This is a genomic window from Salinispora sp. CH2A1_6, from assembly GCF_056820975.1.
Genome location: NZ_JBXEDG010000001.1, coordinates 903,709 through 961,379 on the forward strand (window position 1 = coordinate 903,709; position 57,671 = coordinate 961,379).

Below are 57,671 nucleotides of genomic sequence, written 5' to 3' on the forward strand. Positions count from 1 at the left end.
GGTGGACGATCTCCCCGTTCGGGCTGGCCGAGCCGGCCCCCGCCCGTCAGCCGTGGGAGGACGAGCCGAACGAGGTCGACATCACCCCGGACGACGCGATCGCGGTGACGGTCGCGGCCCAGCCCGCGCCGCTCTACCACGGCGAGACGGCGCGGGTGGTGGAGGAACTGAGGCGTTGGGCCGGAGCGGGCTGGTCGATCGCGCTGGTTTTCGAGGGGCACGGCCCCGCCCAACGGGCTGTCGAGGTGCTGCACGATGCCGGGCTCGGCGCCCGCCTGGTGGACGAGGTGACCTCGGCGCCGGCGCCCGGCCAGGTACTGGTCAGCTGTGGGTCGCTGACCGGTGGTTTCGTCGCTGAGGAATCCCGTTTCGTGCTGCTCACCGGGGACGACGTCACCGGCGGCCGGGGCGCGTCAACGCGGGACATGCGCAAGCTGCCGAGCCGGCGGCGTAACACCATCGATCCCCTGGAGCTGCGGGCCGGTGATCACGTGGTGCACGAGCAGCACGGCATCGGCCGCTACGTCGAGTTGGTGCAGCGCACCGTCAACGGGGCCAGCCGGGAGTACCTGGTTATCGAGTACGCCCCGAGTAAGCGCGGCCAGCCGGGCGATCGGCTCTTCGTCCCCACCGACCAGCTCGACCAGCTCTCCCGGTACGTCGGCGGCGAGCAGCCGGCCCTGCACAAGATGGGCGGCTCGGACTGGCAGAAGTCGAAGGCCCGGGCCCGCAAGGCGGTCCGGGAGATCGCCGCGCAGCTCATCCAGCTCTACGCCGCCCGCAAGGCGTCCAAGGGGCACTCGTTCGGCCCGGACACCCCGTGGCAGCGGGAGCTGGAGGACGCCTTCCCCTGGCAGGAGACACCGGACCAGCTTGCGGCGATCGAAGAAGTCAAGCGGGACATGGAGCAGACCGTTCCGATGGACCGGCTGATCTGCGGCGATGTCGGCTATGGCAAGACCGAGATCGCCGTCCGGGCGGCGTTCAAGGCGATCCAGGACGGTCGGCAGGTGGCGGTGCTGGTACCCACCACCCTGCTGGTGCAGCAGCACTACAACACCTTCGCCGAGCGGATGAGTCAGTTCCCGGCCACGATCCGCCAGCTGTCCCGGTTCCAGACGCCGAAGGAAGCCGAGCAGACCCTGGAGATGGCCGCGGCCGGCAGCGCCGACATTGTCATCGGTACCCACCGGCTGCTTCAGGCGTCTGCCCGCTTCCGCTCCCTGGGGTTGGTCATCGTGGACGAGGAGCAGCGCTTCGGCGTCGAGCACAAGGAGCAGCTCAAGTCGGTGCGGGCCTCGGTTGACGTGCTGAGCATGTCGGCCACCCCGATCCCCCGAACCCTGGAGATGGCGATCACCGGCATTCGGGAGATGTCCACCATCGCCACCCCGCCCGAGGAGCGGCACCCGGTGCTCACCGCGGTCGGGGCGTACGACGAGCGGCAGGTGGCCGCCGCCATCCACCGTGAGCTGCTCCGGGATGGCCAGGTCTTCTACCTGCACAACCGGGTGGAGTCGATCGAGCGGGCGGCGCGGCGGCTGCGGGAGTTGGTGCCCGAGGCGCGGGTCGCGGTGGCGCATGGCCAGCTGGGTGAGGAGGCCCTGGAGCGGGTCATGGTCGGCTTCTGGGAGAAGGAGTTCGACGTCCTGGTCTGCACCACGATCGTCGAGTCCGGCATCGACATCCCGAACGCCAACACCCTGATCGTCGAGCGGGCCGACCTGCTCGGTCTGGCCCAGCTGCACCAGATCCGGGGCCGGGTCGGCCGGGGCCGGGAGCGGGCGTACGCGTACTTCCTGTATCCGTCGGACAAGCCCCTCACCGAGCATGCCCACGAGCGGTTGGCGACCATCGCGCAGCACACCGAGCTGGGTGCCGGCATGTACGTGGCGATGAAGGATCTGGAGATCCGGGGCGCCGGCAACCTGCTCGGCGGCGAGCAGTCCGGTCACATCGAGGGCGTCGGTTTCGACCTGTACGTGCGGATGGTCGGAGAGGCGGTGCAGGCCTTCAAGGGAGAACGCCCGGAGGAGGAACCGGAGATCAAGGTCGATCTGCCGGTGGATGCCCATCTGCCGCACGACTACGTCGGGGTGGAGCGGCTGCGCCTGGAGATGTACCGCAAGCTCGCCGAGGCCCGGGACGAGGAACGGCTGGGCGCGGTGGTCGCCGAGCTGACCGACCGCTATGGCGAGCCGCCCGCCCCGGTGCAGAACCTGGTGGCGGTGGCCCGGTTCCGGCTGCTCGCCCGCCAGTACGGGCTCACCGACGTCAGCATGCAGGGTCGCAACCTACGGTTCGGCCCGTTGCCGCTACCGGACTCGAAGCAGCTGCGACTCAAGCGCTATCACCCGGACGCGGTCTACAAGCAGGCGCTGGAACAGGTCAGTGTGCCTCGGCCGAGTACCCGGCGGGTCGGCGGCGAGCCTCTGCGTGACCAGGCGTTGCTGGAGTGGTGTGGGCAACTCCTCGCCGACGTGCTCGGCCCGCCCCGGGAGCTGGCCGGTGCCGCCGACGCAACAGCGCGCGGCGGGCGGTGAGGTGGCGCGACCCCAGCCGGCGGACGCGGGGCGTCGGGGGGTGTCCGGTCCTACGCCGCTGGCGTGAGAGAGTTGCCTGCATGCGTGCTCGCCGTCTTGTCGCCGCCGCCAGCCTGGTGGTCGGCCTCGTCGCCCTCACCGGATGTCGCACCGAGCCGGGGGTGGCCGCGTACGTGGGTGACCAGCAGATCACCGAGGACACCGTGGACGAGCTCCTTGACGAGCTGCGGGCCACCGCCACGACGGAGGCGCCCGAGCTTGGTGGGCCGGCTCCGCAGCCGCCGCCCCGGTCTCAGGTCGTCCGCGAGCTGGTGCTCGGCACGGTGTGTGACCAGGTCTCCGCTGACCGGGGCTACCAGCCGCAGGGGCGGACGGAGCCGGCTCAGGTCGCCGGCCAGCTTGGTCTCCCCTCGGAGTCGGGGTATGTGCGGCAGCTGGCCGATCTCTACACCTGCCTCTCCGGACTGCCGGTGGGCGATTCGGTCGCCCCGACCGAGCAGGAGCTCGCGGAGGTGATCGCCGCTGGGCGTGCGGCCGGAGTGATTCCTCCGGATACTCCGGATGCCGTGGTCGCCGGTCAGCTCGACGGCCCCCAGCTGCGCAACGCGCTGGCGAGTCGCCGGGCACTTGCCGAGGCTGCCGGGGAGTACGACGTTACGGTCAATCCCCGCTATCGGCCGCTGGAGTTTCCGATCCTTAACTTCTCTTCCGAGGTCGCGGCGGTGAGCGTGCCCCTGGGTGAGTCCGGTTCGGACGCGGTTACCGACGTCTCCAGCCCGGAGCCGCTGCCGCCGGCCGGGGCGGACCGACCGGCCTGAGCATGGCGGCACGGATCACACTGCTCGTCACCTCGCCGCGGCTGCCGGCTGGGCTGCTCACCGCGGCCGCGTGGGACGTCGTACGCCAGAGTCCCGTGCTGGCCGCGGCGGAGAGCGAGTTGACGGCGGCGGTTCGCGCCGCGGGAGCCGAGGTGGCCGTCGTTGCTGGCCCGGCCACCCCGGCGTTACTGGAGGCTGCCGCCGCCCACGGTGGTGCGGTCTGGCTCGCCGGCCCAGCGGGCGACGAGTCGCTCGCCCGGGAGCTGGGCCTGCGCCTGGCCCGGGAGCCGGGGCTCGCCGAGTTGGAGCTGCTGTACGGATCATGGGATCCGCCCGGAGCGCGGCTGCTCGACGCGGTGGCGGTGCTGGACCGGCTCGCCTCGCCCGGGGGTGACCCGTGGAAGCGGGCGCAGACCCATCGCAGCCTTGCCGGCTTCCTGTTGGAAGAGTGCTACGAGGCGTACGACGCGATCAGCGCCGGCGACACCGACGCGCTCCGCGAGGAGCTTGGGGACGTGCTTCTCCAGGTGGTGCTGCATGCCCGGCTCGCCGAGGAGTTGCCCGAGGGCGAGCGGTGGAGCGTGGATGACGTGGCCGGTGGCCTGGTCGACAAGATGGTGCGGCGCAATCCGCACGTCTTCGCCGAGGGTCAGGCCGGCACCCTCGCCGAGATCGAGGAGAACTGGGAGCGGATCAAGCGGGCGGAGAAGGCGCGTGACTCGGTGCTGGACGGCATCGCCCTGAGCCAGCCCGCCCTCGCCCTGGCCGCCAAGATCATTGATCGGGTCGCCCGGGTGCGGCTCGCCGTCTCGCCCCCGCCGGCGCAGTCGCCGCTTGACCCGGAGGCTCGGCTCGGCGCCGACCTACTGGCTGCGGTGGCCGCCGCCCGTGCCTCCGGGCTGGATCCGGAGGCGGCCCTGCGCCGCGCCGCCCTCGCCTACGCCGAGCTCGTCCGCCGGGTGGAACGGGCCGGCAGCACCGGTAGCTGAGGTCCGTCCCGCCAGCTTTGGCGGCGGGACGGAACGTGAGTAAATGCCATAAATTGGGCATAGGTGGGACGGGCTTGTGGGACGGTCCACCACGTCGGTCTCCGCCAGCAGCTCGAGCGGACCGGTGTGGCTGATGGTCTGACCGGCTGCGTCGAGGCTTGGGCGACCGGTGACGGTGAGCGACGCGATGGCGGTGGCGGTGAGCAGGCGGAGCGGGGGCGAGATGGCGGACATGATGACTGGCCTCGCCGATCGGATCGAGCGCGCGCAAACCCCGACGCCGGTTGACATCGGAGAATACGGGAATGTCGGGCGTGCCGTTCGAAGGAACGGGTCGGCACTCGACGGTGCGGCCGGAGATTCAACCGCCGGGTGCCGCGTTGCGTTCTATCGCCGCCCGATACGCTGCGTGCAATACCTTCCTCGCCGCACCGTCGCGGCCATCAACGATCGGCACACACACGAGGAGCGACTCAGTGGCAACCATCGAGGGAATCGTCGCCCGGGAAATTCTCGACTCACGGGGCAACCCGACGGTCGAGGTCGAAGTGGGGCTCGACGACGGCACGATCGCCCGCGCTGCGGTGCCCTCGGGCGCCTCCACCGGTGCCTTCGAAGCGATCGAGCTGCGCGACGGTGTGAAGGACCGCTACCTCGGCAAGGGCGTTGCTCAGGCGGTCTCGAACATCGAAGACAAGATCGTTGACGAGTTGATCGGGTACGAGGCCAGCGAGCAGCGGCTGATCGACCAGAAGATGCTCGACATCGACGGTACGGACAACAAGAGCCAGCTCGGCGCCAACGCGATCCTGGGCGTCTCCCTGGCGGTGGCGAAGGCTGCCGCCGGCGCCGCCGAGTTGAGCCTCTTCCGTTACCTCGGCGGCCCGAACGCGCACCTGCTGCCGGTTCCGATGATGAACATCCTCAACGGTGGGGCGCACGCGGACTCCAACGTCGACATCCAGGAGTTCATGATCGCGCCGATCGGTGCACCGACGTTCCGGGAGGCCCTGCGTTCCGGCACCGAGGTCTACCACGCGCTGAAGTCGGTACTGAAGAAGAAGGGTCTCGCCACCGGCCTCGGCGACGAGGGTGGTTTCGCGCCAAACCTACCGACCAACGCCGCCGCGCTGGATCTGATCTCGGAGGCGGTCGAGAAGGCGGGTTACCGGCTCGGCACCGACATCGTCTTCGCCCTCGACGTGGCCGCGACCGAGTTCTTCGAGAACGACACCTACACCTTCGAGGGTGCCGCGAAGACCGCGGAGGAGATGAGCAGCTACTACACCAAGCTCGCCGACGCGTACCCGATCGTGTCGATCGAGGACCCGCTGGCCGAGGATGACTGGTCCGGTTGGCGTACCCTGACCGCCTCCGTCGGAGACCGGATTCAGATCGTCGGCGATGACCTGTTCGTCACGAACCCGGAGCGGATCGCCCGCGGTATCGCCGAGAACGCCGCCAACTCGGTCCTGGTGAAGGTCAACCAGATCGGTTCGCTCACCGAGACCCTGGACGCGGTGGACCTGGCCCACCGGGCCGGCTTCCGGTGCATGATGAGCCATCGCTCCGGCGAGACCGAGGACACGACCATCGCCGACCTCGCGGTCGCCACCGGCTGCGGCCAGATCAAGACCGGTGCACCGGCCCGCTCGGACCGGGTCGCGAAGTACAACCAGCTGCTGCGGATCGAGGAGGAGCTGGCTGACGCCGCGCGGTACGCCGGGACGGGCGCGTTCCCGCGTTACCGTTCTGCCTGACGGACGCGCACACTCGGGGGAGGGGCCAGAGGATGCAGCAGCGCCGCACGCCGGCCGGACAGCGTCCGGCCCGCCGGCCAGGTCAGGCCGGTCGGTCGGGCGGTGCCCGGCCGGTCCGTGCGGGCGGCGTCCGCGGCGAGTCGCGGGCGACCACCAGCCGCTCCCCGGGCGCGGTCCGGGGCGCCGACGGGGCCCGTTCGGCGAACCGGCCCGCCGCTCGGCGATCGGCGCCCGGGGGTGCGGTGAAGCGACTCTCCGCACCCCGCCCCCGGTGGGGCACCGGGCGGGCGACCGTGCTGGTCGCGGTGCTGGTCGCCCTCGCTCTCGGCTACACCTATCCGGTCCGGGTCTACCTTGACCAGCGGACGGACATCGCCCGGATGGAGGCCGCCCAGGCGGCGCAGCGGGCGGAGATCGAGAGGCTTGCCGCCGAGGCCGCGAAGTGGCAGGACCAGAAGTACATCGAGGCCAAGGCCCGGGAGCGCTTCTTCATGGGCCGCGAGGGCGAGCAGATGTTGATTGTGCTCCCCAAACCGCCGGCGGAGGCCGAGGCGGCGGATCAGCTCGCCGGTCAGGACGGCTTGGCCGGGGCTGACCGGTGGTACGACACACTGTGGTCGAGCGTGACGGCCGCGGATCAGGAATAGCCCGGCGAGTGAGTGCCGCCACCGAATCAGGAAGGACACCGTGACAGTCGTACCACCGCAGGAGCCGGCGGCCTGCTCCGTACCCCCGCCGCGACGCGAGCCGGCTACCCCAGCCGACCTGGCCGCGGTGGCGGGACAGCTCGGCCGTCCGCCCCGGGACACCCGGGCAGTGGCCCACCGCTGCCCGTGCGGCATGCCCGATGTGCTGGAGACGACACCGCGGCTCGCCGACGGTACGCCCTTCCCGACGCTCTTCTACCTGACCTGTCCGCGGGCGACGGCGGCCTGTAGCCGGCTGGAGTCCGCCGGGCTGATGAAGGAGATGGCCGACCGGCTCGCGGCGGATCCGGAGCTCGCCGCGCGCTATCGTGCCGCGCACGAGGACTACCTTCGGCGCCGGGAGGCAATCGGTCAGGTGCCGGAGATCGCCGGAATCTCCGCCGGTGGGATGCCGGATCGGGTCAAGTGCCTGCACGTGCACCTCGGGCATGCGCTCGCAGCCGGTCCCGGTGTCAACCCGTTCGGGGACGAGGTGTTGCGGCTGATCGAGCCGTGGTGGGCGGGGGGACCATGCGTGGCCGCGCCGGCGGACGGGTGAGATGACCGCTACCGGCGGGATCGTGCTCCGTCGCGCCCGGACGGCGGACGTTCGGGGGATCCGTCGGCTGATCGACACGTACACCGACGGAAGGCGGCTACTCAGCAAGGCGACGGTGACCCTGTACGAGCACGTGCAGGAGTTCCGCGTCGCGGTGACACCTGCTGGGGATGTGGTCGGCTGTGGCGCCCTACACGTCATGTGGGAGGACCTGGCGGAGATCCGCACGGTGGCGGTTGACCCGACCTGTCGGGGCGGCAGGATCGGGCACCGCATCGTGGGCGACCTGATTGACACTGCCCGGGAGTTGGGCGTGGCGCGAATCTTCGTGCTCACCTTCGAGACTCGCTTCTTCGGTCAGTTCGGGTTCACCGAGATCGACGGGGCGCCGGTCCCGCACCCGGTCTACGAACAGCTGCTGCGTTCGTACGACGAGGGTGTCGCGGAGTTTCTCGACCTGGAGCGGGTCAAGCCGAACACGCTCGGCAACACCCGAATGCTGCTGCGGCTCTGAGCGGGGGCCGTCCGGCCTGCCGTAGGGTTGCGGGCGTGACAACGCGTGTGGCCGCCATCGACTGCGGGACCAACTCGATTCGCCTGTTGGTCGCCGATCTGCCAGATCCGGGTGCTGGAGCGGGCGCGCCGTTGGTCGAGCTGAGCCGCCGGTTGGAGACTGTTCGGCTGGGCCAGGGCGTCGACCGTACCGGCCGGTTGGCCCCGGAAGCGATCGCGCGGACCCGGGTGGCGCTGGCGGAGTACGCCGCCGAGATCGAGAAGTTGGGCGTCGACCGGGTGCGGATGTGTGCCACGTCGGCCTCCCGGGACGCGGAGAACGCCGCCGACTTCCGGGACATGGTGGAGCGGACGCTGGGGGTCGCCCCGGAGGTGGTGACCGGGGAGGAGGAGGCGCGGCTCTCGTTCACCGGGGCAGTTTGTGGGCTGCCCGACTCGACCCGGGAGCCGTACCTGGTGGTCGACATCGGCGGCGGTTCGACGGAGTTCGTCGTGGGCACCGGCAGCGGCGGTGTGGACGCCGCGATCTCGGTGGACATTGGTTGTGTCCGGATGACCGAGCGGCACCTGGCGGGTGACCCGCCGGACCCCGCCGAGATCAGGGCGGCCGAGGCGGACATCGTGGCTGCCGTGGACCGGGCGCTCGATGCGGTACCTGGTCGGGAGGCTGCCACGCTGATCGGGCTTGCTGGCTCCGTCACCACGGTGGTCGCGATCGCCGAAGGGCTGACCGGGTACGACCCGCAGCGTATCCACCACGCCCGGGTGTCGTATCGGGCGGTGGCGGAGGTGACTGCTGATCTGCTGGTGGCGACCCGGGCGCAGCGGCTGGCGATTCCGGTGATGCATCCGGGTCGGGCCGACGTGATCGCGGCGGGTGCCCTGGTGCTTCGCGTGATTATGGAGCGTTCGGGCAAGGACCTCGTGGTCGCCTCCGAGCACGACATTCTGGACGGCATCGCTTTCAGCTTGCGGTAGGGGCGACATCGACCCATTCTCGTCGTGATATGGCCAAACCTGCCCATTTTTCGGGTGGTTTGGATAGGCTGAACCTGTTTCATGATCAGCCTTTCGGGGTGAGGGGAGCATGTGTGGACGGGAAGGGGGAGACGGTCACCGTCGGCGAACTACTACTCGGTCGCCTGCATGACCTTGGTGTGCGGCACATATTCGGCGTGCCGGGCGACTATGCCATGGAATTCACCGATCAGGTCATGTCCTTCGACGGTATCGAGTGGATTGGCAGTTCCAACGAACTCAACGCCGGCTACACTGCGGACGGTTATGCGCGGATTGCTGGTGTGGGGGCAATTACTACCCAATATGGTCCGGGTGAGCTGTCGGCGCTCAACGCCCTGGCCGGCGCGATGGCGGAGTCTGTACCCATCGTTTCGATCGTCGGTGGCCCTTCGACTGAGATCATGCGGCGGCGCACCTCGGTTCATCACTCTTTCGTGGATGGTGATTTCGACCATTGGGCTCGGATGGCGTGCGAGGTTACGGTCGCCCAGACGTCGTTGACCGCGGAGCACGCGCTGCGGGAGATCGATCGGGTGCTGGGCGAGTGTTGGTCGCAGCAGCGTCCCGTGTACATCCGAATTCCGGGGGATGTGGCGGTGGCTTCGGTCCCGCGACCTACGCAACCCTTCCGGCGCCCGGAGCCGGTCACCAACCTGGCGCAACTGGACGCGTTTACGGCCGCTGCGCAGCGCCGGCTTGCTGGCGCCCAGCTGCCGGTATTGCTGGTGGGGAACGTGCCTATCCGGTTGGGCCTGGGGCCGGCTGTCGCCGCGTTCGCGAGCGAGTGCAACTGGCCCGTCGTCGCGCAGGCGCTCGGTCGAGGCCTGTTCGACGAGGCCGACTCCCGCTACGTCGGGGTCTACTCCGGCCTGGAGAGTCGGGACGCGGTCCGGGAGGTGGTCGAAGGCGCCGACGTCGTGCTCTGTCTGGGAACCACGTTCATCGACTGGAATGGCCTGTTCACCGCGGAACTGGATCCGGATCGGATCATCAATCTGGGGCCCGATGCCGCATCGGTCGCCGGTACCCGTTTCGGCCCGATTTCCATGGCTGCGGCGCTGGGCCGGTTGCACCAGCTGGCTGTCCGTCGTACGCGCGACTGGCCGAGCGGGGTGGCCCAGTCGACGAACTCGTCCGCACTGGACAGCGCGAGTACGACGCCGATCACTCACGAACGGCTCTGGCCGGCGATCGAGGCTCTGCTGCGCCCGGGGGATATTGTGGTCGCGGAGGTCGGGACCTCCTTTTTCGGCCTGGAAATGATGCGGCTGCCGACTGGGGCATCCGCTCTGTCGGCACCAATCTGGAGTTCGGCTGGCTACGTGATACCGGCGGCTTTCGGTGCCGGAGTCGCCGGACTGGGCCGGCGGGTGGTGTCGATAACCGGTGATGGTGGCATGCAAATGTCCCCGCAGGAGCTTGGTCAGATGTTCCAGTTTGGCCAATCGTCGATCGTCTTTATGATCAATAATCGCGGTTACGCTACGGAGCGGGCGCTCGAAAGGGCGGTGGGAGAAGAGTCCCAGGGCTATGCCGAGATACCCAACTGGCGGTATCCCAAGCTGCTGGCGGTGTTTGCGGCGGAGGACGCCTTTGTGGCGCGCACGGCCGGCACCGAGGCTGAGCTGGCCGAGATCCTGTCCGATATCGACGAGCGTCCGGAGCGGTTGACCTTCGTCGAGGTGGTCGTCGATCCGGCGGATGTGCCCGAAGGAATGCCGGAGTGGAGTCGGGAGGCTTCCGCCGCCATCTATCACGCGAAGTTTCCTGCTCCGGCTCGCCTGCCCTGGAGTGGGCTCGCCTAGCCGGTTGACGCTACTGCGTATTAAATAGTACTGTTCTTTGTATGGACACCACACAGCTCTTGAAGGGCGTGCTGGACCTGGCTGTCCTCGCGGTGCTTCGGGAAGAGGACGGCTACGGCTACGACATCCTGCGTCGACTACGCGACGCCGGCCTGACCGAGGTGGGCGACGCCTCGGTCTACGGCACGTTGCGGCGTCTCTTCGCGGCGGGGCTGCTCACCACATACGTGGTGCCCAGCGAATCCGGGCCACACCGCAAGTACTACTCGCTGAACGCCGCCGGCCGCGACCAGGTCGCGCGCTCCGGCAAGCGCTGGCGCTCATTCGCCAGCACCATGGACACGCTGCTCGACGATCGGGGGAGGGCGGCATGACCGTCACTGAGCAGGAGATAGCCGACTACGTCGCCCGGGTTCGAGGCGCCCTGACCGACCTGCCGCCGGCGATCCGCGACGAACTGACCGAGGATCTGCCAGCGCACCTCGCCGTGGTGGCCGCCGAGTCCGACGGAACGCTGGTGGAACGGCTCGGTGAGCCGGAGGCGTACGCCGTTGAGCTGCGGATCGCTGCGGGGGTCGGAGTCGGTCGCCGGTCGGCGACCGGAGGGCTGACCGCCTTTGTTGACCGGTTCCGTGCCCGGCTGAACACCCTCGACCGGCAACTCGGCCCACCCCTCGGGTATCCGACGGTGCGCGCTTTCCTGGACCTACTCGCCCCGGGCTGGTGGGTGCTGCGCGGCTATCTCGCGGCGATGCTGCTGGCCGTGCTCACTACCGGTCTCAACGGCGGAATTGGGCTACTACCCAGGTTCGGCGGCCACCTGTCGCTTGGCCTGATGATCCTGGCGGCCCTGGTCATCGCCTCGGTCATGCTCGGTCGGCGGGACCGCGGGTCGCAGATCTGGCCGGGACGGCTGCTGGTCCTCGGTAACCTGGTGCTCGTCGGTTTCGGGCTGGCGGCGCTGGTCTATCTGGAGGATCGGCGCGGTGCGGGTGACTACTACGCTCCGATCTCGGTCGACAGCCGATACGACCACATCCGCGACGTCTTCGTCTATGACACCGAGGGTCAGCTGGTGGACTACGCGCGGCTGTTCGACCAGAACGGCGATCCCATCCGACTCGGCTATCCGGAATGCGCTGACGTGCGGGACGTGATCAGCCGGGATGAGATCGCTGGCGCCAACTCGCTGCTGCGTGGCTACCCGTACTGCCCGGAGGCGGCCCCGTTCGGGCCGCGGCCCACAGCTGACGCGTCCCCGCCGGCCCTCCCCGCTCCACCCGGAACGGTCCAACCAGACTCGGCGGTCCCGCCAACCGTGCCGGATACCGCACCAACGACACCGGAGGCGCCGTCGGTCACCACACCGGAGGCCCCAGCGGAGACCGCACCGACCACGCCGGAGATCCCGCCGACATCCGCGCCCGCGCCGGGTGTCGCGCCCACCGGCTGAGCGCCCCGGGAAGCACCGGCGCCCGTTTTCAGGGTGGTAAGCCACATTTTCGTAGCGACGAAAATGACCGAAGGGATGAGGCTGCCGGGCAATAAGCGTGTTGTTGATCGTCTACGGTTTCCTCCGCACTATCAACCCCTGGAAGGAAAATCCGTGCCGGAGCAGGTCGTACCCCCCGCCAACCCCGACGTCCCACAGCCGGCGGGCATGCAGCCGCCCACCGGCGTACCCCAGGCCGGTGCCCCGGCCCCAGAGCCAGCTCGGAAGTCCGGTCGCAAGAAGGTCTTCGGCATCGTTGGCGCGATCGTCGCGTTCCTGGTGGTCGCTGGCCTCAAGTTCGGCCTTGGCGCGGTGCTCGGTGGGACAGACGAGACCGCGGAAGCCAAGGCTGGTGACTGCATCGCCGAACTACCCGCGACCATCGGCGACGAGATGGAGGAGGTCGACGGGGGTAAGGTCGTCGACTGTGCCTCCGCTGAGGCGACGTACAAGGTGGTCGGTCGCGCCGAGGATCAGACCGAGGAGCAGGCCGAGTCCGGCGAAGCGTGTAACCAGTACTTCCAGGAGAACGAGGAGTACTACATCTTCAGCAACATCGCCCCGGGCAAGACGGGCTATCTGCTCTGCCTGACCACCAACTCCTGAGCGGCGTACGGGAGTACGGCGACGGCGGCGCGGGTGAAACCGCGCCGCCGTCGCCGTACCTGGGTCATCGATTGGTGTTCGGGAGGTGAACGCCACTTCTCCGGCGTCTTCCCGGGGGCTCGCGTGGCGTGGCAGGCTACCGGCACGTAGGACCACTGGGCGACCAGCCAACGATGACTGACCGCTAGGAGGACGGCCGATGGGCGACATGGTGACGTACCGGTGCAACGGTGGTACGGGCGGGGGGTATCTCATGGTGCCGCCCGGTGGTACGGCCAGCCCGGCGGTCATTGTGATCCAGGACTGGTGGGGCCTGGCATCGCACGTCCGAGCGGTCGTTGACCGCTTCGCTGAGGCCGGCTTCGTCGCCCTCGCCCCGGACCTGCGGCGTGGCGGTCCGGCCAACAAACCGGACGAACCCCGGAACCTGCTCAACAGCGGGCAGTTGGACGCCGCCGCGGCGGATGTGGCCGCGGCGGCCGACTACCTCGCGGGTCGGCCAGAGGTCGTCGGCAAGATCGGTTGCGTCGGCTTCTGTGCCGGAGCCAGCCTGGCGCTCTGGTCCGTCGCCCGGACCGAGCGGATCGTGGCGACCTCGGCCTTCTATCCCCGGCTGCCCGGGGAGGGGATGCGCCCGGAGTGGCCGGAGTACGCGGGCAAGGCTGCCGCCATCCACTGCTGCGAGGCCGACGGCACCTCGGCCGACCCGGGAGTACAGTTCGTTCGTCGGGCCATCGAGACCGGCGGCGGTGCCTGCCAGACCTACGACTACCCCGGCACCGCGCACGCCTTCTTCAACGAGGACCGGCCGGAGAACTTCGACCAGCGGGCCGCCGCCACGGCATGGGCCCGCACCCTGGAACTCTTTCGGGTGAAGCTTGGCTGACCACAGATCGGCGAATCCCGGCGGAACACCCGCCGGGATTCGGCGCGGGCAGCCGGTACGCGCGGTTACCGTCGGCCCGCGTACCGCAGTGCAGGTCGCCGGGGCCGCGGCGGGGGCGACCAGCCTCACCGCACTGGACACGGCGATCAGCGACTGCTCCGCCTGCCCCCGCCTCGTCGAGTGGCGGGAGGAGGTGGCCCGTACTCGACGCGCGGCCTTCCGGGAGCAGGAGTACTGGGGGCGACCCGTGCCCGGCTTCGGCGACCCGAGGGCCCGCATCGCCCTGCTCGGCCTCGCGCCGGCCGCACACGGCGGCAACCGGACCGGCCGGGTCTTCACCGGCGACCGTTCCGGCGATGTCCTCTTCGCCGCCCTACACCGGGCCGGGCTGGCCAACCAGGCGACCAGTGTCGCCGCCGACGACGGGTTGGCCCTGCGCCACACCCGGGTCTTCGCGGCAGTGCGCTGCGCGCCACCGGGCAACAAGCCCACCCCGGGCGAGCGTGACACCTGCCAGCCGTGGCTGCACCGCGAAGTCGCATTGCTCCGGCCGAACCTGCGGGTCGTGGTCGCGCTGGGCGCCTTCGCCTGGGCCGCATGGTGGCCGACTCTGCACCGGGTCTACGGGATGCCCCCGCCCAGCCCGCGACCCGCTTTCACGCATGGGGCACACTGGTCCGGGAGCGCCGTGCCGGATCTGCTCGGCTGCTACCACGTCAGCCAGCAGAACACTTTTACCGGGCGGCTGACACCAGGGATGCTGGACGACGTGTTCGCCCGGGCGAAGCGACTGGCCGGGGTGGAGTAAGGGCTGCGGGGACTGGGATGACGGACCGGACGCACCGATCCGCACCCTTGGTTCCCGCCGACAGCGGTGTCCTGCGCCGGTGGTGGCCGGTCGCGGCGGTGCTGCTCCTGTTGGCCGCCGCTACCGCCGCGGCCGCCCATTCGTCGCTCGGGTCGAGCCGCATCCCGCCCGCGGCCGAACAACTGCCATTCGTCCCGGAATACCCGACGGCCGAGCCGGTCTCATCGATCCCGGTAGAGCCACGCGACGCGGGTGAGCTGAACAGCCAACAGCGTCCCGACTGGTGGCGAACCGCACTCCTTGCGTTGCTCGGGGTGGCCGGGTTGGCCGTCGCCGGCTTCCTGGTCGGGACGCTCCTGCGCCGTGTGCTTCGACGAAGCACACGGCGCAGGTCCGAGCGCCGGATCCCGCGCACGGCGGAAGGCACGGCCCGGGAGGTCGTCGCCGCGCTCGACGCCGGCCTGGTTGACCTCGACGACACCGGCACCGATCCGCGTACGGTGGTCATCGCCTGCTGGGTTCGCCTGGAGGAGGCCGCCGCCGGTGCCGGGGTCCGCCAACTGGCCGGGGACACCCCCACCGAGCTGGTGGTTCGCCTCCTACAGGGAGATCCGGGCGCCGGCGTACCCGCGATCGCCAGCGCCGACGTGCTGGCCGAGTTCGCACACGTCTACCGGGAGGCGCGCTACGCTACCCGGCCAGTGGACGCGCGTACCCGGGACCAGGCCCGGGCCGCGTTGCGCCGGCTCCGCGGGGAGCTGACCGCTCTGGCCGGCACGAGCGGGAAGGGGCCGGCGTGACCAACCGACGGCTCCGGACCCGGTACGAGGAGGTGTCGCGGTGAGTGGCACCAGCATCGACGACCTGCTCAGCGCCGAGGAGGAGCGGAGGCCGCAGCGGAGCCCGCACCGGGATTCGGCTCGCGGCGGACCGCTGCGGCTGTTGCTGCGTAGCCTTGCTGGCGCCGGGGCCGTGGTGGTCGTTGTGGTTGCCGGTCTCCGCGCGGCCGGGCTCCAGATGTCGCTACCGGTACTGGTCGCTGCCGTACTCGCGCTCTTCGTGGTGCGCCAGGTCGTCCGAGCGCTCCGTCCACCACCTGCGTCGCCTCCCGTCCAAATGGCCCTGCACGACCCGGCCGAGCTCCACGCGGGTGGTGGCGACCAGCACGACGCGCTGCGCGCGGCGATCAACAGTTGGGAGAATCCGCTGGGCTGGGCGGCCAACCGGGCCGAGCGATTCAACGGGACCATCCTGCCCCGACTCGGGGAGCTGGCCGACGAACGGATCCGGCTACGGCACGGGGTGACCCGCGGGTCGGACCCCGCCCGCGCCCGCGTACTGCTCGGTGATCGGCTGTCGACCTTCCTGGAGCACCCGCCTCGCCGCCCGCCGCCGCCGCGCGAGCTCGCGGCGATCGTCGCCGAACTGGAGAAACTGTGATGAACGACGTGGACCGGAAGCTACCCGCCACGGAGGTCGGCCACCTTGCCCACGCGGTGTTGGACGCGGTCGGTGAGGTTGTGGTCGGGAAGCGGGAGGCGCTGGAGCTGGTCCTCGCCGGGATTCTGGCCGGCGGGCACGTGTTGCTCGAAGACCTACCCGGGCTGGGTAAGACGTTGACTGCCCGGTCCTTCGCCCAGGCCCTCGGGCTCGACTTCCGGCGCCTCCAGTTCACTCCGGACCTGCTGCCCGCCGACGTCACCGGCTCCTTCCTCTACAACCAGCGCAGTGGGGACTTCGCGTTCCGCGCCGGGCCGGTCTTCACCAACCTGCTCCTCGCCGACGAGATCAACCGCACTCCGCCGAAGACCCAGTCCGCGCTGCTGGAGGCGATGCAGGAGAAGCAGGTCTCGGTGGAGGGCGTCACCTACCGGCTCGACGAGCCGTTCCATGTGCTCGCGACCGCCAACCCGGTCGAGTACGAGGGCACGTACCCGTTGCCCGAGGCCCAGCTGGACCGCTTTCTGCTGCGGGTCTCCTTCGGATATCCCGACCCCGGCGAGGAGTGGGAGGTGCTGCGCCGCCGGATTTCCCGCCGTCGGGAGGAGGCGGAGATCAAGCCGGTGGTGAACGCCGCGACCCTGCGCGCGATGCAGGCCGCGCTGGAGGACGTGGTGGTGGAGGACTCGATCGGTCAATACCTGGTCGCGCTTACCGGGGCTACCCGGGAGCACCCCTCGGTGCTGGTCGGTGCCTCCCCGCGTGGCTCGCTGGCGTTGCTGCTGCTGGCCCGGGTCCGCGCGGTGATGGCCGGGCGGGACTACGTGGTGCCGGAGGATGTCAAGGAGGTGGCGGTGCCGGCGCTGGCACACCGGATCACGCTCCGCCCGGAGCTGTGGCTGCGTCGGGTCGCTCCGGCTGTCGTCGTGGACGAGGTGCTGGCGGACACCCCGGCTCCGGCCAGCGGTGCGCTGCCCAGCTACGCCACCGGCCTGCCCGTCCGCTGATGACCTCGTCCACCGCGCCGTCACCGCCGGAGCACACCGGTGGCTGGACGCCGACCTGGGCGTTCGGCCGGGCGGTGCTCCTGACCGGTCTGCTCCTGATCGCCGGCGTGCTACTCGGGCGGGTTGACCTGGTCGTGTTGGCTGCCCCGTTCGCGATGGGCACCGCGTACGCCCTGCGCCGTCGGCCCGCCGCGTTGCCGGAGGTCCGGATCGCCGCCGCCGAGGGGAACCTGGTGGAGGGGGGCGAGCTTTCCGGGCAGGTCACCGTCGGTAATCCGGAACCGGTCGACTACGACCTTGCGCTGCTGCAGAGTCGAGCGTCGCGGTGGCTGCGGGTCGACCGGGTGAGTATCGCCGGTACGGCGGCGACCGCCGCATCGCACGGCGGGCAGTCGGTCGTTGACCGTCCCTTGGCGAGCGCCGTACCGGCTGGTGCCCTGGTCGAGGTGGACCTCGTCGGTACCGTTCGCCGCTGGGGACGACATCCGCTGGGACCCGTCGGGGTCCAGGCCTGCGCCGCGCTCGGACTACTGGTCTCCCGCACGGTGGTGGCCGAGGCGGTCTCGGTCAGTACCTACCCGGTGACTGATCCCTTCGACGCGGTGGAGGCGATGCCCCGCGCGGCGGGCCTGGTCGGCGCGCACCATTCGCGCCGCCCCGGCGAAGGTGGCGAGCTGGCCGGCGTACGGGTCTTCGGCCCCGGTGACCGGTTGCGTCGGGTGGACTGGCGGGTCTCGCTGCGGGCCCGGCAGCTGCACGTCGCGGCCACGCTCTCCGACCGGGACGCGGAGGTGGTACTGCTGCTCGACGTGCTCGCCGAGGCGGGCCGCTCCGGCGGTGTCGGGGGCACTGCCTCGGTGCTGGACACGACGGTTCGGGCTGCTGCGGCGATCGCGGAGCACTACCTGCACCGGGGGGACCGGGTGTCGATGCTGGAGTACGGTCCGGCCGGCCGCCGGCTGCGTCCGGCCACCGGCCGTCGCCACTACCTGATGGTGCTGGAGTGGTTGCTCGACGTACACCCCCAGTCCTCTTCGCACGAACTGTACGACTCGGTCTTCGGAGCGCAGCTGCTCTCCTCGGAAGCGTTGGTGGTGGTGCTCACGCCGTTGTTGGACGAACGATCCGCCCAGATGCTGGCCCGCCTGGCCTGGTCGGGGCGCTTCGTCGTGGCGGTGGACACGCTCCCCGCTGATTTGGCTCCGTCGCGGGAGCGGCGTTGGTCGGAGGCGGCGCACCGGTTGTGGCGGCTTGATCGGGACACGATGCTGCGCCAGCTGCGGGAACACGGTGTGCCGGTGGTGCGGTGGGCCGGCGCGGGCAGCTTGGATGAGGTGCTGCGGGACGTGGCCCGGCTGGCGGCTGCGCCGAGAGCGGGGGCCCGGTGAGCCGGCTGGCCCGGGCCGGGGGCGGGCCGCGATGAGCGCCGTGATCACCCGGATCCACGCGGCCCGACGCGCGGTGACCCGGATCACGCTGCTGCCGTTGCTGCTCCGGGCGGGCATCTTCCTCAGTGCGCTGGTCGGGCTGGTGCTCGCGTTTCCGGTGGAGGTCCTGCGGGGCCAGCTGCTGGTGGCGCCGGTGGTGGCGCTGTTGCCGGCGGTGGGGCCACGGCGGATCTGGCCGACCGTTGTCGCCCTGCTGACCGTGGGCGGATGGGTGTTGGCCATTGATGGCTACGGTCGGCCGGTCGCGCTCTGGCGGTTGCTCGCCGTGGCGGCGGCGCTCTATCTCGGCCACACCCTCTGCGCGCTCGTGGCCGTGTTGCCATACGACGCGGTGGTGGATCCGGCCCTGGTTCTGCGCTGGCTGCTGCGGGCGGTCGCCGTACTGCTCGGCACGGCGGTGCTGGGCGTGCTCCTGGTTGAGCTGGCGGGGCTCGGCGGAGAGCAGGGACTACAGGTGGTGACGGTGGCCGGGCTGGTGGTAGCGGTGCTGGTGACTGTGTTACTGGGATGGCTACTCCGTCGACGCTGAGGGTGGTATGTCCGGCTTAGGTGGGGTCAGGACTTGTGTTCAGTCACAACGGCCCCCGTAGCCGGGGATTTCGCTGAGTCGCCGCGGAAGATAGAGGGGTGAATCCGAAGCGGATCCTTGTGGTGGGTGCCGGACACGTCGGGCTCTACGCAGCGCTGCGGCTGTCGAAGAGGCTCGGCCCGCGGGAGGCCGAGGTTATCGTCGTTGACCCGCAGCCCCACATGACCTATCAGCCGTTCCTCCCAGAGGCGGCGGCGGGCAGCATCTCGCCCCGGCACTCCGTGGTGCCGCTGCGGCGGGAGCTGCGCCGATGCACCGTCGTCGTGGGCGCGGTCACTCAGATCGACCACGCCACCAAGACCGCGTCGGTCCAGCCGATCGCCGGTCCGGCCCGCGAGATCCGGTACGACCAGGTGGTCATCGCCCCCGGTTCGGTCTCCCGGACGCTGCCGATTCCCGGGCTGCACGAGTGCGGCATCGGCTTCAAGACCATCGGCGAGGCGATCTACCTGCGCAACCATGTGCTGGATCGGCTCGATGTCGCCGCGGCCACGCCGGATCCGGCGCTGCGCCAGCGGGCTCTGACGTTCGTCTTCGTCGGCGGGGGTTACGCCGGCATCGAGGCGCTCGCCGAGATGGAGGATATGACCCGGAGCGCGCTGCGGTACTACCCGGAGCTGAACCCGGACGACATGCGGTGGGTGCTCGTCGAGGCGACGCAGCGGGTGCTGCCCGAGGTCGATCCGGACATGGGTGCCTACACGGTGCGGCAACTCCTCCGGCGCAGGATGGACATTCGGTTGGGTACCCGGCTGGAGTCCTGCGTTGACGGGCTGGTGAGGCTCTCGGACGGCGACAGCTTTCCGGCCGACACGATCGTCTGGACAGCCGGAGTGAAGCCCTCGCCGATGCTGGACGCAACGAACTTCCCCCGCGACGAGCGGGGGCGGGTCACCTGTCAGCCCACGCTGCAGGTCGTCGACGGTGATCAGGTGGTGGCGGATGCCTGGAGCGCCGGGGACTGCGCCGCGGTGCCGGATCTGACGAAGGAGCCCGGCAACTACTGCTCGCCGAGCGCCCAGCACGCGGTGCGTCAGGCAAATCGGATGGCCGACAACATCGTCAACGTCATCCGGGGCCTGGAGCCGGTGCCCTACCAGCACCAGCACGCCGGCAGCGTCGCCAGCCTAGGCCTGTACAAGGGGGTGGCGCAGGTGTATGGCATCAAGATGAAGGGCCTGCCCGCCTGGTTCATGCACCGGACCTATCACATGAGCCGGATCCCCTCGCTGAACCGAAAGGTCCGAGTGGTCGCCGACTGGACGTTGGCGTTCTTCCTCAAGCGTGAGGCTGTCGCTCTCGGCCAGCTGCATGATCCGCGCGAGGAGTTCGTTGAGGCATCGCAGCCGGTCAGCCCTGGCTAGCAGGGGCGTAGGGCTCGGCCGGCGTCGCGGCGCCACGCCGGGCCGGGCGAAGCCCCGGCGCGGCGGGACTGCGGGTACGCCTGCTGGCCGCAGACCGGTTACGGTGGCACTGCACCGTCGCGTGTCGGCGTGTCGGTGTCACCCGCCCGGGTGGTGGAATGGCAGACACGGCCGCCTTAAAAGCGGCTGCCGAAAGGCGTGCGGGTTCGATCCCCGCCCCGGGCACCTGCGGTCAGCCGCCGTCGGGGCATCGTCCAACACCGGCCCTGTGCGATCTCCACGACTCCGCTTGGCCGTTTATCCTTGATGCTGCACGTTGACGTGCAACGACCCCCTGAGGGAGGCCTGACAGTGAAGACCTCGAACCCGGTGCTCGCCCGGCTCGGCCAGGCGGCCGAGCGTGAGCGGGCCACCGGGTACGCCCCGACCGGGCCGTACGGACAGCCCGGCTACCCCCAGCAGTACCCGACGCAGGCCGGCTACCCGGCCGCGCCGCCGGCCGTCAACACCATGACGGTTGACGACGTGGTGGTGAAGACGGTCAGCCTACTCGGCATCCTCGGCGTGGTCGCCGCTGCCGCGTGGGTGATGATCCCGGAGGCGCTGCTCGGCGTCGCGTGGATTGGCGCCGCAATGGTCGGCCTGGTGCTCGGCCTGATTATTTCGTTCTCGCGGATGGCGAACCCGGCGCTGGTCGTCGCGTACGCCGTCGTCGAAGGCGTGCTTGTTGGTGCCGTCAGCAAGTACTTCGAGACGCTTTACGACGGCATCGTGCTCCAAGCGGTCGTGGCCACCTTCGGCGTCTTCTTCCTGATGGCGATGCTCTACCGGGCCAAGGCCATCCGGGCCACCCCGAAGTTCGTCAAGGGCATGGTCGCGGTGATGGCCGGCCTCTTCGCGGTCATCATGATCAACCTGGTGTTGTCGCTCTTCGGCATCAACACCGGGCTGCGCGACGGCAGCCCGCTGGCGATCGGGTTCAGCCTCGTCGTCATCGTCGTGGCGGCGCTCAGCTTCGTGCTGAGCTTCAAGGAGGTCGAGGACGGCGTCCGGATGGGGTTGCCGCAGCGCTACTCCTGGGTCGCCGCCTTCGGCATCCTGGTGAGCCTCATCTGGCTCTACATCGAGATCCTTCGCCTGTTGAGCTACTTCCAGGGTGACGACTGATCGCCTCCGCGAAACGGTGATGCCCGGCCTGCGAAAGCGGCCGGGCATCGCCGTTTCCAGCTGACGATCGCGGGCCGGCTGCTCCGCGGCTGGCCCGACGGCGACGACGGTGGTCAGCGATGCTGACGGGCAGGCCGCCGACGGCTTCGGAGTAAACTCGGCGCCGTGGACCAGGCCGGGGACTTGAGACGGACGGTGGAGCTCATCGTGCGACAGGTGGGGCACTGGCAACAGCCACGGTGGGCCGCGAGTGCTACCGGCGGAGACGTCTCCCGGGCCGACCTCGTGCACCGACTCGTGCAGGAGCTCGCGGATCTGGCCGCCGACGCCGAGGCGCGGCCCCGCCGGGTCGTGCCCCGACTCGACCACGACCTTGCCCTGCCGGACCAACTGCGGGTGGTGGCGGCCGATCTGCTGGCCGCAACGGCCTCGGATGCGGCGCTGGCGCAGGCCACCAGCGTGGTCACGGCGACCCGCGTGGCCCTCTGAGAGGCACCAGCGGAGCCGGCGGGCCCGTGCCCGATCGGCACGGGCCCTTTCGACCCGCAGCGGGCCGGCTCCCGGAACCTCAGTGCAAACGTTCGATCAGCATGGCCATGCCCTGGCCGCCGCCGACACACATCGTCTCCAGGCCGACCGTCGCGTCGTGCCACTGGAGGGCGTTGAGCAGGGTGCCGGTGATCCGTGCGCCGGTCATGCCGAACGGGTGACCGACGGCGATGGCGCCGCCCATCACGTTCAGCTTCTCCGCGGCAATGCCCAACTGCCGGTAGGAGGGGATCACCTGCGCGGCGAAGGCCTCGTTGATCTCCACCAGGTCCACGTCGTCAATGGTCATCCCAGCCCGCTTCAACGCCTGTTTCGATGCCTCGACCGGGCCGAGCCCCATGATCTCCGGCGAGAGTGCGGTCACGCCGGTCGAGACGATTCGTGCCAGGGGGGTGACCCCGAGGTCGCTTGCCCGCTGCGCGCTCATGATCACTACGGCGGCGGCGCCGTCGTTGAGGGGGCAGCAGTTGCCGGCGGTGATTCGGCCGTCGGGCCGGAAGACCGGCTCCAGCTGGGAGACGGCGGAGCGGGTGACGCCGGGTCGGGGACCGTCGTCGGCGCTGACCACGGTGCCGTCCGGGGTGGTCACCGGGGTGATCTCCCGAGCCCAGAACCCGGCGGCGATCGCCTGTTCGGCGCGGTTCTGGCTGCGCACGCCGAACTCGTCCATCTCGGCCCGCGTGATGCCGTGAATCTGGGCCAGGTTCTCCGCGGTCTGCCCCATCGCCAGGTAGATGTCGGGCAGGTCGCCGGTGTCCCGCGGGTCCGTCCATGCCTCGGCTCCGCCCTTGGCGCGGGCCGTCGAACGCTCCCGCGCGGCGTTGAAGCGGGGGTTCTCCCAGCCCCCACCGACGAGCGCCTGCGCCTCCGGCGGCAGACCGTCGGAGGTGCCCCGGGCGTACCGGGAGACGGTCTCGACGCCGGCGGAGACGAAGATGTCACCCTCACCTGCCCGGATCGCATGCATCGCCATCCGCGTGGTCTGCAGGGACGACGCGCAGTAGCGGGTCAGGGTGGCTCCGGGCAGGTCGTCGCGCCCCATCAGGGTGGCGACCACGCGGGCCAGGTTGAAGCCCTGCTCACCGCCGGGCAGACCACAGCCCAGGTACAGATCGTCGATTTCGCTCGGGTCGAGCTGGGGGATCTTGTCGAGGGCGGCCTGCACGATGGTGGCGGTGAGGTCATCCGGGCGGAGCTCGCGCAGGGACCCCTTGCGGGCCCGGCCGATGGGGGAGCGGGCGGTGGCGACGATGACAGCATCGCGGGACGACTCAATCGGCATGGGCCAAACCTAACCGGTCAGTAACATCGGGCGGAAGCCGTGCCGGACCCGGGAAATGTCACCGCGGCCGACCGTGTCGAGCCGCCATCGTCGTGGCAGCGGCCACCGCCGGGAAGAGAGCGTGTGCCCACACCCGGTACCCGTCGGCAGACGGGTGGAAGCCGTCGTGGCAGAACGTGCCGGCGTCGGCCCGGAAGACCGGACCGGCCTCAGTGGCGAGATCCACCACCGTCCCACCGGCGGTGAGTACCGCAAGGGTCTGGGCCCGCGCCGTCCGCCGACCGGACCAGCTGATCAGGTGCCGTAGCGGGGGCGCGATCGCGCGCACCGCCCCGAGGTCAGGGCAGGTCCCGACCACAACCTCGACCCGCGCCGCTCGGAGCCGGTGCACCGCGGCCCCGAGGTAGGCGGCGGCGTCGGTCGACCGGCGCAGGGTGGTGGCGTCGTTCGCGCCAATCAGGATCACCGCCACATCGGGTCGCTCCCCGAGCAGCGCCCGAGCGACCTGGGTGGCCAGATCCGCGGAGCGGGAGCCCGAGACGCCCACGCTGGAGAGGTGGACTGGCTGCCCGGCCGGCCCCTCAGCGAGCAGGTGGGCCAGCTGCCCACCGACGGTATCCGGTAGCCGGCTCACGCCGACTCCGAGTGCGGACGAGTCTCCGAGGAGCACGAGCCGCAGCGGGGGAGCGTCGGCCTGGCCGACCGTGGCCTGCAGGGCCAACCCCAGCTCGGGTTGGGCATAACGCCGATGTCGGGCGGCGAAGGCCTGTCCAGCCAGGAGGGCGGCGCCCCCCACCGCCGCGGCGGCGAAGCAGCCGGCCGTGGCCCGCCCGAGCCGGCGGGAGAAGCCCGGGCGGAAGCGGTAGGTCACGGTGCCACCGCCCCGTGCTCATTCCTCCGCTCCTGCATGCCATCCTCTCCACTGTGGGGCACGTCCACCGCCGGGTCGGACTGGGGCACAGCACCGAAGAAGGCTCGTCGGCGTAGCTGCGCCCACCGGCCCGCCGGGCCGCGATCGCGGCCCCGAACCTGGGCGCCGCTGACCTCGGTCCCCGCGTGCCGCGCCGCCTCCTGGGCGGCCTCTGGCAGCGACCGTACGCCTCGGGTCCGCGATGGCGAAGCCCCGCGCTCCGGCCCTGCCCCGAGGGCGGAGAGGACGGTCGGCAGCAACGCTGCCACGGCCATCGCGTAGCCCTCTGCCGACGGGTGGAATCGGTCCCACGCGAACATCCGGGCCGGCTCCGCCGTGAACCGGGGACCGAGTAGGTCGCCGAGGGAGACTGTCGCGCCGCCGGCCTCGACCACAGCGACCGTCTGGGCGGCGGCGAGCTGGCGACTCCAACGGCGGGCCAGCCAGCGCAGCGGCGGCTGGATGGGGCGGATCGCCCCCAGGTCCGGGCAGGTGCCGACAACCACCGCACAGCCAGCGGCGCGAAGCGTGGTCACCGCCTCGATCAGGTAACGCACGGCCACGGCGGGCGGGGTGCGATTGGTGACATCGTTACCGCCGATCAGGATGACGGCGACGTCGGGTCGAGCTTCGAGCGCCGCCTCGACCTGGTGGCGCAGCACGGCGGAGAGCGCCCCCACCACAGCGAACCGGTGCAGCCGGACCGGTCGGTGTAGCCGGCGGGAAACGCCAGTGGCGAGCAGTGCCCCCGGTGTTTCGCGGCGGCGGTGCACGCCGTAGCCGGCAGCGCAGGAGTCGCCCAGCACGACCATGGTGACCGCTGGGCCGGGCAGCTTTGCCCCGTAGACTCCATCGCAGCGCGGCGGTGGTGCCTCCGCTGGTGGGATGCTTCGCCGCGCCTGCCGGGCCTGGCCGATCAGGACACCGCCGGCGGTAGCCGCGGCGGCGGCCGTGGCGCCGGCGCCGAGCACGACCAGTCGGGTGACGCGCCAGGCGACCTGCCAGCGTGGACCGGCCGGGACAACGGAATCAGCGACCCCCATGCACCGACATTACGCGAACCCGTCACCGGACACCGGCGCCGTGCCGGCTCCCCGCCGCCGGGAACCGGCACCGGCCCGGCTTGTGCCGGGGCGGCACGCTGGCATTGGGAAGGAGTGAGCAGATGGGGAAGACACTGCACCGACGGGCGGCGTTTCTCGCGTTGGCCCGGGCACTCGCGGTCGGCGTACGAGGTGGGCCCGGTCTCGGGACACGGGTGGCGGCGCTGCCTCGGATGATCCTGGCGACCGTCCGGGGACGGTACGACGGGGGCCTTCGGCTGGCGCTGATGACCGCCGCCACGGCGTACATCGTCTCTCCGGTTGACCTGCTGCCGGAGCTCGGCCTGGCGCTGCTCGGGCTGGCCGACGACGCGGTCATGGTCACCTGGCTCGCCGGCAGCGTACTCGCCGAGACCGAGCGGTTCCTGGAGTGGGAGGCGCGCCAGGCTTCGGTCGTCCCGGGCGAGACGGCGGGCTGACGGGACGTAGGCTGAGCGCGACATCATTCGTCTGCCCGGCCGCCCATCCGGCGGCACCGGAGGAGAAGGGCACAACCAGGTGCAGTACTACGACAACGTAGTCGAGTTGATCGGCAACACCCCGCTGGTACGCCTGCGCAACGTGACCGAGGGCATCCAGGCCACCGTCCTGGTGAAGGTGGAGTACGTCAATCCCGGCGGGTCGGTCAAGGATCGGATCGCCCTGCGCATGGTGGAGGACGCCGAGCAGGCGGGGATCCTCCGTCCAGGCGGCACGATCGTCGAGCCGACCAGTGGAAACACCGGGGTCGGGCTGGCGCTGGTGGCCCAGCTCAAGGGCTACCGGTGCGTCTTCGTCTGCCCGGACAAGGTCAGCCAGGACAAGCAGGACGTGCTGCGTGCCTACGGCGCCGAGGTGGTCGTCTGCCCGACGGCTGTCGCGCCCGCGGATCCACGCTCCTACTACAACGTCTCCGATCGCCTGGCCCGGGAGATCCCCGGTGCCTGGAAGCCCAACCAGTACGCCCACCCGGCGAACCCCCGCTCCCACTACGAGACCACCGGACCGGAGCTGTGGGCGCAGACCGAGGGTCGGATCACCCACTTCGTCGCGGGGGTCGGCACCGGTGGCACGATCTCCGGTATCGGGCGCTACCTGAAGGAGGCGTCGGCGGGGCGGGTCAAGGTGATCGGCGCTGACCCGGAGGGTTCGGTCTACTCCGGTGGCACCGGGCGGCCGTACCTGGTCGAGGGGGTCGGTGAGGACTTCTGGCCGGAGACCTACGACCGGGAGATCGCCGACGGGATCGTTGAGGTCTCCGACAAGGCGTCGTTCGAGATGACCCGCCGGCTGGCCCGGACCGAGGGGCTGCTGGTCGGTGGCTCCTGCGGGATGGCGGTCGTCGCGGGGCTGGAGGTGGCCCGTGCGGCCGGTCCGGACGACGTGGTCGTGGTGCTGCTGCCGGACGGGGGACGCGGCTACCTGTCCAAGATCTTCAACGACTCGTGGATGGCCCGGTACGGCTTCCTGGACAACTCCGGCAGCGAGCCCACCATCGCCGAGACGCTCGCCGGCAAGCCGGGTGGGCTGCCGGAGCTGGTGCACGTGCACCCGACCGAGACGGTCCGCGACGCGATCGACTACCTGCGCGAGTACGGCGTCTCCCAGCTGCCGGTGCTCAAGGCCGAACCGCCGGTGGTGACCGGAGAGGTGGCCGGGTCGGTCGCGGAGCGGGACCTGCTCGACGCGCTCTTCACCGGCCAGGCGCAGCTGCACGACACCATCGAGCGGCACATGGCCGCGCCACTGCCGATGATCGGCGGCGGGCAGCCGGTCAGCGAGGCGGTAACCCTGTTGGAGAAGTCTGACGCCGCTCTGGTGCTGATTGACGGCAAACCGAAGGGGGTTCTCACCCGGCAGGACCTGCTCGCCCACCTCGGTTCCCGCTGACGGACACCGGATCGGTCCGCCGGGCCCCCGCCGACCCCGGGTGTGGGCGGGGGCCCTGCCGGCGCCACCTCGCCCTACCGGAGCTACAACTCTCGCCGGTAGCGGAGCAGCACGGCGGGAGTCGAGCCGATCAGCTCTTCTTGGGCGACGCCGGTCGGCCGCCACCCGCCGTGCTCGTAGAAGCGGCGGGCCGGCCCGTTCTGCCGCAACACCCAGAGTGCCGCGACTCGCCACCCACGGGATCGCATCTCGGCCAGGGCGTTGGCCATCAGCATCCGGCCCAGCCCGCGGCCCCGCTCCGCCGGCTCCAGGTGGACCGCGTGGAGCAGCCCGGTGGCGGGGTCCCCCTGGTCGTCGGGGCCCAGGTAGCTGAAGCCGACCAACTGGCCGTCCCGTTCCGCCACGGTCAGCACGTGGTCGGCGCGCTCGTAGCTCCACCGTTCTCGCCAGTACTGCCCCAGCGCCGCCGGGGTCGGTGTGGCCAGCGCTTCGCTGGTCAGGAAGGGCGCATAGGCGGCGACCCGGGAACGTTGGTGCAGCGCCCCGACCGCGATCAGGTCGTCCGCCCTCCCGGGGCGGAGCGTGACGGTCACCGTGCCGAGGGTACCCGTCGAGGCGGGACCGACACGGTCGTCAGGTCCTCGGCGACCACCAAATCACCGGCGAAGTGCTCCCGGGCCTCGGCGACGAAGCGGTCCAGGTCCGGGTAGCGCTGGGAGAAGTGGGTGAGCACGAGGCGGCGTACCCCGCACTCGGTGGCGACCCGCGCCGCCTGTCCCGCGGTGAGGTGCCCAACCTCGGCGGCGAGCGCGGCCTCCGAGGCCAGGAAGGTGGCCTCGATGACCAGGAGGTCAGCGTGGTCGGCGAGAGCGTACACCGCGTCGCAGAGGCCGGTGTCCATCACGAACGCGAACCGCTGGCCCGGCCGCGGCACGCTCATCTGCTCCCGGGTGACGCGGCCTCCCGCCACGTCGAGGTGGCCGATGCGCAGCAACTCGCCGACGGCTGGGCCGGTTATCCCGTGGGCGGAGAGCCGCTCCGGCAGCATCCGGTGCCCGTCTGGCTCAATGATCCGGTATCCGTAGGTCTCGACGGGGTGCCGGAGCCGGCGGGCCTCCAGCGTGCCGCTGCGGAGCGCGATCTGTTGCCCGTCCGTATCGATCGGCGTGACCGCCAGTTCGGCGGTCTCGTAAAAACTCGACGCGTGCCGCAGCCGGGCGAAGTAGTCGGCACCGCCCGCCGGAAAGTGGACCGTGACCGGGTGTGGCACCCGGTCCAGGGAGAGCCGCTGAATGGTGCCGGGAAGCCCGAGACAGTGGTCGCCGTGGAAGTGCGTGACACAGATCCGGGTCAGGTCGGTGGCGGTCACCGTGCTGTACAGCAGCTGCCGCTGACTGCCCTCCCCTGGATCGAAGAGGATCACTTCTTCGTCCCAGCGCAGGACGTAACCGTTGTGGTTTCGGGTGCGGGTCGGCGTCTGGCTGGCCGTCCCGAGCACCACCAGTTCCCGCATCGACATGCCGCCCTCCTGCCGCACCCGCGTTGCTGGGGAAAGAACGACCCCCGGGGCTTCCGCGCTGATGCGCGGGCCGGCTGGACTGGGCCGGCACCCCGGGGGTCGGGTGGCTGTCATGGATTCGCCGCACCGCTGCCACACGGTCTCGACGATCTTTCCTGCCCACCCGGTGGGGTGGACGACTGTCGAGGACAGCGGCTAGCGGGCAGCCACCTCACGAGTCCGATTGCTATACAAGTCTGGACCACCTCCTTTCCCGTGTACCGCCACGCTATCCACAGCGCTGTGCCCCAGGCAACGGATTTCGATCACAAGCTCGGGCGGAAGGCGGATCAGGTTCGCGATAGCCGCGCGGGTGCTGGTCGCGCCCGGGCGTAGGTGTGCTCAGGTAAGGCCGTGGAGGCCGATCGGGCCCTCGCGCGGTCCGTCCTCCTGCGCGGGCTGCACGGCCAGCGACGGGAACTTCGCGAGTTCACCCGCGGGCTCTGCATCCCACTCCGGGAAGACCAGGTCGCTCTGGAGGTAGAGGCAGAGCAGCTGGGTCAGGTGGCGCAGCCCGTCCAGATGGGTGCGCTCATGGCCGTGAGTGGCGTCCACCCCGAACCCGAGCAGTGCCACCCGGGCATGCGCACCGGCCTCGACCGCCGCCGCGACGTCCGAACGGTAGTTGTCGAAGACGTCGCGGACCAGGTCGACGTCGTTATCACGGGCGATCGCCGCCAGGTTGCGGGTCAGGTGGTAGTCGAACGGGCCTACCCCGTCGCCCATCGCCAGGGTCGCCGCGTTCTCCCGGGACTGCTGTCCGGGGGCGACCACGGCGGCGTCCACCGAGACGATCTCGGCCACATCCGGATCCAGCCCGTGGGAGGCGCCGTGGCCGATCTCCTCGGTGACGGTGATCAACAGGTGGGCACTGACCGCCGGGGTGACCCCGGCGTCAACCAATGCCTTGCAGGCGGTCAGCACCGCCGCCACGCCCGCCTTGTCGTCCAGATGGCGGGACTTCACGTACCCGGCAGCGGTGACCTGTGGGTTGGGCAGGAGCGCCACGAAGTCGCCCACGTCCACCCCCAGCGCGCGGAGGCCGGCGGCATCGTCCACCGGTTCGTCCACCCGGACCTCGACCAGCTCCCAGCCGATGCCCTGGGAGTCCACCGCGTCGTTGTAGCGGTGCCCACTGGCCTTCAGCGGCAGCACCTGACCGGTGACCACCCGATCCAGGTGGTCGGTGAAGACCCGTACGTGGGCGCCCTCGGCGAAACGTGCGCTGTGCGTCCCGATCGGCTGGAGCTCCAGCCGCCCGTTTTCCTTGAGCCGCTTCACCATCCCACCGATGACATCGGTGTGCACCACGATCGCCCGGTCGGCCCCGGTCGTCCGGGGGCCCGGCAGGTAGGCGCTGAGCGCGCCACGTCGGGTCAGCGTGGACGGGATCCCGAGCGCCGCCAACCGCTCGCCCACGTACTGCTGTACGTGGTCGGTGCGCCCGGACGGGCTCGGGATCTCCAGTAACTCCACCAGGACGTGGCGTAGGTAGTCGAGGTCGAGCGGGAGGGGTACGGGCTGGGTCGGGGTCATACTCCAGAGCTTGCCGCACCCGCCGGGGACCAGAGGCGCTGCGGGGCCCGCGTCCCGGGGAAGAGTAGGTCGACGAAGCGTTCGGCGGTCGGCTGCGGCTCATGGTTGGCCAGGCCGGGGCGCTCGTTCGCCTCGATGAAGACGTGCTCGGGGTGCTCCGCGGCGGGCACCAACAGATCCAGCCCGGTCACCGGGATGTCGAGTGCCCTACTTGCGGCCACGCATGCCTCGGCGATCTCTGGATGCAGCTCCGCGGTGACATCGTGGATCGTGCCACCGGTGTGCAGGTTGGCGGTTCGGCGGACGACCAGGAGCTCGCCCTCGGGCAGGATGTCGGCCAGGGCATACCCGGCTTCGGCGACCACCTCGCGGGTCATCTCGTCCAGCGGGATGCGGGATTCGCCGCCGGTCGCGGCGGCCCGACGGCGGCTCTGCCGCTTGATCAGCTCAGTGATGTCGTGCACCCCGTCGCCGATGATCGACGCTGGTCGGCGCACCGCGGCCGCTACCACCTCATGATCGATCATGAGGACGCGCAGGTCCTCGCCGGCGCGCAACTCCTCGAGCAGCACCTCCGGGCAGAACCGGGCGGCCAGTTCGACGGCCGTCCGTAGGGCTTCGGCGGTGCGTACTCCGACGGTGATCCCCTTGCCCTGCTCGCCCCGGGCCGGCTTCACGACCAACTCGCCGACGTCGGCCAGGAACGCGGTGTCGGCCGCGTCCCCGGTGGCCGTCCGGCCCTGCGGCACGGAGAGCCCGGCCTGGGCGAGGATCCGGCGGGTGACCCGCTTGTCGTCACAGCGGCTCATCGCCACCGCCGAGGTCAGCTCGGAGAGCGACTCGCGGGTGAGGATCGTCCGGCCGCCGCTGGTAAGCCGCAGCTCACCCCAGTTCGGGTCGGTCACCTCCACCCGGATGCCCCGGCGCATCGCCTCGTCCGCGACGATCTGCGCGTACGGGTTGAGCTCGTCGTATCCCTCCGGCATGGCGGGGAGGAAGAGGCGCTCGTTGATCGGGTTCTTCCGCTTCACGCAGAGCGCGGCGACACGGTAGAAGCCGAGCCGCTCATAGAGCCGGATCGCGCCCTCGTTCTCGGCGAGCACCGAGAGGTCCACGTACGCCCGTCCCCGGTTGACCAACCGGGCCGCCAGCTCAGTGATGAGCGCCTGGCCGGTGCCGGGCGGCGCGGCGTTGAAGTCCACGGTCAGGCACCAGAGGCTGGCACCGCCGTCCGGGTCGTCAAAGACGGCGACGTGGTCCACCCCGGTGATGGTGCCGACGATCTCGCCGGTCGCGTTCTCGGCGACCAGGTGCAGGAAGCTGTCGGTGGCGGCGTTGGTGACGAGTACCTCTACCGGTGCGGTCACCATGCCGTTGGCCGCGTAGATCCGATTGACGTCCTCGGCGTCCGGCGCGTCCCGCAGCGGCCGGATCCGCAGGCCGGGGATTTCCGGGGCAGCGAGGCCTTCGCCGTGCAGCGGCAGCCGGAAGGTCAGCGACGGGTCGATGAACAGCTCGTCCGGCAGCCGGGAGACGAGTACGTGCGGATCGTCCAGGTAGATGCAGATGTCTCGGGCGCCGGCCGCCTCCGAGCGCAACACGTCGGCGACGTCGGCCTGGTCGGCGTAGGTCTGGCCGAACACCAACCGGCCCCAGCCGCAGTCCAGGACGACGCCCGCGGCAGGCGCGTCGGCGACGTCCTCCGCGGCGGGTGCGAGGGCCGGGCTGGCTGTGGTGGCCGCGGCGGCCATCGGGTCGCCACCGGGGCCGACCCGCTCGAACCGACGACTACGGCCCCGTACCTGATCTGCCAGCGCTACCCCGGTCGCGAGGCTCCCCGACATGGTCAACCGATTCCGTGGTTCTGGAGCCACATTTCCAGGAGTCCGAGTTGCCACAGTTTGTTTCCGTTCAACGGGGTCAGTTCGGCGTTCGGGTCGTCGAGCAGCGCGTTGACGTAGTCGGTGCGGTACAGCCCCCGACGACGAGCCTCCGGCGCCGAGAGCGCGTCGCGGACCCGGTCGAGGAGCTTGCCCTCCAGGTGGGTGAGGCCCGGAACCGGGAAGTAGCCCTTCGGCCGGTCGATGACCTCGTGCGGCAGGACCCGCCGGCCGATCTCCTTGAGTACGCCCTTGCCGCCCTGGGCCAGCTTCAGCTCCGGCGGACAGGTCGCGGCGAGCTCCACGAATTCGTGGTCGAGGAACGGGACCCGGGCCTCCAGCCCGTGTGCCATGGTCATGTTGTCGACCCGCTTCACCGGGTCGTCGGTCAGCATGATCTGCGTGTCGATCCGCAGGCCGGCGTCGACCGCGGTCTGCGCCCCGGCCTGGGCCAGGTGGGCGGCGACGAACTCGCGTGCCGGATCACCGTCGGCCAGCCAGGCCGGGTTGAGTACGTGCGCCAGCCCGGCCGCGTCCCGGTCGAAGAACGCACGGGCGTATGTCTCGAGCGCCTCCTCCCGCGCGACCTGCGCCAGCGGCGGGTACCAGTGGTACCCGCCCAGGATCTCGTCCGCGCCCTGACCGGACTGGACGACCTTGACGTGTCGCGCCACCTCCTGGCTGAGCAGGTAGAACGCGACGCAGTCATGGCTGACCATCGGCTCGCTCATCGCGGCGACCGCCGCCTCCAGCGGCGGCACCAGGTCCTGCGACGGGACGCGGATCTGGTGGTGGTCGGTGTCGAAGGTCTTCGCCACCAGGTCCGAGTAGCGGAATTCGTCGCCCTCCCGGCCTCCGACCGAGTCGAAGCCGATGGAGAAGGTGGAGAGGCCGCGCTGCCCCTCTCCGGCGAGCAGGGCCACCACCAGGCTCGAGTCCAGGCCGCCGGAGAGCAGCACACCGACCGGTACGTCGGCGACCATTCGTCGCCGTACGGCGGTCGTCAGTGAGCCCAGCAGGGCATCCTGCCAGTCCTCCGCCGACCAGCCGGCGCGGTCCGGGTTCCGGGTGAAGGACGGATTCCAGTAGACCCGCTCGTGGCTGCGGCCGTCCGGCTCGTAGACCCGGACGGTGGCCGGGGGAAGCTTGGCCACCCCGCGCAGGATGGTGCGCGGGGGCGGCACGATGCTGTGGAAGCTCAGGTAGTGCGCCAGCGCGACCGGGTCGATCTCGGTGTCGACGCCGCCGCCGGCCAGTAGCGCGGGCAGGGTGCTGGCGAAGCGGACCACGCCCGGCGACTCGGCCAGGTAGAGCGGCTTGATGCCGAGCCGGTCCCGGGCCAGCACGAGCCGGCCGGTGTCCCGCTCGGTGATCGCCACGGCGAACATGCCGACGAGGTGGTCAACGAAGTCAAGGCCCCATTCGGCGTACGCCTTGACCACCACCTCGCTGTCTCCGGCGGAGAAGAAGTGGTGCCCCTTGGCCTGCAGCTCCGTCCGTAGTTCCCGGTAGTTGTAGATGCAGCCGTTGAAGACGCCGGTCAGGCCGGCGGTCGCGTCTACGACGGGCTGGCCGCTGGCGGCCGAGAGGTCAATGATTTTCAGGCGGCGGTGCCCCAGGGCGATCGCTCCCTGTGCCCACACCCCGCTGTCGTCCGGCCCTCGGTCACTCATCGTGGCCGCCATGCGCTCCACCGTGGCCACGTCGGCCCGGGAACCATCACGGCGAAACTCTCCCGCAAGTCCGCACATGTCAGCCCATGCTGCCAGAGGATATTGCGATTAGCCTGTTGAGACTATGACGGTCGTGTAAAAGGGTTGCTAGAATTCCCGTCCCTCATTGCGCAGAGTAACGGTTCCTGGGGTTGAGGGTGGCAGTTCGTGTCACGCGTGGTCACTCTGCGAGGATCTGCTGCCGTTACCCGATGTGATGATCGACCCATTTATGGAATGCGATGTGGCGGGCGGGTCGTCGGCGCGAGTGACCCATCGGCCCCGCCTCGGCTGGCGGCAGGGATGGGTCAAGTCGCAAAAATGGTTCAGAATGGGGCGATCTTCGCACCGTGTCTGTTGGTGTCCCGGTCGCGGCGACAGCGAAGTTTAGGATCCGCGACGGGTCGGTCTGCTGGTCCTGGAGGTCGAGGAGCTCCGGCACAACAAGGGAAACGCCGCGACCTACGGGATCCGGCGCGTGCGGGGGCGGCCGGTCAAGCCGTGTTGAAGATCTACCGGCCGGGTGTGCCCGGGTACACCGGCTTCTGGCCAACCTCCACCGAGCCGGCGCACTGGAACTACTGGCGGCGGGAGTCACCGGCTGAGCGGAAGGCCTGACCTCGACGGTAGGCGGGCTGCTCCGGCTCCAGGAACTCCAGCCGGTTGCCCAGTGGGTCGTGGGCGTAGAACCGACGGTGCCCGGGGAAGTTGTCGTCCCAGTCGACCTCGATCCCATGCTCGCCGAGGCGCTTGGCCAAGGCGTCAATGTCATTCACCAGGATTCCCGGGTGCGCCTTGCGGGCCGGCCGGAAATCCAACTCCACGCCGAGGTGGATCTCGAGCCCGCCGGAGCGGAACCAGCAACCACCGCGGGTGGCGAGGACTGGCGGTTTGGCTAGCTCGACCATGCCCAGCACACCGCCGTAGAACTCTCGCACGGTCGGCTCCGACTTCGGCGGGATGGCCAACTGCGTGTGGTGCAGCCCGGTCAACCGGTAGCCCTGCTGCTGGTCGCTCACCGAGGTACCCCCACTCGTCGTGACAACGCGCCTCAACGTATCCGCCGGCCGCCGTTCGCGCTGCCCGAGTTCGGTCACTTCGGCGCTCTCGCCAGACCGTTCATGCCGCTGCCACGGAGTGGGGCAACCTCAACGACGCACAGGTGGAATGCAGGAGGGGCTTTGTGGCCGCCGCGGCCCCGCCTGCATTCTTACCTGGTCAGTCTCGGTGTGCCGGTTGATCGGAAGGGGCGCAGAAGCTGAGCCCGGTCGGGCCGTGGTTGCAGTAGCCGCCGGGATTCTTGGTCGGAGCGAGGTACTGCTGGTGGTAGCCCTCGGCGAGGTAGTAGTCGCCGAGGGAGCTGATCTCCGTGGTGATCTCGCCCTTGCCAGCACGGGCCACGACCGGTGCGAACGCGTCGCGGGACGCCAACGCGGTGGTCAACTGCTCATCGGTGGTGGTGTAGATCGCCGACCGGTACTGGCTGCCCATGTCGTTGCCCTGCCGCATGCCCTGGGTCGGGTCATGGTTCTCCCAGAAGACCTTCAACAGGTCCTCGTATGTGATCTTCGTCGGGTCGTAGCTGACCTGGACGACCTCGGCGTGCCCGGTCCGGCCGGAGCAGACCTCGTCGTACGACGGATTCGGCGTGTAGCCGCCCGCGTAGCCCACCGAGGTGGTGATTACGCCGGGCAGCGTCCAGAACAACCGCTCAGCGCCCCAGAAACAACCCATCCCGAAGACGGCGATCTCGGTTCCCTCGGGGAACGGGCCCGTCAGCGGGGTGCCCAACACTTCGTGCGGGTCGGTGACCGGCGTCGCGACCGGGCGGCCGGGCAGGGCCTCCTCCGGGGTGATCAGTTGGGCCTTCGTACGGCGCAGGAACATGGGACTCCTCTCATACCCTTCCCCGGCTGCAACGTCGGCCGGCCCGGCTTCCTTACCCGCGACGGGGGCTTCCTTGCCTGTGGCGGCGGCCTCCCTGCCCGTGGCGGCGGCGCTCAGGCGTGTTTCGGCAGGGCCGCGCGGATCCGGTCGGCGTGGTTGGCCGCCTCGGCGTCGTCCCGGTAGCGGGTGCGGGGCCAGAAGAAGCCGCGCAGCCCGTCGCCCTTCGTCCGCGGCACCACATGAGTGTGCAGGTGGGGAACCGATTGCGACACCTTGGTGTTGATCGCCACGAACGTGCCGCCCGCACCCAGCCCGGCCTCGACTGCTACGGCGAGTCGGCGGACCAACCCGAAGTAGCCCGGCAGCGCCTCCGCCGGCAGGTCCGCCAGCGTGACCAGGTGGGGACGCGGCACCACGAGCAGGTGCCCCTTGAACACCGGCCGGATGTCCAGGAAGGCCACCCCGCCCGGCTCGTCCACGACCCGGAACGCCGGGACCTCGCCGGCCACGATCCCGCAGAACACGCATCCGCTCATCCCTCGGCAGGGTAGCCCAGATCGGGCCCGACTAACGTTCCGGTCATGAGTAACGGCTTCGAGACGCTCGCCATCCACGCCGGCCAGGCCCCGGAGGCCCGCACCGGTGCGGTGATCCCCCCGATTTACCAGACCAGCACGTACGCGCAGGACGCCGTCGGCGCGCCGCGCCAGGGCTACGAGTACAGCCGCTCGGGCAACCCGACCCGGGACGCCCTGCAGGAGTGCCTGGCCGCGCTCGAAGGCGGCACCGTCGGTCTCGCCTTCGCCAGTGGCCTCGCCGCCGAGGACACGCTGCTGCGGGCGGTCTGCACCCCCGGCGACCACGTGGTCATCCCGGACGACGCCTACGGCGGCACCTACCGGCTCTTCGCCCGGGTGACCGAGCGCTGGGGCCTGTCCTACACCCCGGCCCGGGTCTCCGACCCCGACGCGGTGCGGGCCGCGATCCGACCGGGCCAGACGAAGATCGTCTGGGTGGAGACCCCCACCAACCCGTTGCTCGGCATCGCCGACATCGCCGCCCTCGCGGCGATCGCCCACGAGGCGGGGGCGTTGCTCGTGGTGGACAACACCTTCGCCTCCCCGTACCTGCAGCAGCCGATCACGTTCGGTGCCGACGTCGTCCTGCACTCGACCACCAAGTACATCGGTGGACACTCCGACGTGGTCGGTGGGGCACTGGTCGTCGCCGACCCCGAGCTCGGTGCCGAGTTGGGCTATCACCAGAACGCCATGGGTGCGATCAACGGGCCGTTCGACGCCTGGCTCACCCTGCGCGGGATCAAGACCCTCGGCGTACGAATGGATCGCCACTGCGACAACGCCGAGCGGATCGCCACCTTCTTGGACGGGCACCCGTCGGTCGCCTCGGTCAGCTACCCCGGCCTGCCCACCCACCCCGGGTACGAGGTGGCCGTGAAGCAGATGCGGCGCTTCGGCGGGATGGTCTCCTTCCGCGCGGCCGGCGGCGAGGAACAGGCCGTACAGATCTGCAACCGGGCGAAGCTGTTCGTGCTCGCCGAGTCGCTCGGCGGGGTGGAGTCCCTGATCGAGCATCCGGGACGGATGACACACGCCGGTGCGGCCGGCTCGCCGCTTGAAGTTCCCGGCGATCTCGTGCGACTGTCTGTCGGCATTGAGACGGTAGACGACCTGCTGGCTGATCTGGAGCAGGCACTGGGCTGATCGCGGGGGCTGGGGAGGGTGGCCGTGCAGGACATCAAGCCGACCTGGGTGGGGGCGACCGCCAAGCAGATCGCCCGCGGCGTACGCCGCGGCGACATCTCCGCCACCCAGGTCGTCGCCGACCATCTCGACCACGTAGCCCGGGTCGACCCCGACCTGGCCGCGTTCCGGCGGGTGCGGGCTGGTGCGGCGGTCACCGAGGCGGAGAAGGTCGACGAGCTGGAAGACCTGGCTGACCTTCCGCTGGCCGGGGTGCCGGTGGCGGTCAAGGAGAACACCGCCGTCGCCGGACTGCCCACCTGGAACGGTTCGGCCGCCGCCCGGAGTCCGGTGGCGGAGGCCGACCACGAGGTGGTCCGGCGGCTGCGTGGCGCGGGGGCGGTGATTCTCGGCGTCACCCGGATGCCGGAGCTGGGCCTGTGGGGGGTGACGGACGACTCGACCGCGGTGACCCGAAACCCGTGGGACCGTGGCCGTACCCCCGGTGGCTCGTCCGGAGGGTCGGCCGCGGCGGTGGCCGCGGGGCTGGTGCCGATCGCCCACGGCAACGACGGGCTCGGGTCGATCCGGATTCCGGCAGCCTGCTGCGGTCTGGTCGGCCTCAAGCCCGGGCGTGGGGTGGTGCCCTGCCAACTCGGCGCGGACGACTGGTTCGGCCTCACCGAGCACGGGATGCTGACCACCACCGTCGCCGACGCGGCGGTCGGCTTTCAGACGCTCGCCGGCCGGCGGCAGGAGAAGCTTGTCCCGCCGGCCCGGCTCCGGGTCGGTGTGTCCCTGCGCTCCCCGGTGCGGGGCATCTCGCCGGATGCGTCGAACCGGGACGCCGTCGCCGCCGCCGGCCGACTGCTCGCCGTCGCCGGGCACGACACCGTGCCCGCCGACCCGAACTACTCGACGGCACTCGGCCTACAGGGCCTCGCCACCTGGTTCGCCGCGGCTGCCGCGGATGTCCACGCCGCTGGCCTGGACCGGCGGAGCCTGCAAAAGCGCAACCGCCAGCACGTCCGGCTCGGGGAGTGGGTGCAGCGCCGGGGATACGTCCGCCCGGCCGACCGGGCGGACTGGCGGGAGCGCTCGCTCGGGCTCTTCACCGACCACTCGATCGACCTGCTGCTTACCCCGGCCCTGGCGAGCATCCCCCCGGCGGCGATCAGCTGGTCGGCCCGCTCCTGGCGGGCGAACGTGTTCGCCAACCTTCGATACGCCCCGTACACCGCACCGTGGAACGTCGCCGGACTGCCCGCACTGGTGGTGCCGGTCGGCCGCCGCCCGGACGGGCTACCGGTGGCGGTCCAGCTGGTTGGTCCGCCCGGGTCCGAGCTCCTGCTGCTCGGTGTGGCCGGCCAGTTCGAGATGCAGGCCCCCTGGGCCCGACACGCCACTGGCTATCCACGGGGTGGGATGCCCTCGCCGGCCGCCGGGTGACCCGCCGTCGGACCCACCACAACGGCGGGGACCGGCAGCGGTGGCCAGGCCGGGCGCTGGTCGGGGCGGGTGGCACGATCAGGGCATGACGACATTGGTCAGCCTGGACGACGTACGGGCCGCGCGGGAGTTGCTTGCTGGTGTCGTACGGACCACCCCGTTGGAACCGTCCCGTCCCCTCAGCGCGGCGCTCGGCGGGCCGGTGTGGCTCAAATGTGAGCACCTTCAGCGGGCTGGTTCGTACAAGGTGCGGGGGGCTTTTGTGCGGATCTCCCGGCTGTCGGCGGCGGAGCGCGCCGACGGTGTGGTCGCGGCCAGCGCCGGCAACCATGCCCAGGGCGTGGCGCTCGCCGCCGGCCTGGTCGGCACGCATGCCACCGTCTTCATGCCGGTGAACGCACCGTTGCCGAAGGTGGAGGCCACCAAGGGGTACGGCGCGCAGGTTGAACTCGTTGGTAACACGGTTGACGAGTCGCTGGTCGCCGCGCAGACCTACGCCGACCGCACCGGGGCAACGCTGATCCACCCGTTCGACCACCGCGATGTGATCGCGGGACAGGGCACAGTGGCGCTGGAACTCCTCGAACAGTGCCCGGAGGTCCGCACGATCGTCACCGGGGTGGGGGGCGGCGGGCTGGTCTCCGGCATCGGGGTCGCGGTGAAGGCGCTGCGTCCAGATGTGCGGGTCATCGGTGTGCAGGCGGCCAGCGCCGCCGCCTTCCCGCCCTCGCTGGCCGCGGGGGAGCCGGTGCGGCTGCCGTCGTTCGGCACGATCGCGGACGGAATCGCCGTCGGCTGTCCCGGCACGCTGACCTTCCAGCACGTCCGCGCGTTGGTTGATGAGGTCGTAACCGTGCGCGAGGAGGACATCTCCAGGGCGCTGCTGATGTTGTTGGAGCGGGGCAAGCAGGTGGTCGAGCCGGCCGGTGCGGTGGGGGCGGCGGCACTGCTGGCTGGTGCGGTTGAGGTCGAGGCGCCGGTGGTAACGGTGCTCTCCGGTGGCAACATCGATCCGCTACTGATGCTGCGGGTGATCGAGCATGGACTTGCGGCGGCCGGACGCTACCTGCGGGTCACCGTCCGCTGCTCGGATCGACCGGGCCAGCTTGCCCTGCTGCTCAGTGAGATCGCCGAGCAGCGGGCGAACGTCGTGGATGTCGAGCACCAGCGGGCCAACCCGCACCTGCGGCTCGGCGAGGTCGAGGTGGCGCTGTCGGTGGAGACCCGCGGCACCGAACACTCGGACACGCTGATCAGTGTGCTGCGGGCCAGCGGCTACCAGGTGGTCTTCGCCGGCGAGGCGTGAGGCCGTCGGCCCGGGCTCGGCGGAGATGCGCCGGCCCGGGAACTCGCCGACCACCCGAGCTGGTCAACGCGGGCTGGGAGCGGGCCGCCCCGGCTCTGCGGAAGCCCGAATGCCAACGTGCCGGTGGCCCGGGGTCACCGGCACGTCGGCACGGGTGGCTCAGCCGCTGCCGTTCAGCCGCCGAAGGGCTCGAAGGCGACCACGGTGACTTTGATATCCGCGCCGCTGGGTGCGGTGTAGGTGCAGGTCTGGCCCGGGCGGCAGCCCAGGATCGCCTTCCCGATGGCGGACTCGGGGCTGTAGACCGTCAGGTCGGTGGTCGACGAGATCTCGCGGGAACCGAGCAGGAAGCGTTCGGTGTCATCCTTGTCGTCATCGAAGTAGATCGTCACCACCATGCCCGGTGCGACCGTGTCGGCGGTCGGTGCCTCGCCCACCTGAGCGGTGCGCAGCAGCTCCTTCAGGTAGACGATCCGTCCTTCGGCCTTGCCCTGTTCCTCGCGGGCGGCGTGGTAGCCGCCGTTCTCCCGCAGGTCACCCTCCTCGCGCCGGGCGTTGATCTCGGCGGCGATGACCGGCCGATTGGCGATCAATCCGTCGAGCTCCGCCTGGAGGCGGTCGTGCGCCTCCTGGGACAGCCAGGTGGCGGGCGCCTCGTTGCCAGTGGACACAGGCGATCTCCTCAGTCGTGCTGGCGGCAGGTGAAATTCCAAGTTACCAGTGCGCGCCGACACCGTCGGCCCGACGATCAACGTCGGGTCTCTCCCGCGCCGCCCCGCCGCGGCCGTCGGAGCAGGTCAGGCCGGGCGACGGCAGCGAAGTACCTCGCCGATGAAAGGGCGTCCCTGGGTCGCCAGGCGGTGCTGCGCGCGTATCTCGCGTTCGTCGGGCTGGGCGGTCACCGTGACCTGCTCCCGGGCCACCTCGGCGCCGTCTCGGTCCCGGGCCCGCAGCAGACAGACCGCGGACCCGCCCGGGGGTACGGTGACCCGGAAGTTGATCAGCACCTGAGAGTCGGTGATCTCGGTATAGGTGATGACGGTTGCGTCGTACTCCACGCCGCCGTACTGCTGGTAGAGCCGGACCACGATCGTGCCGAGGGCCGCCACCAGGGCGAGCCCCACCAGCGCGGTCAGCACCGGGCGGCGGCGGCGTTCCCGCCGACGGCCGTACCGACCGGGTGGGAAGACCGGCGCGCCGGTCAAATGTGTGGCGTGCGTCTCGCTCACCGGCGGGCCTCTCCTGGCGTCGTTGTCGGGGGGATCGGCAAGAATGGTGTGGTAAGAGTGGCAGGTTCATTCTCCCAGCCGTCTGGGCACGCCGGCACGGTGGGCATGCCGGCACCGTGAGCAGGTCACGCATCGTGGGAGCTCCAGCAGCGCACCGCAAGCATCGCAGGTCAGCGCCGGTGGAGTGTCCAGGGGTGCGGGTGTGTGCGGCGGGCGGGCCGACGGCGGGGGGATTGTTCCGTAGTCGGGCGGCCTGGGTAGGCCGCCGGGCAGAGATGAGGAGCGCCGACGTTGGCAGAGCGACTGCGACTCATGGCCGTCCACGCACATCCGGACGACGAGTCGAGCAAGGGCGCGGCGACCACCGCGAAGTACGTGGCCGAGGGGGTGGACGTCCTGGTCGTGACGTGCACCGGCGGCGAGCGGGGGAGCGTGCTCAACCCGAAGATGGACCGGCCCGACGTCTGGGCCAACATCGCCGACATCCGCCGCGCCGAGATGGACGCCGCGCGCGCGATTCTCGGCATTGAGCAGGCCTGGCTAGGCTTCGTGGACTCTGGTCTGCCGGAGGGAGACCCGCTGCCACCGTTGCCCGAGGGCTGCTTCGCCCGGCAGGACGTGGACGAGGCTGCCGGCCCGCTGGTGCGGCTGATGCGTGAGTTCCGTCCGCACGTCGTCACCACCTACGACGAGGAGGGGGGCTACCCCCATCCCGATCACATCATGACCCACAAGATCAGCGTTGCGGCCTTCGACGCCGCCGGTGTCCCCGAGCGTTACCCCGATCTTGGTGAGCCTTGGCAGCCGCTCAAGCTCTACTACGACATCGTCTTCTCCAAGAGCAGGATCCGGGTGCTGCACGAGGCGCTACTCGCCGCCGGCTTCGAGTCGCCGTACGAGGAGTGGCTCACGCGTGGGGAGGGCCGGACAGACAAGGGCCCCAGAATCACCACCCGGGTGGACTGCGCCGAGTACTTCCCGGTCCGCGACGACGCGTTGCGTGCCCACGCGACCCAGATCGACCCGGATGGATTCTGGTTCCAGGTGCCGATGGAGGTACAACAGCGCGCCTGGCCCACGGAGGACTTCCAACTCGTGCGGTCCCTGGTCGACAGCGCCGTGCCCGAGTCGGACCTCTTTGCCGGGATTGCCTAGCCGGCATACCCGGGCAGAGGGGTTCCAGCGGCCCTGCTCCAGGGGCGGGCTAGGCTGGTCACCACTCGCGCAACGGAGGACGCCATGCTGACCGCCGCTGAGGTGCTCGCCCAAAACAACTTCGGGAACACCCGCACCGGCGGGCTGGCCGGCCCCATGGGCCTGTTCCTGATCCTCGTGCTGGGGATCGCCACCGTCTTACTGATCCGCAACATGAACGCCCGCCTGCGCCGGCTGCCCCACCAGTTTCCGCCCGGCCCCGGCTCCGCTGCGGCCGGCTCCGTTCCGTCCGGTGCTGATCCGGCAGCTGCGGTAGTCAGTGAGGTGACCGGTGGCACCCCGGCGGGGGATTCATCGCTGAATTCCGGCACCGGGCCCCAGCAGCCCTGAACGGGTCTTGGCCGCATGATTCACGACTATCGGCGCGCTAGCCCCCTGTTGCGGTAACCGGTATTGGCTTAGCCTTCCCGCCGGGGACGGAAAGTTTCGTCGGCCTGGGTAGGAGGGGGCGCCGATGATCAGCACAGCTGAGGCTGCCCGTCGTCCTGCCGTAGAGCTCGGGGCCGGAGCAGGGCGGTGACCTCCACTCCGCCCGGCCAGTCGCGGGCCGGTCCGCCCGACCGGTTGACGTGGGCCCGGGCGCTCACGGCGGCGATGCTGGCGACGGCCCTGGTCGTAGCCGTGGCCGCGGTCATCCGGCCGAGCGGTCTGCCCAGCAACGACCCGCTGGGCGGCCCCACGCGCTTCGGGATCGCGGTCGCCCTCTTCGCGTTCGCGCAGCTCGCCCGACTCCAGTTCCGGGCTGCGGCCGGAGCGGTCAGCCTCACCTGGGGCGAGGCGGCGCTCGTCATCTGCCTCCACCAGGTGCCCGCCGGCTGGATTCCGGCGGCCACCCTCCTCGGCGTCGGTCTGGCCTGGTCGGGGATGTCGTTGCGCGGCCCCCGCCGGCCGCTGTTGGAGATCGCCCGGATCGCGTCGTTGCTGACCGTGGCGACGGCCCTGGCCGGGTTCGTCACCACCCTGCTGGGTCCGCCGCTGCTGGCAGCGCCGACCCCACCGCTCGCGCTCGCGATGGTCGCGGGTGCGGTCACCTATCTGCTCGTCAGTGTCGGGCTCGGTGCGGTCACCGTCAACCTGCACCACGGTGCCCCGGTCGGTGCGCTGCTGGGTGAGGCCCTGCGCGGCAAACTGATGACGTTCGTGGGGAACGTTGTGGTGGGCGTGGTGGTGGTCGCCCTCATCGAGGTGGACCCACGGTGGTTGTTGATCCTTCCGCTGCCGCTCTGGCTGCTTCAGCAGACCTACCGCCACCGGCTCCGCGCCGATCGGGACCGACGTGCCTGGCGGGCCTTCGCCGAAGCGACCGCCGCGCTCAGTCACCGCGACGAGCGGGGCATGGCGACGGCGGCGGTGAGCGGCGCACTGACCCTGTTCCAGGCCGAGCTGGTCACGGTGGAGGTCGCCGACGGCGACGGTCAATGGCATCGGTACCGGGGCGACGCCACCGGTCAGCTCTCCACCCGGGAGATCGGCGGCCCCGACACGACCGACGGGGACGAACGCGAGCTGGTGCGGCCCCTCACCGTTGGGACTGCCGTCGGCGGCTGGCTCCACGTCCGGTTCCCCCGGGCGGCACCGCCCACCGACCGCGACCGCGACGTCTTCGCAGCCTACGGTGACGCCCTCGCCGTCGCTCTGCACGACGCGGCGAGCCATCGGGAGCTGCGCAAGGTAGCCGCCTGTTCCCTGCAGGAGGCGGTGAGTGACGCGCTGACCGGCCTGGCCAACCGCACGGCCATGCTCCGCGAGGGGGACCAGGTGCTGCGGCGGCTGGCCCGGGACCGGCCGGTGGCGTTGCTGTTGCTGGACATCAACCGCTTCAAGGAGGTCAACGACACGCTCGGGCATGCCGCCGGTGACCAGCTACTCCGGCTGACCGCCGATCGACTGGGCGGGCTGGCCCGCGGCGGGGACCTGCTGGGCCGGCTCGGCGGCGACGAGTTCGCGCTCCTGTTGACCTCGGTGCCAGGGCTCGGGGAAGGGGCCGCCCCGATGGCGTACACGCTGCGCCAGGCCCGGGAGATCACCGAACGGCTCGCCGCCCCCACCGAGGTGGCGGGTGTCCGGATGTCCGTGGAGGCCGCCGTCGGGGTGGTGGTCGCCGGTGCTGGCACCGCCGATATGGCGGAGCTGCTGCGCCGGGCGGACATCGCGATGTACCAGGCGAAGGAGGGCAGCGGCTGCGTCGCCGCGTACGACTCCGCGCGGGATGCCACCAGCACCGACCGGCTCGCTCTCCTGGCCGAGTTGCGCGAGGCGTTGGCCGCCGACGACCAGCTGGTGCTGGTCCTGCAACCGGCGGTGGACCTGGCCACCGGGGCGCCGACCGGGGTGGAGGCGCTGATCCGCTGGCGGCATCCCCGACGCGGTTGGCTCAATCCGCACGAGTTCATCCGTCCGGTGGAAAACAGCGAGCAGTTGGGCACCTTCACCCGGTACGTGCTGGACAAGGCGCTCGGCGTGGCGGCCCAGTGGGCCCGGGACGGGTTGGACCTGCCGATCTCGGTGAACCTCTCCGCCCGCAGCCTGCTCGACCGGCGGCTGCCGACCGAGATCGCGGACGCGCTGCGCCGCCACCGGGTTCCGGCGCGGCGCCTCGTGCTGGAGATCACCGAGACGGTGGTGATGAGCGAGCTCGAGGTGATCGACGAGGTGCTCGGCGCCCTGCGCACGATGGGCGTGCAGTTGGCCGTAGACGACTTCGGCACCGGGTTCTCGTCGTTGACCTTCCTCACCCGGGTTGCCGTGGACGAGTTGAAGGTGGACCGGTCCTTCGTGCTCCGGATGGCCGACTCGCCGGAGGCCGCGGCGATCGTGCGTACCACGGTGGGGCTTGGCCAGCAGTTGGGGCTACGGGTGGTCGCTGAGGGGGTGGAGACCGCCGAGCAGCGCAGCGCGTTGGCCGAACTCGGCTGTACGGCCGCCCAGGGCTACCACTTCTTCAAACCCATGCCGGCCGACAAGATTGGCGCGGTCCTCGGCGCTCTGGTCAACGGGGCGCGCTCCCGGGTTGTTCCCCTCCGGGCCGATGGCGCCTCCTGACCGTCCGCGCCGATAGGGTCGTGCCGTGAACCGACTCGCCGACGCCACCAGCCCGTACCTGCTCCAGCACAAGGACAACCCGGTCGACTGGTGGCCGTGGTGCGCGGAGGCGTTCGCCGAGGCCCGCCGGCGGGACGTTCCGATCATGATTTCGGTCGGTTACGCCGCCTGCCACTGGTGTCACGTCATGGCGCACGAGTCCTTCGCCGACGAGCAGGTGGCCGCGCTGCTGAACGAGGGTTTCGTGGCGATCAAAGTGGACCGCGAGGAGCGTCCGGACATTGATGCCGTCTACATGACGGCGACTCAGGCCATGACCGGGCAGGGCGGCTGGCCCATGACCGTCTTCGCCGCCGCGGACGGAACTCCGTTCTTCTGCGGCACCTACTTCCCGAAGCCCAACTTCCTCCGTCTGCTCCAGTCGGTCACCACCGCCTGGCGGGACCAGCGCAGCGCCGTGCTCCAGCAGGGTGCCGCGGTCGTCGAGGCGATCGGTGGTGCCCAGGCGGTCGGGGGCCCGTCCGCCCCGTTGACCGCCGACCTGCTCGCCGCCGCCGCCGACCGGCTCGGTGCGGAGTACGACGAGACGAACGGTGGGTTCGGCGGCGCGCCGAAGTTCCCGCCGCACCTGAACCTGCTCTTCCTGCTGCGGCAGTACCAGCGCACCGGCGACCAGCGGAGCCTGGAGATCGTCCGACACACCGCGGAGGCGATGGCCCGGGGCGGCCTGTACGACCAACTCGCCGGGGGCTTCGCCCGCTACTGCGTGGATGGGCAGTGGATGGTTCCGCACTTCGAGAAGATGCTCTACGACAACGCCCTGATGCTGCGGGTCTACACCCACCTGTGGCGGCTGACCGGTGACCCGATGGCCCGTCGCGTGGCTCGGGACACGGCCCGTTTCCTCGCCGACGAGCTGCACCGGCCGGGCGAGGGGTTCGCCTCCGCGCTGGACGCCGACGCGGCCGGGGTTGAGGGGTTGACCTACGTCTGGACCCCCGCCCAACTCGTCGCGGCCCTGGGCGAGCAGGATGGCCGGTGGGCCGCCGACCTGTTCGCGGTCACCGAGCAGGGCTCGTTCACCCCCCACGCCGCCGCGCCGACCGGGTCAGCCGGAACCGGGGCGGAAGCCGCCGAGCGGTCGGCCAGCGTACTTCGGCTGGCCCGGGACGTTGATGATGCGGCCCCGGAGGTGCAGTCCCGCTGGCAGGAGATCGTGCACCGGTTGCTGATGGTCCGCGACACCCGCCCGCAGCCGGCCCGCGACGACAAGGTGGTCGCCGCCTGGAATGGGCTCGCGATCACCGCGATCGCCGAGTTCCAGCAGGTCGTAGCCAGCTTTGCGGAGGATGCTCCCGGGCCCGACGCCAACCTGATGGAGGGCGTGACGATCGTCGCCGACGGCGCCATGCGGGACGCGGCTGAGCACCTGGCGAGGGTGCACCTCGTGGCCGGGCGGCTGCGGCGCACCTCGCGGGACGGCCGGGTCGGGGAGGCCGCCGGAGTTCTGGAGGACTACGGCTGCGTGGCCGAGGCGTTCTGCGCGATGCACCAGCTGACCGGCGAGGGCCGGTGGCTGACCTTGGCGGGGCAACTCCTCGACGTGGCGCTGGAGCGGTTCGCCGCACCGCAGGGCAGCTTCTTCGACACCGCGGATGACGCGGAGCGTCTGGTCAGCCGGCCCGCCGACCCCACCGACAACGCCACCCCTTCCGGCCGGTCGGCGATCGTCGCCGCGCTGGTCACGTACGCGGCGTTGACCGGCGAGACCCGCTACCGGGAGGCGGCGGAGGCGGCGCTGACCACCGTGGCGCCGATCGTCGCCGCGCACGCCCGCTTCACCGGGTACGCGGCCACCGCCGGTGCGGCGCTGCTCGCCGGCCCGTACGAGATCGCCGTGGTGACTCCCGATCCGGTTGGTGAGCCGTTGGTGCACGCGGCGCACCGCTACGCCCCGCCCGGTGCCGTGGTGGTGGCGGGGCGGCCGGACCAGCCCGGGGTGCCGCTACTCGCTGGTCGGCAGATGGTCAACGGGCAGGCCACCGCGTACGTCTGTCGCGGCTTTGTCTGCGAGCGGCCGGTAACCGGAGTCGACGACCTGGTGGCGCAGCTGACGGGCCGGTAGGCGGCCGATGGCGACCCGGACCACCGGCCGATGGCGACCCGGATCGCCGGCCGGTGGCGACTGGGCGGGCGGGTAGGTCGGTGGGCGGCTTGGCGGCTTGGCGGGTGGCGGGCCCGGGTGGCGGGCTGGCTCCGCTGGCCGGATACGCTGACCTGGCTATGGACTCCCACACCGGTCTGCCCGTTGTCGGCATGGTGGGTGGCGGCCAATTGGCCCGGATGACCCATCAGGCCGCGATCGCCCTCGGCCAGTCGCTGCGCGTGCTCGCGCTCGCTCCCGACGACGGTGCCGCCCTGGTGGCCGCCGACGTGCAGTACGGCGAGCACACTGATCTCGCGGCGCTGCGGACCTTCGCCAAGGGCTGCGACGTGGTCACCTTCGACCACGAGCACGTTCCCACCGAGCACATCGACACCCTCGCCGACGAGGGCGTCACGCTGTTTCCGCCGGCCGAGGCGCTGGTACACGCCCAGGACAAGCGGGTCATGCGGGAACGCCTCGCGACGCTGGGTCTGCCGAATCCGGCCTGGCGGCCGGTCGAGAACCCGGCCGACCTCGAATCCTTCGGCGACGCCGTGGGCTGGCCGGTGGTGCTCAAGGCGGCCCGGGGCGGCTATGACGGCCGGGGCGTGTGGCTGGTGGAGGACGCGGCTCAGGCGGTTGACCTGTCGGCCACGCTGTTGGCCACGGGGACGTGCCTGATCGCGGAGGAGCGGGTGGCGCTGCGCCGGGAGCTGGCCGTGCAGGTGGCCCGTTCTCCGTTCGGGCAGGTCGCCGCGTACCCGGTGGTCGAGACCGTGCAGCGGGACGGGATCTGTGTCGAGGTCCTGGCCCCCGCACCGGAGCTGCCGGAGGCGCTGGCGGTCGGTGCGCAGCAGCTCGGCATCGACCTCGCCACCGAGCTCGGCGTGGTGGGCCTGCTCACCGTCGAGTTGTTCGAGGTGGCCGACGCGGCTGAGGCGACGGGTAGCCGCCTCGTGGTCAACGAGTTGGCGATGCGGCCGCACAACTCCGGGCACTGGACGATCGAGGGGGCCCGGACCTCACAGTTCGAGCAGCACCTGCGGGCGGTGCTCGACTATCCGATGGGGGACACCTCGTTGGCCGCGCCGGTGGTCGTGATGGCGAACGTGCTGGGCGGTGAGCCGGGCGGCATCTCTATTGACGAGCGCCTACACCACCTCTTCGCCGCCGAGCCGGGGGCGAAGGTGCACCTGTACGGCAAGCAGGTGCGTCCAGGCCGAAAGATCGGCCATGTCACCGTACTCGGCGACAACCTGGACGAGGTACGCAGGCGGGCGGCGCGGGCGGCCCGTTGGCTGCAGGAGGGGCACGGATGAGCACGGTCGGGCTGATCATGGGCAGCGACTCGGACTGGCCGACGATGCGGGCCGCCGCCGAGACGCTGGACGAGTTCGGGGTCGCGTACGAGGTCGAGGTGGTCTCGGCGCACCGGACGCCGGTCCGCATGATCGAGTATGGCCGCGACGCCGCTGACCGCGGCCTAAAGGTGATCATCGCCGGGGCGGGGGGTGCGGCGCACCTGCCGGGCATGGTCGCCTCGGTCACCCCACTGCCGGTGATCGGGGTGCCGGTGCCCCTGAAGTACCTGGACGGAATGGACTCGCTGCTCTCCATCGTGCAGATGCCGGCCGGCGTGCCGGTGGCCACCGTCTCGATCGGCAACGCCCGCAACGCCGGCCTGCTCGCGGTCCGGATCCTCGGCGTCGAGGACCGGGCGCTGCGCGATCGGATGACGGCATTCCAATCCAGCCTGGAACAGGTGGTCGCGGAGAAGGACGCGGCCCTGCGCGCCTCGCTGAGCTGATCCCGGGCGGGCCTCGCTGACTCCGGGCGGGGCTTGCTGAGCTGATCCCGGGCGGGTGGCCGCCGCAGCCGCCTAGCGCATGCCGCGCAGGGCGGTCTGGAGGCGTTCCTGGGCCCGACGGCGACGTTCGTTGCTGGCCCCGAGGACCAACAGGAGGAGGCCGGCGGGGATCAGCAGCAGCCACGGCCCGAGACTGAACAGCGCGTGGATCGCCGTGATCGCCGTGGCCGTGGCCCCCACAATCACCGGTGCCTGCTGCTGCCGCAGCGAGCCGAAGACCAGCACCGCGACCGCCCCGAGCAGCAGCAGCACCCGGCGCAGCATGCTGCTCTCGGTGGCCAGCACGATCGCCAGGGTCGGCGCGAAGGCGGTCACCAGGGCCGGTCCGTACGCCACCCAACTGCTGAGCTCGGAGCGCTGGCGCAGCTCCAGTACGCCGACGAGCAGGGCCAGCGCAGCGAACGGCAGGGTGTAGGCCTCGGGCAGGGCCACGTCCGCCACCCACATGAGAATCCACCACGCGGTGATCTCGCAGCTCACCACCGCCCAGAAGAGGATCCGCCGCTCGATGTCGCGGCGGCCGGGTCGGGCCGCCGCCACGCCGAGGATGGCGCCCCCGGCGGCGAGCAGGGCCGCGATGTGCCGGGGTGAGTCGTAGGCCAGCGCCAGGGCGATCAGCGCGGCGGCGAAGCCGCTCCACTCCACCGTGGCCGCCTCCCGCCCCGCCTCCGGGCGACGCAGGCGCGGCAGGGTGGCCGCGAAGACCTGGAGGGCCGCCCCGACGGCCAGGACGCCGAACGCCGACCAGCGCGCGCTCAGACCGGCGACCAGACCGGTGGTGAGCACGAAGAGCTGCGCCATCAGGGCGGCGAACAGCCAGCCGAGGATGCGGGCGTGCCCGGTGGCACCGAAGAGCGCGGCAACCGTACCCACACCCACCGCGCCGCCGAGCGTGACCAGGGTCAGGTCCGCTGCGGCCAGGCTGCCGGCCAGTCCCGCGCTGCCGGCAGCGAGGCCGATGCCGAAGACGAGCACCCGGGCCAGCCGGAGCGAGCGCGCCCGCTCCACCAGGGTGGGCGGCGGCGTGAGCGCGAGTCCGAGCATGGCGAGGGTGAAGACGGTGAGCCCGGCGAGGGTGCTCGCCGGCCAGGCGAGATCCAGCGCCACGGGCGTGATCAGCAGGGTCACCGCCGCACCCGGCAGGATGACCGGCACCGCCCGACTGCGCCGACCGCCACTGAAACCGACAGCAGCCAGTGCGGCGGCGGCGGTCAGCAGCAGCGCGGTGAGTACGTGCGTCGGATCCGCCGCCGCGGGTGCGGGCAGGAGTAGCTCCGGCGGCGGGCCCTGCCAGGTGCGGCCGAGGGTCCGGTGTGGCTCGACCAGCGCCACGTGCAGTGCCGGTGCGAGCGAGACCAGGGCCAGCACCGTGGGCAGGGTCGCTGCGGCGAGCGCCCCGGCGGCGGGGTCTACCCGCCACCTGCGGGTACCGGGTCCAGTGGAGTAGCCCAGGGTGCCCCCGAGGGTTACTCGCCAGCGGCGAGTCGGTGCGGCGAGCCCGGCCGGTGGCTCGGTAGCGCCGCGATTCAGCTCGGCAAGGACACCGATCAGGGCGGCCGCAGCGGCGTACACCCCGACCTGCAGGCCGGCGGGGATGGCGGCGAGGGCACTCACTGTGGCGCCGCCAACCAGCGCGGCGCTGGCCCAGGGCAGGTACTGCGGAACTCGGCGTCGGGTGGACGTCACGGCGGCCAGGCTGAGACCGGAGGTGGCCAGGGCGGCGATCAGCACCACCTGCGGTGGGTGCCCGAACCCGGCAGCCAGGGCGGCCACCGCGCCGGGCAGGGCGAACAGTGTGGCCCCGGTCGCGGCACCACCGATCTGCGTTGGGTGGGGCGGTGCCCCCTCCGTATCCACCTCGGTGCTCAGCGGTGGGGAGAGGGCGCGAGCGAAGGCCGCCACGGCGACACCGATCAGTGCGATGCCGCCGAGGGCCAGCGCCGTCGTCCACGGCCGGACCAGCCCGGCGCCGGCGACATGCAGCGCCAGTACGCCGGCCACGACGGCCCGGGAGAACGCGGTTCGGGCCTCAACCGAGGCCACCGATGCCAGGCCGTACCCGGTTGCCACCAGTGAACCCACCAGCACCGGAGACCACCACGGCAGCGCGAATGCGGCCGGTGCGCCGATGGCGGCCAGGAGCAGGGCCGCGCCGGAGATGTCGTGCTGCCAGGGTGGCGGCAACAGGATCGCGGCGGCTATCGCCAGTAGCACCAGCGCGATCGGCGCCTGCCAGGTGGAGCCGCCGATCGGGGCGGCCGGCCAGGTGCTCAGCTCGCCGGCCCAGATCGGGCCGGAGGTGAGGAGGACGCCGATGCCACCGCGGAGCGCCATCCCGCCGGCCAGCAGTCCGACCAGCCCGCCCCCCAGGGCCAGGCCGAGGGTTGGACCTCGCCGCCACGGCGGCGGGAGAGCGCGGGCCGCCACGGCCACGATCAGCAGCAGCCCGGCGGCGACCGCCAGCTGCGCTGCGGGGGCAAGGACAGCGGCGATTCGCGCCAGGGTGGCGACCAGCGCGGCGGTCACCGCAGCGCCGGCCAGGTCGGCCCCATCCAGGAAGAGGTCGGAGCGGCGACGGGCGTCGAAGGAGGGCGCGAAGAACAGGAGCACCGCGGCGACCAGCAGCAGCGCGCCGACCCAGGCGTCGGCGGCGGTGGTGGCGGGTGCCCCGAACGAGGCCGCGGCGACGGCCAGGGCGCCCAGTGCTGCCCCCGTCGCCAGCGGCATGGGGAGATGCCGGTGTGCAACCTGCACGAGCGCGGCGTATCCGAGGGTGATGCAGACCGCGAGGGAGCTGGCCGCCAGCAGCGCGACGGTCACCTCCCGCAGTGCGGTGGAGGACGCCGCCGGACCGGCGGCGACGACCGCCGCCACCGCGCCGGGCAGGGCGAAGGCCGCCCCGCCCGCGGCCCAGCCGGAGAGGACGTCTGCTCCCGCGGAGGCGGCCCGGAGCCGGGGTGCCGCCGCCACCAGCACGCCCGCCACGAAGAGGATGAGCAGGACGGCGGCGGTCAACAACGGTCGGGCCAGTCCGGCTCCGGCACCGAACAGCCCCACCCCGGCGGCGGTTACGGCATGCGCCCGCGCCGTGCGTTCGGTCCGTGCCGACAGTCCGGCCGCCCCGATCCCGACCGCCGCCATCACCATCGGCCACGGCGCGGCAGCCCAGCCGAGCCCGAACGAGGTGGGGACGGCGAGCGCGGTCAGCGCGGCACCCACCACCACGAACTCCCGGCGGATCCCTGGCGGCAGGGCGACCATGGCGGCCACGGTCAGCAGCAGCGCGCTGGCGGCGAGCTGGCTGGCGGCGGGGGAGCCTCCTGCGGTGAGCTCGGCTGGGTAGCGGTCGAGGTCGGCGGCCCACGCCGGCAGGGCGGCCCGGAGCGGGGCCACCCCGGCTCTCAGGGCGCCGGTGGCGACGACGACGCCGCTGATGGTCAACGCGATGGCGGAGGCGAACTGCGGGCCGCGCCGCAGGACAGCCGGCACTGCGCGGACGACCAGCCCGGTGAGCGCGATGAGGGCGGTGATCAGAAGTAGCGCCTGGTCGGGTGCCGCCACCCAGGCGAGCCGGCTCGACGCGCCGATTACGGCGAGGGTGAGGAGACCGGTGCCGAGGTCGGGAATCGGGGCGCGGCGGGTCGCGAGCATCCCCGCGCCGGCCACGGTCGCGGCGAGGAGGAGGGCGGCTCCCGCTCCGACCGCCGCCGCTACGGTGGTGGCCCGCAGCAGTGCGGCGCTGGCGTAACCGAGGGCAGCCAGTGCGGCGGCGCCGTAGAGGACAAAGATCAATTCACGGAGCCCGGGCACCGGGCGGACGGCGGAGCCGTCCCCACCGGGCACCTCGTCGGGCTCCGCACCACCGTCGGTTGGTCGGTCCCTCCCCGAGCGCTGGCGCGGAGCGACCGGGGCGGCCGGAGGCCGTTCCGGGTCGGGCTGGCCCCCAGCTGTGGTCGGTGGTGGGGTCAGGGGTGCTTCGGGCAGGTCCCGGCGGACCGGACGGGCCTTGGTGACGGCGGACCCGGCCAGCGAGAAGTTCAGGATGGCCACGAGGGCCAACACCGCGGCCCAGCCCGCCGGAGCGCCGATTCGGTCGTAGGCGAGCAGCGGCAGGATTGGCTGGAGGGCCAGCACCGTGGCGAACCGTGGTGCGCGGAGTCCGGTCCAGGCGCCATATACCAGGGCAACCCCGGCGGTGACCGCGAGGACGGCTCCGGCGAACACTGCCCTGGACGCGCCGTCGGCGCTGGTTACGGACCAGAGCGCGTACCCGGCCAGCGGCACCAGGAGGAGGCCGACGGCGGAGATGGTCTCGGCGGTGGCGGTGAGTCCACGCCGGGCCAGCACTGGCGGGGCGAGCAGCATCAGGACCGTCGCGAGGCAGAGCACGCCCAGCCGGGCGAGGGCATCCAGGGAACTGGTGGCGACCGCGGCGAAGACCACCGCGGCGACCCCGAGCAGCAGCGCGCCGAGCCCGAGGGGAATGTTCTGTACCTCGCGGCTGGAGGCCTCCGGGGGGTGCTCGGGGTTGTCGGCGTCGAGCCAGACCGCGGTCGGGGGCGGCTCCGGCCCGGACGGGGTGCCCTGCCCGGGCACCCGGGGCGGTGTGCCGGGGGAAGCGGTCGGTGGTCGCCGGTCTGGTCGGCGACGCAGCACGCGTCGGGGGCGGGTGGCCTGTTTGACGTTCTCCTCACCGGCGTGCGCGAGGATGTCCCGCTGGAAGAGCGCCGCCTGCATCTTGGCGGCGATCTTCCGCTGTTCGCCGGCGATCTCGGCGTCCCGCGCCTTCATCTCCGCGATCGATCGCTCGATCTCCGCCAGGTGCTCGAGCCGCTGCGGCTGTTCCGCGCCGCAGTGCGGGCAGCGGGCGGCCGGCTTCAACTCCCGGCCGCACGAGGAGCACTCGAAGCTCACCACGACACCCCTCCAGCCGCACTGTGGACCCTACTGTCGCAGCATGCCCAATGCCGGCGTGGATTTCGACAGTTGTCGGCGGGTCCAGGGTGTGGCGCCCCACTCCGCGGAGCGCGGCCGGCGACGGGCTACGGGCGGCCCATGCCGCGGTACTCCCAACCAGCCTGCGTCCACAATGTTGAATCGAGGCAGTTGCGGCCGTCAACCACCCGGCGGCCGGCGACCAGGGCGCCGAGCGCGACCGGGTCGGCGTTGCGGAAATCAGCCCATTCGGTCAGGACGCAGACCAGGTCGGCCCCGGCCACCGCCTCGTTGATGCCCGGCTCGTAGGTCAGCTCGGGCGCCACCGCGCGGGCGCGCTCCATCCCTGCTGGGTCATAGACGTGCACGTCAGCGCCGGCTTTGTGGAGGAGCGTTGCCACCGCGAGGGCCGGCGCGTCGCGGACGTCGTCGGTGTTGGGCTTGAAGGTCGCACCGAGCACGCCGATTCGGACGCCCGACAGATCGGGGCCGGCCGGGCCGGTGCGTCGGTCGAGTAGGTCGGCGGCGAGCTGGACCACCCGGGTCCGGCGGCGCAGGTTGATCAGGTCGACCTCGTGCAGGAAGCGCAGCGCCTCGCCGGCGCCGAGTTCCTGGGCCCGGGCCTGGAAAGCGCGGATGTCCTTGGGTAGGCAGGCCCCGCCGAAGCCGAGGCCGGCCTGGAGGAACCGGTTGCCGATTCGGGGGTCGAAGCCAACCGCCCGGGCCAGGTGGGTCACGTCACCGCCAGCGGCCTCACAGACCTCCGCCATCGCGTTGATAAACGAGATCTTGGTCGCCAGGAAGGCGTTTGCGGCGACCTTCACCAACTCCGCGGTGGCGAAGTCGGTGACCACCATCGGCACCTCGCGGTCCTCCGTGGCGGCCAGGTCGAAGACGCCCTTGTGCGCGGCGTAGAGCATCCCGTTGGCCCATTCGCTCTTGACGCCGACCACGATCCGGTTCGGGCGGAGTACGTCGTCAACAGCGAAGCCCTCCTGGAGGAACTCGGGGCTCCAGGCGACCTCAATGCCGAGGTCGGCGGGTGTGTGTTTACTCACCAGCTGCTCGACCCACTCCGCGGTGCCGACCGGCACCGTGGACTTGCCGACAATCAGCGCCGGGCGGGTCAACTGCTGCGCCAGGCTGGTGACAGCCGCCTCGACGTACGACAGGTTCGCCCCCAGCGCGTCGGCCTGCTGCGGGGTGCCGACGCAGATGAAGTGCACGTCCCCGAAATCGGCGACCTCGGCCATGTCGGTGCTGAAACGCAGCCGCCCGGCGGCGAGGTTGCGCTTGAGTAGCTCGTCCAGGCCGGGCTCGTGGATCGGCACCTCACCCGCGTTGAGCATGGCGATCTTGTCGGCGTCCACGTCGAAGCCGAGTACCTCGTAGCCCAGCTCGGCGTAGCAGATGGCGTATGTCGCGCCGAGGTAGCCGGTGCCGAGGAAGGTCACCCGAGGGCGAGGGGCGCCAGATGGCGGGGTCACCGCCCCGATCGGAGGTACTGGCTGGGTGTTCGGGTACGGGATCGTCACGCCTGTCTTCTCCGCTCGCACTGGCGCCGCTCGTGGCGTCGCTGCCGACCGCGGCGCCTGCCAGGGCACCGAAGGTGGGATTGTTCGTTTGTCGACCATGCTCCCGCGCGGGCTGGTCAGTGCGGCACGTCGTAGCCTACGCGGCGGTAACATCGCCCGAGCCCGCTTCGCTATCCTGCAGTCTGCGCGGTCCGCGGTCAGATGACGCTACAGACTGCGCATGATAGCGGTGAAGAGGAGGGGCCGACATGGCCGCAGAGCAGGCGTTCGACGGCTACCGATTGACGGATGAGCAGCAGGCGGTCCGGGAGGCGGTCCGGGAGGTCTGTGCGGCGAAGGTGGCACCGCACGCCGCGGAGGCGGACGAGACCAGTGAGTTCCCGAAGGCGTCCTTCGACGCGTTGCGGGCGGCTGACTTCCACGCTCCGCACATCCCCGCCGAGTACGGCGGCGCCGGTGCGGATGCCCTCGCCACAGCCATCGTGATCGAGGAGGTGGCGCGGGCCTGCGCCTCCTCCTCGCTGATTCCGGCGGTCAACAAGCTGGGCACCATGCCGCTGATCCTGGCCGGCTCCGCGGAGCTCAAGCGGAAGTACCTGAGCCGGGTCGCGGCCGGCGACGCGATGTTCTCGTACTGCCTCTCCGAGCCGGAGGCGGGCAGCGATGCCGCCGCGATGACCACTCGGGCCGTCCGGGACGGCGACGACTGGGTGCTCAACGGCGTGAAGCGGTGGATCACCAATGCCGGGGTGTCCGAGTTCTACACGGTCTTCGCCGTGACCGACCCGACCGCCCGGAGCCGGGGTATCTCGGCCTTCGTGGTCGAGAAGTCCGACCCGGGGGTGAGTTTCGGCGCACCGGAGAAGAAGTTGGGGATCAAGGGCTCGCCGACTCGTGAGGTCTACCTGGACGGCGTCCGCATCCCCGCCGACCGCATGATCGGCGCGGAGGGCACCGGCTTCGCCACCGCTATGCAGACCTTGGACCACACCCGGGTCACCATCGCCGCGCAGGCGGTCGGCATCGCGCAGGGCGCGCTCGACTACGCCAAGGGTTACGTGCGGGAGCGTCGGCAGTTCGGCAAGCCGATCGCCGACTTTCAGGGCATCCAGTTCATGCTCGCGGACATGGGTATGAAGCTGGAGGCGGCCCGGCAGCTGACCTACGCCGCAGCGTGCCGGTCCGAGCGAGGGGACGCGGACCTGACCTACTTCGGTGCGGCGGCCAAGTGCTTTGCCTCCGACGCCGCCATGGAGATCACCACTGACGCCGTGCAGCTGCTCGGCGGTTACGGCTACACCCGGGATTACCCGGTCGAGCGGATGATGCGCGACGCGAAGATCACCCAGATCTACGAGGGCACCAACCAGGTGCAGCGCATCGTCATGGCGCGGCAGCTGTTGAAGGGCTGATTCGGGGCTGTTTCGCAGCTCGGGGCGGGTGGCCGGGCCGGTTGGT

The 57,671-nt window shown here is 71.0% G+C and carries 49 protein-coding genes and 1 tRNA gene (1 of these 50 running past the window's edge); 35 read left to right on the forward strand and 15 right to left on the reverse strand.

Features of this window, described 5'->3' with window-relative positions; all coding sequences use genetic code 11:
* The 23 genes from mfd to AC1UKG_RS04415 form a co-directional block, all read left to right on the forward strand.
* Positions 1 to 2,543: the 3' portion of a transcription-repair coupling factor gene (gene mfd / locus AC1UKG_RS04305; RefSeq protein WP_018742023.1), read on the forward strand. 1,108 nt of this gene lie to the left of the window's left edge; the window shows 2,543 of its 3,651 coding nt (coding positions 1,109–3,651); the start codon falls outside the window, past its left edge; it ends in the stop codon at positions 2,541 to 2,543.
* A gap of 80 nt (positions 2,544 to 2,623) precedes the next feature.
* Positions 2,624 to 3,361, forward strand: a complete 738-nt coding sequence (locus AC1UKG_RS04310; protein ID WP_018742024.1) for a hypothetical protein — start codon at positions 2,624 to 2,626, stop codon at positions 3,359 to 3,361.
* Between the two features lie 2 nt (positions 3,362 to 3,363).
* The gene (locus tag AC1UKG_RS04315) at positions 3,364 to 4,350 is read left to right on the forward strand and encodes a nucleoside triphosphate pyrophosphohydrolase (RefSeq protein WP_018814546.1); all 987 of its coding nucleotides are present in this window, start codon (positions 3,364 to 3,366) and stop codon (positions 4,348 to 4,350) included.
* A 476-nt stretch (positions 4,351 to 4,826) separates the two neighbouring features.
* Positions 4,827 to 6,110 (forward strand): phosphopyruvate hydratase, encoded by a 1,284-nt coding sequence (gene eno / locus AC1UKG_RS04320; protein WP_482641826.1) that lies wholly within the window; start codon positions 4,827 to 4,829, stop codon positions 6,108 to 6,110.
* A 32-nt stretch (positions 6,111 to 6,142) separates the two neighbouring features.
* Positions 6,143 to 6,757 (forward strand): FtsB family cell division protein, encoded by a 615-nt coding sequence (locus AC1UKG_RS04325; protein ID WP_482641825.1) that lies wholly within the window; start codon positions 6,143 to 6,145, stop codon positions 6,755 to 6,757.
* Between the two features lie 40 nt (positions 6,758 to 6,797).
* Complete coding sequence (locus AC1UKG_RS04330) at positions 6,798 to 7,355, forward strand: DUF501 domain-containing protein (RefSeq protein WP_026271504.1); 558 nt, start codon at positions 6,798 to 6,800, stop codon at positions 7,353 to 7,355.
* 1 nt (position 7,356) lies between these two features.
* Positions 7,357 to 7,869: an amino-acid N-acetyltransferase gene (locus AC1UKG_RS04335; protein ID WP_029122729.1), complete on the forward strand. Its 513-nt coding sequence runs from the start codon at positions 7,357 to 7,359 to the stop codon at positions 7,867 to 7,869.
* A 47-nt stretch (positions 7,870 to 7,916) separates the two neighbouring features.
* Positions 7,917 to 8,846 (forward strand): Ppx/GppA phosphatase family protein, encoded by a 930-nt coding sequence (locus tag AC1UKG_RS04340; protein ID WP_029122730.1) that lies wholly within the window; start codon positions 7,917 to 7,919, stop codon positions 8,844 to 8,846.
* Positions 8,847 to 8,959: 113 nt separating this feature from the next.
* Positions 8,960 to 10,693 (forward strand): thiamine pyrophosphate-binding protein, encoded by a 1,734-nt coding sequence (locus AC1UKG_RS04345; RefSeq protein ID WP_018742031.1) that lies wholly within the window; start codon positions 8,960 to 8,962, stop codon positions 10,691 to 10,693.
* 41 nt (positions 10,694 to 10,734) lie between these two features.
* A complete protein-coding gene (locus AC1UKG_RS04350) occupies positions 10,735 to 11,067 on the forward strand; it encodes a PadR family transcriptional regulator (protein ID WP_018729596.1) in 333 nt (110 codons plus the stop codon).
* Complete coding sequence (locus AC1UKG_RS04355; RefSeq protein ID WP_482641824.1) at positions 11,064 to 12,146, forward strand: DUF1700 domain-containing protein; 1,083 nt, start codon at positions 11,064 to 11,066, stop codon at positions 12,144 to 12,146. Before AC1UKG_RS04350 ends, AC1UKG_RS04355 begins: the two co-directional genes overlap by 4 nt.
* Before the next feature lie 153 nt (positions 12,147 to 12,299).
* A complete protein-coding gene (locus AC1UKG_RS04360; protein WP_018814551.1) occupies positions 12,300 to 12,791 on the forward strand; it encodes an LppU/SCO3897 family protein in 492 nt (163 codons plus the stop codon).
* 199 nt (positions 12,792 to 12,990) lie between these two features.
* Positions 12,991 to 13,677: a dienelactone hydrolase family protein gene (locus tag AC1UKG_RS04365; RefSeq protein WP_018742034.1), complete on the forward strand. Its 687-nt coding sequence runs from the start codon at positions 12,991 to 12,993 to the stop codon at positions 13,675 to 13,677.
* 37 nt (positions 13,678 to 13,714) lie between these two features.
* Positions 13,715 to 14,485, forward strand: a complete 771-nt coding sequence (locus tag AC1UKG_RS04370) for a uracil-DNA glycosylase (protein ID WP_033662544.1) — start codon at positions 13,715 to 13,717, stop codon at positions 14,483 to 14,485.
* Positions 14,486 to 14,502: 17 nt separating this feature from the next.
* Complete coding sequence (locus AC1UKG_RS04375; protein ID WP_482643183.1) at positions 14,503 to 15,285, forward strand: DUF4129 domain-containing protein; 783 nt, start codon at positions 14,503 to 14,505, stop codon at positions 15,283 to 15,285.
* 40 nt (positions 15,286 to 15,325) lie between these two features.
* Positions 15,326 to 15,925: a hypothetical protein gene (locus AC1UKG_RS04380; protein WP_018742037.1), complete on the forward strand. Its 600-nt coding sequence runs from the start codon at positions 15,326 to 15,328 to the stop codon at positions 15,923 to 15,925.
* Positions 15,925 to 16,932: an AAA family ATPase gene (locus AC1UKG_RS04385; protein ID WP_018742038.1), complete on the forward strand. Its 1,008-nt coding sequence runs from the start codon at positions 15,925 to 15,927 to the stop codon at positions 16,930 to 16,932. The genes AC1UKG_RS04380 and AC1UKG_RS04385 overlap by 1 nt, the downstream gene beginning before the upstream one ends.
* On the forward strand, positions 16,932 to 18,320 hold the full coding sequence (locus AC1UKG_RS04390) for a DUF58 domain-containing protein (RefSeq protein WP_018814553.1): 1,389 nt from the start codon (positions 16,932 to 16,934) through the stop codon (positions 18,318 to 18,320). Before AC1UKG_RS04385 ends, AC1UKG_RS04390 begins: the two co-directional genes overlap by 1 nt.
* A 31-nt stretch (positions 18,321 to 18,351) precedes the next feature.
* Positions 18,352 to 18,909 (forward strand): hypothetical protein, encoded by a 558-nt coding sequence (locus AC1UKG_RS04395; protein ID WP_018742040.1) that lies wholly within the window; start codon positions 18,352 to 18,354, stop codon positions 18,907 to 18,909.
* Positions 18,910 to 19,007: 98 nt separating this feature from the next.
* Positions 19,008 to 20,333, forward strand: coding sequence for an NAD(P)/FAD-dependent oxidoreductase (locus AC1UKG_RS04400; protein WP_026325065.1), 1,326 nt, complete (start codon positions 19,008 to 19,010; stop codon positions 20,331 to 20,333).
* A 144-nt stretch (positions 20,334 to 20,477) separates the two neighbouring features.
* Positions 20,478 to 20,558: transfer RNA gene (locus AC1UKG_RS04405), tRNA-Leu, on the forward strand.
* Positions 20,559 to 20,684: 126 nt separating this feature from the next.
* Positions 20,685 to 21,500, forward strand: a complete 816-nt coding sequence (locus tag AC1UKG_RS04410) for a Bax inhibitor-1/YccA family protein (RefSeq protein ID WP_018742042.1) — start codon at positions 20,685 to 20,687, stop codon at positions 21,498 to 21,500.
* A 165-nt stretch (positions 21,501 to 21,665) separates the two neighbouring features.
* Positions 21,666 to 21,989, forward strand: a complete 324-nt coding sequence (locus AC1UKG_RS04415) for a hypothetical protein (protein ID WP_018742043.1) — start codon at positions 21,666 to 21,668, stop codon at positions 21,987 to 21,989.
* A 79-nt stretch (positions 21,990 to 22,068) separates the two neighbouring features.
* Here AC1UKG_RS04415 and AC1UKG_RS04420 read toward each other — a convergent pair whose 3' ends face one another.
* The 3 genes from AC1UKG_RS04420 to AC1UKG_RS04430 are packed head-to-tail and all read right to left on the reverse strand — an operon-like array spanning position 22,069 to position 25,284.
* On the reverse strand, positions 22,069 to 23,331 hold the full coding sequence (locus tag AC1UKG_RS04420; protein ID WP_018742044.1) for an acetyl-CoA C-acetyltransferase: 1,263 nt from the start codon (positions 23,329 to 23,331) through the stop codon (positions 22,069 to 22,071).
* A gap of 58 nt (positions 23,332 to 23,389) precedes the next feature.
* Positions 23,390 to 24,202, reverse strand: a complete 813-nt coding sequence (locus AC1UKG_RS04425; RefSeq protein ID WP_018814556.1) for an SGNH/GDSL hydrolase family protein — start codon at positions 24,200 to 24,202, stop codon at positions 23,390 to 23,392.
* Positions 24,199 to 25,284 (reverse strand): SGNH/GDSL hydrolase family protein, encoded by a 1,086-nt coding sequence (locus AC1UKG_RS04430; RefSeq protein WP_482641822.1) that lies wholly within the window; start codon positions 25,282 to 25,284, stop codon positions 24,199 to 24,201. Before AC1UKG_RS04430 ends, AC1UKG_RS04425 begins: the two co-directional genes overlap by 4 nt.
* A gap of 122 nt (positions 25,285 to 25,406) precedes the next feature.
* Here AC1UKG_RS04430 and AC1UKG_RS04435 point away from each other — a divergent pair, with 122 nt between their 5' ends.
* Positions 25,407 to 25,763, forward strand: coding sequence for a DUF1232 domain-containing protein (locus tag AC1UKG_RS04435; RefSeq protein ID WP_018742047.1), 357 nt, complete (start codon positions 25,407 to 25,409; stop codon positions 25,761 to 25,763).
* 79 nt (positions 25,764 to 25,842) lie between these two features.
* Entirely contained in the window at positions 25,843 to 27,213 is a 1,371-nt protein-coding gene (locus tag AC1UKG_RS04440) for a cystathionine beta-synthase (RefSeq protein ID WP_018742048.1), read from the forward strand.
* A gap of 83 nt (positions 27,214 to 27,296) precedes the next feature.
* Here the strand turns inward: AC1UKG_RS04440 and AC1UKG_RS04445 are convergent, their stop codons facing one another.
* From AC1UKG_RS04445 to AC1UKG_RS04480, 8 genes are all read right to left on the reverse strand, one after another.
* A complete protein-coding gene (locus AC1UKG_RS04445) occupies positions 27,297 to 27,806 on the reverse strand; it encodes a GNAT family N-acetyltransferase (RefSeq protein ID WP_018742049.1) in 510 nt (169 codons plus the stop codon).
* A complete protein-coding gene (locus tag AC1UKG_RS04450) occupies positions 27,803 to 28,732 on the reverse strand; it encodes a ribonuclease Z (protein WP_482641821.1) in 930 nt (309 codons plus the stop codon). Before AC1UKG_RS04450 ends, AC1UKG_RS04445 begins: the two co-directional genes overlap by 4 nt.
* Positions 28,733 to 29,113: 381 nt before the next feature.
* On the reverse strand, positions 29,114 to 30,307 hold the full coding sequence (locus AC1UKG_RS04455; protein WP_018742051.1) for an osmoprotectant NAGGN system M42 family peptidase: 1,194 nt from the start codon (positions 30,305 to 30,307) through the stop codon (positions 29,114 to 29,116).
* Positions 30,304 to 32,151, reverse strand: a complete 1,848-nt coding sequence (ngg, locus tag AC1UKG_RS04460) for an N-acetylglutaminylglutamine synthetase (RefSeq protein ID WP_018742052.1) — start codon at positions 32,149 to 32,151, stop codon at positions 30,304 to 30,306. Before ngg ends, AC1UKG_RS04455 begins: the two co-directional genes overlap by 4 nt.
* Before the next feature lie 2 nt (positions 32,152 to 32,153).
* Positions 32,154 to 33,938 (reverse strand): N-acetylglutaminylglutamine amidotransferase, encoded by a 1,785-nt coding sequence (locus AC1UKG_RS04465; RefSeq protein WP_026271508.1) that lies wholly within the window; start codon positions 33,936 to 33,938, stop codon positions 32,154 to 32,156.
* A 539-nt stretch (positions 33,939 to 34,477) separates the two neighbouring features.
* Complete coding sequence (locus AC1UKG_RS04470) at positions 34,478 to 34,918, reverse strand: VOC family protein (RefSeq protein ID WP_018742054.1); 441 nt, start codon at positions 34,916 to 34,918, stop codon at positions 34,478 to 34,480.
* Between the two features lie 199 nt (positions 34,919 to 35,117).
* Positions 35,118 to 35,786 (reverse strand): peptide-methionine (S)-S-oxide reductase MsrA, encoded by a 669-nt coding sequence (msrA, locus tag AC1UKG_RS04475; RefSeq protein WP_018814559.1) that lies wholly within the window; start codon positions 35,784 to 35,786, stop codon positions 35,118 to 35,120.
* Positions 35,787 to 35,899: 113 nt separating this feature from the next.
* Positions 35,900 to 36,322 carry an HIT family protein gene (locus AC1UKG_RS04480; RefSeq protein ID WP_080641867.1) on the reverse strand — a complete coding sequence of 141 codons (423 nt, stop codon included), beginning with the start codon at positions 36,320 to 36,322 and terminating at the stop codon, positions 35,900 to 35,902.
* Between the two features lie 45 nt (positions 36,323 to 36,367).
* On the opposite strand from AC1UKG_RS04480, the gene AC1UKG_RS04485 reads away from it, so the two are divergent.
* The 3 genes from AC1UKG_RS04485 (at position 36,368) to ilvA (ending at position 40,244) form a co-directional block, all read left to right on the forward strand.
* Positions 36,368 to 37,510 (forward strand): cystathionine gamma-synthase, encoded by a 1,143-nt coding sequence (locus AC1UKG_RS04485; protein WP_018729622.1) that lies wholly within the window; start codon positions 36,368 to 36,370, stop codon positions 37,508 to 37,510.
* Between the two features lie 18 nt (positions 37,511 to 37,528).
* Positions 37,529 to 38,938, forward strand: coding sequence for an amidase (locus tag AC1UKG_RS04490; RefSeq protein WP_482641820.1), 1,410 nt, complete (start codon positions 37,529 to 37,531; stop codon positions 38,936 to 38,938).
* Positions 38,939 to 39,023: 85 nt separating this feature from the next.
* Positions 39,024 to 40,244 (forward strand): threonine ammonia-lyase, encoded by a 1,221-nt coding sequence (gene ilvA / locus AC1UKG_RS04495; RefSeq protein WP_018742058.1) that lies wholly within the window; start codon positions 39,024 to 39,026, stop codon positions 40,242 to 40,244.
* 173 nt (positions 40,245 to 40,417) lie between these two features.
* Here the strand turns inward: ilvA and greA are convergent, their stop codons facing one another.
* Positions 40,418 to 40,915 (reverse strand): transcription elongation factor GreA, encoded by a 498-nt coding sequence (greA, locus tag AC1UKG_RS04500; RefSeq protein ID WP_018742059.1) that lies wholly within the window; start codon positions 40,913 to 40,915, stop codon positions 40,418 to 40,420.
* A 126-nt stretch (positions 40,916 to 41,041) separates the two neighbouring features.
* The gene (locus tag AC1UKG_RS04505) at positions 41,042 to 41,473 is read right to left on the reverse strand and encodes a DUF4307 domain-containing protein (RefSeq protein WP_018814563.1); all 432 of its coding nucleotides are present in this window, start codon (positions 41,471 to 41,473) and stop codon (positions 41,042 to 41,044) included.
* A 312-nt stretch (positions 41,474 to 41,785) separates the two neighbouring features.
* Here AC1UKG_RS04505 and mca point away from each other — a divergent pair, with 312 nt between their 5' ends.
* From mca to purE, 6 genes are all read left to right on the forward strand, one after another.
* On the forward strand, positions 41,786 to 42,628 hold the full coding sequence (mca, locus tag AC1UKG_RS04510; RefSeq protein ID WP_018742061.1) for a mycothiol conjugate amidase Mca: 843 nt from the start codon (positions 41,786 to 41,788) through the stop codon (positions 42,626 to 42,628).
* A gap of 84 nt (positions 42,629 to 42,712) precedes the next feature.
* The gene (locus tag AC1UKG_RS04515; protein WP_018742062.1) at positions 42,713 to 43,018 is read left to right on the forward strand and encodes a hypothetical protein; all 306 of its coding nucleotides are present in this window, start codon (positions 42,713 to 42,715) and stop codon (positions 43,016 to 43,018) included.
* A gap of 186 nt (positions 43,019 to 43,204) precedes the next feature.
* A complete protein-coding gene (locus AC1UKG_RS04520; RefSeq protein ID WP_018742063.1) occupies positions 43,205 to 45,730 on the forward strand; it encodes a bifunctional diguanylate cyclase/phosphodiesterase in 2,526 nt (841 codons plus the stop codon).
* Positions 45,731 to 45,755: 25 nt separating this feature from the next.
* Positions 45,756 to 47,855: a thioredoxin domain-containing protein gene (locus AC1UKG_RS04525; RefSeq protein ID WP_482641819.1), complete on the forward strand. Its 2,100-nt coding sequence runs from the start codon at positions 45,756 to 45,758 to the stop codon at positions 47,853 to 47,855.
* 158 nt (positions 47,856 to 48,013) lie between these two features.
* A complete protein-coding gene (locus tag AC1UKG_RS04530) occupies positions 48,014 to 49,195 on the forward strand; it encodes a 5-(carboxyamino)imidazole ribonucleotide synthase (RefSeq protein WP_026325069.1) in 1,182 nt (393 codons plus the stop codon).
* Complete coding sequence (gene purE, locus AC1UKG_RS04535) at positions 49,192 to 49,683, forward strand: 5-(carboxyamino)imidazole ribonucleotide mutase (RefSeq protein ID WP_018742066.1); 492 nt, start codon at positions 49,192 to 49,194, stop codon at positions 49,681 to 49,683. The genes AC1UKG_RS04530 and purE overlap by 4 nt, the downstream gene beginning before the upstream one ends.
* Positions 49,684 to 49,755: 72 nt before the next feature.
* On the opposite strand, the gene AC1UKG_RS04540 is transcribed toward purE, so the two are convergent.
* Positions 49,756 to 54,660 carry an SCO7613 C-terminal domain-containing membrane protein gene (locus AC1UKG_RS04540; RefSeq protein ID WP_482641818.1) on the reverse strand — a complete coding sequence of 1,635 codons (4,905 nt, stop codon included), beginning with the start codon at positions 54,658 to 54,660 and terminating at the stop codon, positions 49,756 to 49,758.
* A 125-nt stretch (positions 54,661 to 54,785) separates the two neighbouring features.
* Positions 54,786 to 56,213 (reverse strand): UDP-glucose dehydrogenase family protein, encoded by a 1,428-nt coding sequence (locus AC1UKG_RS04545; protein ID WP_026325070.1) that lies wholly within the window; start codon positions 56,211 to 56,213, stop codon positions 54,786 to 54,788.
* 248 nt (positions 56,214 to 56,461) lie between these two features.
* On the opposite strand from AC1UKG_RS04545, the gene AC1UKG_RS04550 reads away from it, so the two are divergent.
* Complete coding sequence (locus AC1UKG_RS04550) at positions 56,462 to 57,625, forward strand: acyl-CoA dehydrogenase family protein (protein WP_482641817.1); 1,164 nt, start codon at positions 56,462 to 56,464, stop codon at positions 57,623 to 57,625.
* The last annotated feature ends 46 nt before the right edge of the window (positions 57,626 to 57,671 follow it).

Bases quoted from the DNA above. Each gene is read 5' to 3' on its own strand.
- AC1UKG_RS04375 (WP_482643183.1), top strand. From the start codon at position 14,503: ATGACGGACCGGACGCACCGATCCGCACCCTTGGTTCCCGCCGACAGC.
- AC1UKG_RS04350 (WP_018729596.1), top strand. From the start codon at position 10,735: ATGGACACCACACAGCTCTTGAAGGGCGTGCTGGACCTGGCTGTCCTC.
- AC1UKG_RS04420 (WP_018742044.1), bottom strand. From the start codon at position 23,331: ATGCCGATTGAGTCGTCCCGCGATGCTGTCATCGTCGCCACCGCCCGC.
- AC1UKG_RS04315 (WP_018814546.1), top strand. From the start codon at position 3,364: ATGGCGGCACGGATCACACTGCTCGTCACCTCGCCGCGGCTGCCGGCT.
- AC1UKG_RS04465 (WP_026271508.1), bottom strand. From the start codon at position 33,938: ATGTGCGGACTTGCGGGAGAGTTTCGCCGTGATGGTTCCCGGGCCGAC.
- AC1UKG_RS04385 (WP_018742038.1), top strand. From the start codon at position 15,925: ATGAACGACGTGGACCGGAAGCTACCCGCCACGGAGGTCGGCCACCTT.
- AC1UKG_RS04450 (WP_482641821.1), bottom strand. From the start codon at position 28,732: ATGTCGATGCGGGAACTGGTGGTGCTCGGGACGGCCAGCCAGACGCCG.
- AC1UKG_RS04390 (WP_018814553.1), top strand. From the start codon at position 16,932: ATGACCTCGTCCACCGCGCCGTCACCGCCGGAGCACACCGGTGGCTGG.
- AC1UKG_RS04480 (WP_080641867.1), bottom strand. From the start codon at position 36,322: ATGAGCGGATGCGTGTTCTGCGGGATCGTGGCCGGCGAGGTCCCGGCG.
- mca (WP_018742061.1), top strand. From the start codon at position 41,786: ATGGCCGTCCACGCACATCCGGACGACGAGTCGAGCAAGGGCGCGGCG.
- AC1UKG_RS04430 (WP_482641822.1), bottom strand. From the start codon at position 25,284: ATGGGGGTCGCTGATTCCGTTGTCCCGGCCGGTCCACGCTGGCAGGTC.
- AC1UKG_RS04310 (WP_018742024.1), top strand. From the start codon at position 2,624: ATGCGTGCTCGCCGTCTTGTCGCCGCCGCCAGCCTGGTGGTCGGCCTC.
- AC1UKG_RS04530 (WP_026325069.1), top strand. From the start codon at position 48,014: ATGGACTCCCACACCGGTCTGCCCGTTGTCGGCATGGTGGGTGGCGGC.
- purE (WP_018742066.1), top strand. From the start codon at position 49,192: ATGAGCACGGTCGGGCTGATCATGGGCAGCGACTCGGACTGGCCGACG.
- AC1UKG_RS04335 (WP_029122729.1), top strand. From the start codon at position 7,357: ATGACCGCTACCGGCGGGATCGTGCTCCGTCGCGCCCGGACGGCGGAC.
- AC1UKG_RS04365 (WP_018742034.1), top strand. From the start codon at position 12,991: ATGGGCGACATGGTGACGTACCGGTGCAACGGTGGTACGGGCGGGGGG.
- AC1UKG_RS04355 (WP_482641824.1), top strand. From the start codon at position 11,064: ATGACCGTCACTGAGCAGGAGATAGCCGACTACGTCGCCCGGGTTCGA.
- AC1UKG_RS04395 (WP_018742040.1), top strand. From the start codon at position 18,352: ATGAGCGCCGTGATCACCCGGATCCACGCGGCCCGACGCGCGGTGACC.
- ilvA (WP_018742058.1), top strand. From the start codon at position 39,024: ATGACGACATTGGTCAGCCTGGACGACGTACGGGCCGCGCGGGAGTTG.
- AC1UKG_RS04550 (WP_482641817.1), top strand. From the start codon at position 56,462: ATGGCCGCAGAGCAGGCGTTCGACGGCTACCGATTGACGGATGAGCAG.
- ngg (WP_018742052.1), bottom strand. From the start codon at position 32,151: ATGTCGGGGAGCCTCGCGACCGGGGTAGCGCTGGCAGATCAGGTACGG.
- AC1UKG_RS04435 (WP_018742047.1), top strand. From the start codon at position 25,407: ATGGGGAAGACACTGCACCGACGGGCGGCGTTTCTCGCGTTGGCCCGG.
- AC1UKG_RS04515 (WP_018742062.1), top strand. From the start codon at position 42,713: ATGCTGACCGCCGCTGAGGTGCTCGCCCAAAACAACTTCGGGAACACC.
- AC1UKG_RS04325 (WP_482641825.1), top strand. From the start codon at position 6,143: ATGCAGCAGCGCCGCACGCCGGCCGGACAGCGTCCGGCCCGCCGGCCA.
- AC1UKG_RS04455 (WP_018742051.1), bottom strand. From the start codon at position 30,307: ATGACCCCGACCCAGCCCGTACCCCTCCCGCTCGACCTCGACTACCTA.
- AC1UKG_RS04485 (WP_018729622.1), top strand. From the start codon at position 36,368: ATGAGTAACGGCTTCGAGACGCTCGCCATCCACGCCGGCCAGGCCCCG.
- msrA (WP_018814559.1), bottom strand. From the start codon at position 35,786: ATGTTCCTGCGCCGTACGAAGGCCCAACTGATCACCCCGGAGGAGGCC.